Here is a 57,671-nt window from a genome sequence, read left to right as displayed (position 1 = left end):
TTTTTCTTTATTTGTGTTTTTATGAACGGGTTGTAAATTTTCTAAGTCTTTTATTTCAATTCCCAAACCTTGCCAATCTATTTTGTCATCAAGCGCCTTTGGAATTATATGATCTATATTTCAAGTTTGTTGGTTTTTTTTAAAATTCCTACCTGCAAAATCTTTTCCGCTTTTTTCATTACCAAAATATTTTTTTCAAATTTCTTCTCGTTGTTCCGGACTTATTGTAGTTTTAGACATTTTGTTAACTCCTTGATTTTTTTTGATAAAAAAGATGCTAATTATAAAATAAGCATCTTTTATGGTCAATTATGATATGGTGCCAACAACAGGAATCGAACCTGCGACCCCATCCTTACCATGGATGTGCTCTACCGACTGAGCTATGATGGCATAACTTTAGGAATTATACCATTTTTTTGTTAAAAAGAAACAATTTTCTTGTTTTTTAAACATTTTAGGAGCAAACAAAATTTGTGAGCAATGCCTCTTTACCAAAATGATACCACAAAAAAATATTTTGCATGATTAAAAAAATTTTTTTATTGCAAAAAGAAGTTTTTGCTAATTATTTAAAGAAGCCGGCGTACCCATTTTTTTCTGACGAAAAGGTAAGCCTTACAAACTTATAGTTTGTAAAAAATAGCAAGTTCTAGCAAGTGACTTGCTAAATTTAGCAAATTTGGCATTTTTTTTGACTTTTATTACTATTATATAGTAATAATTTTACTTGCTAATTTTAGCAAGTAGGTAAAAAAACACCTCTTTTTTCAGGTTAGGCAAAATTAAAAAAATTAAATCAAAAATAGGTTAACATCCTGTACAAAATGATGAATAACTAGGTTGTTTTTAAATCGTTTTTCACTAAAAATTACTCGTTTAAATTTAGTACTTTTTTTGATTAAATGAGCCATTAATGATTCTGTATTGGAACCGGTATTTAGGTTTGAATAAACATTTTGTATTGCTTCATAATTGAATTTTATATAGTGAATAAACTTGCCTATTTCGTTAATTTTTTTCAAAATTCTAGTTGAATCATAAAGGTTGTTTTTTCAAAATTCTTTTAAATTTTTTTGGATGGTTTGCATAAAAAAAATAACTTCAAATAAACTTTGCTTTTCTAGTAAATCTTTTAAGATCCAATAAATTTTAGGTTGGTTATTAATAGAAAATAATTTTTTATTTAAGCTGTTGTTGTTCTTGAAAGAAACTAAATCAGATGCTTTTTTAACTAGATGATATTTATCCAAAATATATTTAGCATTTAAAGATTTAGCTAAATTTTTTATCCATTTAGCGCCATCACCAAAAATAATAATTTTTAATTTTTTCTTATATACATTTTGAATTGTTTTTAAAACAATTTGAGCTAAAACAGTTGGTTTATTTTTAATTTCTCTTATCTTCTTAATTTCTAAAATATTTGTTTTACCAACAATTTTTTTCTTATCATCTAATAAGTATAAAACCATCATTCTAGTGCAAGTTGAAATTGGTGTTTTAGTACCATATCTCACTTTATTAAAGGCATCATCAACAGCCATGTAAATAGTATCTTGATCTTTAGCTAAACTTGAAAAGTCTTGTACAGTTAAATTGGAGTTTATCTCTAGTTCTCTTAGTATTAGATTAATAGAGCTAGCAGAAATTACTTTGCCTAATAGTCGAGCTATTGACTCTGTTTGTTTGACTTCTAATGAAAGCTGTATTACTTTTTCTTTTAAGTTATTAACAATATTTTTTCCTTTAGAGACTAAATTAGTAAAAAAATCTGAGTAAAAAACATCTTTTTTTCTACCATTTACTTCACCATAGTCGTCTATTTTTGCCACTCACTTGTAGTATCTATATACATAAACTCAGATAGCTCCATAGTCTGTTATTATTTTTCTTTTAATTTGACCATGTGAGTAAACATCTGGCCTAACTGAATATGAGTCTCTAAATTTGTTTTCTTCCAATTCAATTATTTGTTTTAATTTTTGAATATATCTATTTTTTTGTTCTTTTGTAAAAAAAATACCATTTTCTTTATATGTTTGAATTAAACTAGTAATTTCCATAATTTAACCTTGATTTTATTTTTAATAATTTTTTATAAAATAGATTTAATGTTTTGGTTTTATAATTATAATTTGAAAAAAATTATTTAAAATTATTAATAAAACATAATAAAGTTATTTTAAAATAATAAAAAAATTTTAGTATATAAAATATAAATATTAAAAAAACTAATAATAAAATAAAAATAAATTACTAATAAAAATAAGCAAAAAGGCAATTAAAAATTATTTGCTATCAAAAAAATAATATATAATTATTAAAAAATATAAATAAAATAAAAAATAAATTACTAATAAATATTAAAATAAAAAATTATTAAATTGCTAATAAAAATAAAAAAAGATTAAATAAAAACATATTTAAAAAGAATGGAAATTAGTAAATGAAAACTATAGCTTTTGCAAATAACAAGGGAGGTGTTTTAAAAACTTCTTTAACAACTAACTATGTTGCTGTATTATCTAAAAAAGGTAAAAAAATTTTAATTATTGACTCAGACAATCAAAATAGTGTTTTATCTAGTTTTGGTAAACAAAATACAGCAGAAAAAATAGGGTTATATAATTTAGTTTTTGAAAATGCTAATATTTCTGATGCTATTACAAATGTTTATGAAAATATAGATGTAATACCATCTGGTAAAAAATGAAACACACATGATAGCGAGATGGTTCAAAGAATAATAAATCAAGATCCATTTAAACGTTTAAGTGAAATAATAAATGAAATAAAAAAATTACATCAATATGATTACATTTTATTTGACACAGAACCTGCTAAATCATCTAATACATTTTCAGTGTTGTTGGCATCTGATGAAGTAATAATACCTTTTACACTTGAATTTTATGGTATTAGAGGGATGGTAGAAATGAATGATTATATAGAAAAAGCTAAAAAAGGAAATCCTAAATTAAAAATAAAAGCTATGGTAGGAACTAAAACCAATGCTAGAAGTAAAGTAGAAAAAATGATAAGAGAGCAAGCAAAAAAACTACCTGAACCTGGACTTTGTTTAATTTCCATTCCCAATTCTATATCAGGAATCAACTCAATATCTTTAAAAAAATTACCAGTTTATTTAACTAGTAAAAACAAGTTATCTCAAGCTTATGAAAATTTAGTTAATTTATTAGAATTTAATATTAAGGACAAATAATATGGGAAAACAAGAAAATTCAATCAATTTAATTGATTTTTTAAACACAAATAAAGAAGAATCACAAGAAAGTAAAGATACACGTAAATATCAGCTCAAAGAATCTAATAAAGAAGAATCATTTTTAGATTCTATTTTAAGCAAAAAAATGTTACAAAAGAAAACAATTGGTTTTTTTATACCAATAGAATATGAGAGAAAATTAATAAAAATAGCTAAAGCACAAAATTTAAATAAAAGTCAATTATTAACACTTATTTTAGAAAAAATATTAAAAGATTATTAACAAAATTATCAATAAATTTTATAAAATGGAGAGTTATGGAAACAAAATTTAAACCTTTTATGCCGATAAAATCAATAACTTTTGATACATTAGGACAAGATATAGACAGTCATCCTGTTATTATAATTCATAACATGGATGGTCTTGAATTATTTTATATCAAATCAAGAACAGCAATAGATGAAAATGGCCAACTTAAAAAACCTACAGAAGGTGAAATTTTAATTAAAAAAAGCAAGAATCGTAATGCTCTTTTCAAGAATGATTCATATTTAGATTGCTCACAATTATTTAGAATTCAAGAATTAGATTATGATGATTTAATTCACAACAACAAAAAATTACAATTTACAAAAACAACTCAACTCTCATATGAAGATGTCTTAAGGATATTTGAAAAAATAGGTCAATTAATAGAAAAAATCCCACCATATATTGCTTTAAGTGATGTGAGTTATGATCGAAATACAAATAAAATTCAATCAGATTTGTTATATGCTTCCGACAAACATTTAAATGAAGATTTACGTTTTTTGTTTAAAACTAAGAAATTATCTAGTTCAGAAATCCAAACTTGAACTAATTATGTAGAAAATATAAAAAATAGTAAAAATTTAGAAGGTGTAGAAATTGTCTCAAAAGCTCTTGAAAAAGCTATATGGGATTATGATGATGAAATGGTAACACAACCTCTAGCAAGATGAATAGAGGAAAACCAATTAATAGAAAAAGGGAAAACTACCAAGGATATTATTCTTGAACACAATTCATTATTTAATCAAGGAAAAAAAATAGCTGCTAGACCTATTGGTATTTATGATGTAGCTGTGATAAACTCTTTTGCTTTTGCTGCTTCTAAAATTGAGAAAAATGATTTAAAGTTTGCACGTTGAGAGTTTAGCCAAATTTCTAGATTAGGTTTAGGTTTTAAACAATTTAAATCAATGCATACAAACTGAGATGGACAACCTTTGTTTGATTTTCGTTGGTTAGAAAAAGAATTTGAATTGTTTATGGAAAAAGAAGAGTTATACAACAAACGTATTGAAGAATTAAAAGCTAAATCTAAGGCAAGAAAAATGAAAATGTAATAAAAATTTATAAAACGGAGAGTTATGGAAACAAAATTTAAACCTTTAAAGATGAGTAACCATCGTTATAACGCTCCAGATATTGAAAGAATCATCCTTACATATTTTTTGCGTCGACCAGATAAGGTTCACCGCTATATTAATTTGTTAAGTGAAGAAGATTTTAGTGATAAGCAATTATCAATTATCTTTCTTGCAATCAAGAAATTGATGAATAATAATGGTTCTTTTAGTGTCGAACTTTTAATTGAGCATCTTAGAAGCTATGGAAAATTAGAATTAATTGGTGGCCTTCCCACAATTGCTAATTTATCAAAATCTTTTTTAGTCTTTGACAATACAATTGAGCAATATATCAAAATTGTAACTGAGAAGACAGCTTTGCGTAATTTGAAAAAATTACTTGAAGAAAGCTTGAAAAATATAGATAATTCAACACTTTCAAGCTCTGAGTTGAGCTCCCATTTGCAATCACAAATTAACCAAATTAATTACGCCAACACTAGTGATAATTTCACCAGTGTCTCAAGTGTTTCTAGCGAAATCCTAGATTATTTAGTTCAAAATCGCAATCGCGATTCTTTCAAAGGTTTATCTACCGGATATACAAATATTGATAATACCACTTCTGGGTTACAGCCTGGTGAGCTAATAATTTTGGCTGCCCGTCCTTCAGTGGGTAAAACCGCTTTTGCCCTCAACATTGCAAGAAATGTTTGTGCTAATAAAAAATCAGTTTTATTTTTCTCATTGGAAATGTCTGATAAAGATTTAGTTACAAGAATTTTATCGCTTGAGACCAACATCGACTCTAGTTTATTTAAAACACCAAAATATTTAAAAGAGGAACAATTTGAAATTATTACAAGTGCTATTAATCACCAAATTGCTAATTATCAAATGCTCATCAATGATTCAGGTTCAATAAATATCGACGATATTTATTGACAAGTTTGAAAACGTTTTAAAAATAATGAAAAATTTGATTTAATTATTTTAGACTATCTGCAATTAATCAATTCAAGCCAAAAACAAAGAAGTGATTCTAGACAAGTCGAAGTTTCAATCATTTCTAGAAAGCTCAAACAACTAGCTCGTGATGTCAATGTGCCCATCATTGCACTTTCACAACTATCAAGAAGTGTTGAAAAACGTGAGGATAAATTGCCAATGCTCTCTGATTTACGTGAATCGGGAGCTATCGAACAAGACGCCGATATTGTCGCCTTTTTATATCGAGCTGATTACTACAATAAACAAAAAGGTAGCGAAGAAATAAGCGATGACTCGCCAACACAATTGCGAATTGCCAAAAATCGAAGTGGTCCAACAGGTATTCTTGACTTTATTTTTATCCCTCGTCAAGGACTTTTTGTCGAACAAGAATGAAATGGTGATAGCGATGAATAAGGGCAATTATTAACACTTATTTTAGAAAAAATATTAAAAGATTATTAACAAAATTTATAAAATGGAGAGTTATGGAAACAAAATTTAAACCTTTTATGCCAATAAAATCAATAACTTTTGATACATTAGGACAAGATATAGACAGTCATCCTGTTATTATAATTCATAACATGGATGGTCTTGAATTATTTTATATCAAATCAAGAACAGCAATAGATGAAAATGGCCAACTTAAAAAACCTACAGAAGGTGAAATTTTAATTAAAAAAAGCAAGAATCGTAATGCTCTTTTCAAGAATGATTCATATTTAGATTGTTCACAATTATTTAGAATTCAAGAATTAGATTATGATGATTTAATTCACAACAACAAAAAATTACAATTTACAAAAACAACTCAACTCTCATATGAAGATGTCTTAAGAATATTTGACAAAATAGATGAATTAATAAAAAAAATCCCACCATATATTGCTTTAAGTGATGTAAGTTATGATCGAAATACAAATAAAATTCAATCAGATTTACTATATGCTTCCAACAAACATTTAGATGGCGATTTGAAGTATCTATTAGAAAATAACAAATTATCTAGTTCAGAAATCCAAACTTGAACAAATTATGTACAAAATATAAAAAATAGTAAAAATTTAGAAGGCATAGAAATTGTCTCAAAAGCTCTCAAAAAAGCTAAGCGAGATTATAATGGTGAAATGGTAGTAGAGCCTCTAGCTGATTGAATAGAGAAAAACAAATTAATAGAAAAAGGTAAAACTACCAAAGATATTATTCTTGAACACAATTCATTATTTAATCAAGGTAAAAAAATAGCTGCTAGACCTATTGGTATTTATGATGTAGGAGTGATAAACTATTTTGCTTTTGCTGATTGTAAAATTAAGAAAAATGATTTAAAGTTTGCACATGATGAATTTGATAAAATTTCTATATTAGGTTTAGATTTTGAACAATTTAAATCAATGCATACAAGCTGAGATGGACAACCTTTATTCAATTTTAATTGGCTAGAGCAAGAATTTAAATTGTTTATGGAAAAAGAAGAGTCATACAACAAATATGTTGAAGAATTAAAAGCTAAATCTAAGACAAGAAAAATGAAAATGTAATAAAAATTTATAAAATGGAGAGTTATGGAAACAAAATTTAAACCTTTTATGCCGATAAAATCAATAACTTTTGATACATTAGGACAAGATATAGACAGTCATCCTGTTATTATAATTCATAACATGGATGGTCTTGAATTATTTTATATCAAATCAAGAACAGCAATAGATGAAAATGGTCAACTTAAAGACCCTAAAGATGGTGAAATTTTAATTAAAAAAAGCAAGAATCGTAATGCTCTTTTCAAGAATGATTCATATTTAGATTGTTCACAATTATTTAGAATTCAAGAATTAGATTATGATGATTTAATTCACAACAACAAAAAATTAAAGTTTACAAAAACAACTCAACTCTCATATGAAGATGTCTTAAGAATATTTGAAAAAATAGATGAATTAATAAAAAAAATCCCACCATATATTGCTTTAAGTGATGTAAGTTATGATATAGATAAAAATATAATTAAATCAGATTTGTTATATGCTTCTGATGAACATTTAGATAGTGATTTGGAGTATCTATTAAAAAAGAGCAAATTATCTAGTTCGGAAATCCAAACTTGAACAAATTATGTAGAAAATATAAAAAATAGTAAAAATTTAGAAGGTATAGAAATTGTCTCAAAAGCTCTCAAAAAAGCTAAGCGAGATTATGATGATGAAATGGTAATAGAACCTCTAGCAAGATGAATAAAGAACAACCAATTAATAGAAAAAGGGAAAACTACCAAAGATATTATTCTTGAGCACAATTCATTATTTAATCAAGGTAAAAAAATAGCTGCTAGACCTATTGGCATTTATGATGTAGGTGTGATAAACTCTTTTGCTTTTGCTGCTTCTAAAATAAGGCGAAATGATTTAAAGTTTGCACATGATGAATTTGATAAAATTTCTATGTTAGGTTTAGATTTTGAACAATTTAAATCAATGCATACAAACTGAGATGGACAACCTTTATTCAATTTTAATTGGTTAAAAAAAGAATTTGAATTGTTTATGGAAAAAGAAGAGTCATACAACAAATATGTTGAAGAATTAAAAGCTAAATCTAAGACAAGAAAAATGAAAATGTAATAAAAATTTATAAAATTAAATAAAAAAACCACCTAAAAAAGGTGGTTTTACAGTTTTTTTGCTTAAACTACAACTGTAAAGTTAATATTGTTCTTTTTTGAGCAGCAGAGAACACCTACCAAAGCAATACATGTTTAAAAAACAACTCATTCATATTTTATATTATTTTTGCAAAAATAAAAAGTTTTTTGATCGGTTATAAATTATGAAGAGTAATTTTTTATTTATTTTTTAAATGTTTTGAATTTTTTTCTAAATATAAAAAATATTGCAACAGAGATAATAATAATTGGAATTAAAATTGCTGGAATAATTCAAGTAATGCTTTCATTTCTTTTTTCTATTACATCTTTTTTTATATCTAAGTCGCTAATTAAATTATTAAAGTCTAAATTTTCTACTTTAATTTTTAATTTATTATTAGTTAAAAAATTAGCAGGTTCTAATTCTATGTCACTGACTTTATTATTTTGGATTTTTTCTAAAGCAAGATTAAAATTGTTAGCAGTTAAATAGTCTTGAACATTTAAATCAAATTTGACTAATTGTTGGTTTAATTGTTGAATTAATTCTTCCGAAATTTCACTTTCTTTATTTGTTTTTAGAATAATAGGATCTAACTTAATTTTAGATAAATCTGTTATATTGGGTTTTTGTGTATTAGCCACAGTATTAATAATTTTTATGTTAGCAAAACCAGGTTGTTTTAAACTTTGTAATCCTAAATTAATAGAATTAGCTAAATCTAAATTAGATAAATTTTCCTCAGGATTTAATATAGTAGAATTGGTAATTAGTGGTTGTAGGCTCACAAAATCAAAATCTTGATTAGCTTTTAATTTACCATTTGTAGCTTCTTGGATTTGACTTTTTATATAATCAATAGCTTGCGTATTATTGTCAATTCCTGCTAAATTAATTGTAAAATTATCTGGCAAAATTGAAAAAGGATTGTAATTATTTTTAGCTTCTTCTTGAATTTCTTTTAAGTTAAATTTAAATTTATTTTTATCAAAGAAAATACCTTCATTACTAGTTTTTAATTCTACTTGATAATCACTTAACCCTTGATAATTTATTATGGTTTGCACATCATCTCTACCAGTAATAGAACTAGATAAATAATTTATTTTTTCTAATAATTGATCACTTGATAAAAAAGGATTTTTAGTTATTGTTTTTTTAATTTCAGACTCTAAAAAATCTTTGACTAAAATTTCTTCTTTAGTAGATTTTAGTTTTTTTATTTCATCTTGATTTCTGATACCTGTGTATTCAAAATTATATTTAAAATTTAATGGTATAGATTGGTTTTTATCTAAATCTAAAATTAGATCTTTACTATTATCACTATTTGTAGATAAATTTTCAACATTAAAATTTAGATGAGCTGAATTAGAATTTTTGTCAAATTTTAAAGCTTCTAATTGTTGTTGACTAAGTGAAGAGACAAAATCGGATATATCTACTTGTAAATTAATTTTTTGATTTTGTTTTAAATCAATTTGGTTATTTACTATTTGCTCTTCTAAATTTTTATCAATTATTTTAGCCAAATCACTTAAGTTAGGATCTTGAATTTGATTTTTATTAAGTTTGAAATCTATATAAGATTTTCAATATGATAAAACTTTTTCATAAGATAGACTATCAATATTTTTTTCACTTAATTTTCTTTCTTTTTTCAAATATTCCTTAAGATTTTTGCCAGCTAATGAAGATCAAAAAGGAGTGTAATAATTGCTATGGACTATATCAGTGAATAAACTAGTATTGCTGTTTTCACCAATTAAAAACAATTTAAAACTTTGTTGATCTTTTTCATGACTAACTCTAAAAAGTCACAAACCACTAGTTGAAAAATAATTATTTTCATTATTAATAATTTCTTCTTTAGTTCCTTTTTTACTAGTTGCTAGTCCTGGAATATTATGTTCTTGAATTTCAAAATTATTTTGATTGGCTAAATTAACACTATAACGTTTTACTTCTGTATTACTATTTTTAATATTAGTATTTAGCGATAAGTTAACACCTTTGCCCACAACTGCAGCTTCAGCTATAAATCCTGATTGAGCAATACTTGAATCAGGATAAAAAATTGCATCTTCTATTCCTGTTTGGCATCTTTGCCATGAACAATTAAATTTATTTGTGACTCAAAGCAATTGTTTTTTAGTACCGGTTGTTGGATTAATATAAGGATCAAAGTTTGGATTTTTAACAGAATTTCCTTGATTATCTAAAATAGGATTACCTTTACTATCTAAAAGATTTTCAGTAATTAAATCTTTTTGTTTTGGATTATTTTTAGGATCTCATGCAAACCATTTACCTTCTAAAATACTATTGACACTTTTAGTTGTAATGTGCACAGTATAAGTTTTTACTACTTCACTATTGTTTTTAGATTTTGAATCTCTTTTAAATTGTTTTATTTCAACTTTGTAGGTATTAATTGCTCCTTCTTCTTTATCTTCAAGTCGCAAATCTTTTAAAATAGTACTAAAATGTTTATTTAACACATCGACAGGTTTGTCATTAATATATAAGACTTCATTTTCATCATCACTAGCAGAAAACTCAACTCCAACATCTCCAAAATATTCAAATTTTCCGCCATATAATTGACTACTATTTGATCTAGCGGATTCTTCTTTTAATTTTTTAGTTTCATCATCATTTATCTCTTTTTTTGGACTTAGAATTCTGACTAATCTTTTAGTTTTGGTATCATAATCATAAATATATGATGGTATAAATTCAAGTCTTGAACTAAAAGATTGTTTTTTTAAAAATTCGGTAGGTTGCCATTCTATTTTCATGTTAGATGATAAAATGAATTGCTCATATCTTTTATCTATAGGATTATAAAATTTAATAAAAACTTCTGATGGTTCATTTTTTGAATTAGTAGTATATCAAAATTCAGCTTTATAATTGTTATCATTTTGTGTTTTAATAGGGTCGAATCAATTATTAACTAAATCATGAAAATATTCTTTATTAGATTTATTAGTGGTCTTAGAAGCTAAAGCATTTAATCCATTAGCATAGCCAGTATCTGTAGGAATAATAAATTTGCCATTAAACCTGGTATTAAATTGATTTTTAATATTGTTTAAGTAAGAATTTAATTTATTAATTTCTTGATTTTCATGTAAGCTTTTTTCCTGAAATTTCGCTGTTGCAGACATAGTTGTTTTTACACTCACTATATGTTCATCACTTATTGTGTATGCAAAATTAAGTTTAAATTCAGTTAATGTAAAATCACTTCAATTTTGGTTGTTTAATTGCTTAGCAAATTCTTCTTTTAAACCACTACTTATATCTCAGTTATCAAGAGTTACTTTTAATAAACTAAATGATTCATTTTGTGTTGGACTTCTTTGAAATTTAATATCATTAAAATTATGAACATAATCATCTCTTATACCAGAGCCACTATTGATATCATAAAAGCCATTATTTTTTTTAACATAATTTCGTTTTCAGAGAGGATAATAACCTTGTTGTAAATTTCATTCATAATCTGAAAATCAACCAGCACTTAATTGTTTGACAGTTGATTTATCATTATAACTAACTCCAAAATTAGATCCTCCTAGCCATCCAATTCCATAAGAATTATCACCTTCAGTACTTATTTTGATTTTAGCTTTAGGAGCTTGATAAGCTAAATTAACATTAACATTGTAATTTTTTGAAACAGAAATATGACGAGATTTTGGAGCAAATTTTTCATCAATTCTCCTATTAGTATTATAAATGGGAATGTTATTTATAAGAGAAGGCATAAAAAATAATGTAGAAAAAGAGAAAAAAGGTAAGATCAATTTAATAATTTTTGTATTCATCTTCATCTCCTTCATTTTTAATTTCATCTTGATTATAAATATCCTCGCCATTTTTTTGACTAATTTTTTCACTAGCAAGGAATCTTTCATAGAATTCTAAAATCTCTTTTTTTCTTGTTCTATTTTTAGATTTTAACACCCTAAGTTTTGCATTAATTTCCATTCTTTTTTGTTGGAAAATATTTATCTCTTTTAGTAATTTTAGTGATTGTTGTTCATCAAATTTGTTAAAATTTTGAGGCTTGTCAATAATTCAGTTAATTAAAAAATCTACTTTTTCACTTAACAATTGTGCATTTAAAAAACTTTCCTTTTGCATTTCGATTAGTTTTAAATAAAAAGGTGTTAATGAGGCAAAGGTCGCTTTTCTCAAAGAATAATAAATATCTTGTCTAATTGAGAAAAAGGATTGGGCAAAGGAGTCTGATTGAATGCTTTGAATTATGAATTTTTTAAATTCACGTGTCGGATTTTTATCATTTTCTATTAATTCTTGTTTAATCTTATTGATTAATTTAACTTCTTTAGGATCTGTATAATGTAGTCACAAAGTCGCTTTGTTTGTTTCTTTTTTTGTAGTATTTTTCTTAGCCATTTACTTTGTCTCCTTTATCAAAAAAATAAGATTTTTCAACATCATTATAATAAGCACTTAATTTAAAACGATTAACACTATCAACTGTTAAAAGAAAATCTCCAATTTGAGCTAAACTTATAAAATTTTTCTCATCCTCACTTAAGCCACCAACATTTTTATATAAATTATCTATCTTTTCAATATCCTTACTTTTAAGATTGAAAAATATTGAATATTGGCAATTTTCAATAATAGCTTCAGATTTACGTGCTGCTTCACCTGTTATAGCAAAATCACCTGGATTTTGTGTTGTAATAATTAATCCACCATTATATTTTCTAATAGTTTTGGCAGTATCAAATAAAAAGTTTAAAGCAAATAAATTAGACTCATCAATAAATTTATGTCCTTCATCTACTACTAAAATAATTTTTTTATTATCTTGCATATAAAAGTCTGAAATTTCGCCTTGAATAAATGATAAAGTTAGAAAAAATGCGGATTGATAAATTTTTTTGTCTAATTGCATTAATGCAGCAACATTAAAAATTGCGAAATTTTGTGTAGCATTATAATTAGTGCTATGATTATTAAACATCTTTCCTAAAATACTATTTTTATTAAATTCTGATTTTAGCGATGCTAACAAAATATTTTTTTCTTGTTTAGTTAAAAAATCAAATTCAGCTTCTTTGACAACTTGGATTAAATCATCAATTGTTGGATAAAATGTATTTTCATACTCGGTAATATCATCACTAAGTTCATAAAATCCAAATTTTTCATAAAGTTTTTCTACTGCTTGTTTTAAAGCCATAAAACTTATTTGATTTAATTCAGGAAAAATAATTTTAAAAAATGTTTCAAGTTTTGAAATATTTAGAGATAACAATTCTAAATTTGTATTTTTAACTTTACTATCATTTGGATTAAATATTTTTCTAATTTGAAGTGGATTAAAAACTGTTTGACCACTACCGTTTAAATGGATAATATTTGCATTAAATAATTTTCCCAATTTTGCATATTCATTTTGAGGATCTAAAATTATGACATGATTACCAATTGAAAGATTGTAACTAATTAATTTTTTTGTAATAGTAGTTTTACCAGAGCCAGAAGTTCCTAAAATAAATAAGTTTGAATTTTTTCTACTATCTTGTTGCAAAAATTGATCAAAAAATAATGGAGTGCCATCATGAAAATTTGTCCCTAATACATTATAATTTCCATCATTAAATTCTCTTGTTGTAAATGGAAAGCCATATGCAATATTATTTGCCGGCATTTCAATTCATTCTTTTAGCGTATCTTTTTGTCTAAAAAAACTATTTATATATGCCTCTAATTGTTTAAATCTCAAAGTATGTATTTTAGCCCCAATACTCTTAACTAAATGTGAATTTTGATTTTCTAAATTTATTAAATCTTCTTTTGAATTAGCACTATTGACAAATAAAAAAGTAGAATAAAATAAATTTTGACCTGTTGCAGCTATGTCTATAACATTTTCGATAGCTTCTTGCTCAAATTCTCCTTTTTTCTTGTCTATGATATTTTGTGTTTTATCTTCACTATTAATATCTAAAATAGTATGAGCTTTGTTAAGGATTTTGTTTTTCTCTTTTTCATCGATTTTTTGAATATTTCAAATTACATTAGAATTAGAATTAAAAAAATTGTTTGCTCAATAAGGGGGTAATTCTAAAGGTAATTCCGAAATTGATTGAAAGGAAAAAAATTTATTATGTGAAGTAAAATATTTAGACTTTCAACTAATTTCATCTAAAGCAAAATATTTAGCAATATTTTTTTTCTCATTTTTAATTTGCTGCAAAATTTCTTTTGGGAACTTATCATTTGAATTTAAAGTTTGAATAGATAAATTTAATAATTCTTCTATTTTTAATTTTTGTGAATTAATATTAATTTGCGAAAAAGCACTTTTTAATCTTGCAATTTCAAATTCTAAATCTTTAAATTCAAAACCATAAACTAAAACATAATAATCAAATTTAGTTTGTCCTTCAAAATTAATTGTTAAATCATCACTATATGCTTCACAAAAGTTTTCATCGTTATTTTCTAGGCAAATTTCTCTTTGTTGTTCGAAAAAATCTTGATTTGCTTTGATGTCATTATCAACAACAATTTTAATAATAGAAATTTTATGATTAATATTATTAATTATTTTACTAAACTGATGAAATATGGATAGTTGGTAATCTTCATCATAAGCAAATAAATCAAAACCTTGAATTTTTAAACCACCAACATAACCAAAATTGCTGTAAATAAAATCATTTTTACAACTTTCATAAGGAACTAAATTTGATGTATTATTTGAACTTTTGGACTTTGATGAATATTTCCTAGGCAAGCTGACAAATTTAATTCAATTAATAAAAATTTGTCATCCTCTAGCATTTTGAGATGGAAAATTTATAAGCAAAGGTAAACCTATAAAAGCAAAAATTGCTATAAATATTAAAACTTTAAAAAAGAAATTAATTTGACTATTAAGAGAAGCGACAACAATTAAAGCTATGATGATAACAATAATTAAAACAAAAAAATCCTTAATAGTAAAATTCTTAAATAAATTCAATTTAATTTTATTAATTGCTTTATTTTGAATCTGTTTTTTCATTTATATCCTCATTATCTTTTTTAGCTTGTTTTCTTTTCTCAAAATCTCTTTTTCAATCTTTATATACATCACCTTGTAAAGCATCGTTGCGATGATTTATATGTACTGTCTCATAAAGATTATCTTGTCTTTTGCTAAATCTTGATTTTTGTTTTTCAAAAGATTTAGTCTTTTTCTCAACAGCTTCTTGAAATAATTTGGTATTATCCTCTGAATTTTTAGGATCATTTTGCAGCACTTTTTCAGCTTTGTTTTTTTGTCAATTTTTAACTCCCATTGAAAGTTTAGAACCTAAAAATCCAACTTCTTCTACTAATCCTAAATCTTTGCTTTCACGATTAGCTCTAACTCCAGAGTAAAGTTTTTTAAATACATTGCCATCTGTGTTGTTTCAACCCTCTCGAAAAGTTTGACCTTTGGCAATTTTGTCCGCTCTTAATTGCTCAAGTTCAGCTCTTTTTTCAGTTCTTGAAATTTCACCTTTTTTATAGCGAGCTTTAATTTCTGCTTTCTTAAAATCATGAAAGCCAGTTAATTTTTGTCCTTTTATAAAACCTTTTTTAGCAAGAATGCCAGCTCCTGTTATAGCACCGGCGGAAAAAGCAACTCCTTTTAGAGTTCGACGTGCTCATTCTTGTTGTGAGCGAACAAATCCATCACTACCAAAATAACCTGCAAACTCTTCTCCAATTGTTTTTATTGCTACCCCGCCTCCTAGAATAAAGACAAAACTTAGGAAAAAATTTAATAATGAATTGGAAACTATAGAATCATTTTGAAATGATGATTCATTTTTGATAATTTGATAACCTTGGTTAACTGTATATTCTGCTCATATAAAGAAAAACGAAAATGATAATTGATAGATGACAACAACTCAAAATTTAGCCCAAAAAGCTTGCATATATTTTTTAAATAACCGGCCATCATCTATAATTTTGCTAACTGAAAAAACAGGTAATAAGATTAATTGATAAAACATTTGCGCTAAATTAGATACAAGACCTATCAATGTTGAAGATAACAGTCAACTAATAATTAATGTTGAAATTGCAACCAATAAAATTAATCTAGGTCCATCACCTACACTTAAGTGTTTATAAGCATCAAGAGGCATTACATTACCTTTACTAATAGATTCGACATCACTTGCACTTAATTTTATTTCACCAATGGCACCTCTAATTAATGATAAAGTTAAATTATGTCGATAACCTAAGCTTTCCTTGATTCCATTGACCAGTAAATTAATTCCAATAAAGCAAATAAATATAAGTACAATAAATATAATTGGAAAAATGATTGCCGATGCTGTATTAATAATAACATTTTTAATACTTGAATCATACTCATTAGGTTTTTTATTAGAGAGAAAAAAGTTTTTAACTAATCTATAGATAACTAAAAACAATAAAACTGTTGCTGCCAATCCAGCAGAAATTCAAAAAGGTAACGGAATTTTAGTAATACTAAAATTCTCTTGTGAACCAAAAAACATATTTTTTATAACATTGAAGGAAATAGATCCAAATAAAGTGGTAATAATATTTAAAAAAATTATAAAAGGCCAAGCAAAAATCATCCAAGCTGCACTAAAGAATAAATAACTTATTCAATCAAAAATATCAGCAAAAATCATATTTAGATTTTATAAATTAAGCACCAGGAGCACCAGCACTACCAGGAGCTGTGTTTGAGCTAGGATTGATTATTTGTTGGACTCCAGAAAAAGAATTAGAAACAAGGTTAACGATAGTACTTACTATTGCACCAGCTGCTATAAGTACAACAATGATAACCCCAATAATTAATAAGCTTTTTTTAATATTAGCTCAAATTTCAGCTTTTTTTTGATTATTATTAGCAAATTTATATTTAAGAAATTCGACAATAAACCAAATAATTGAAACTAAAATAACAAAACCACTAACTGAACTAAAAAATAAAATAGTTATACCAGTTGCAGTTTGTGTAATTGAATTGACTGTTGTTTGAATATTTGTTAAAGAATTATTTTCACCCGCAAATGAAACGACGTTTAAAATGTTTTGGAAATTTTCCATAATCTTCCTTTTAAATAAAAAAATATTTATTTTATAAGCATAAATTATTAATTTAATTATTAAAAAGTTAGATAATCATTAGTTTTATATAGATAAAAAATTATTTATTTTTAATGTATAGATAATTTTTTACTAATTTTCTACAGAATTGTTTTGTTGTAAGGAATTAATTTGTTCTTGATATTTTAATTGAAATTGACTTTCAAATTGATTTCTTCATGTTTGTCATGCTCGCTCTGATATTTGATTTTCTTTATCAGGATCTAGCACTGTAATTCTTGTCCCATTTAGAAGTGGATAAACATATTCTTTTAAATAAAATGTATTAACTTGTTGATCAAGAGGTTCAATTTTTACATCTTCAGTTTCATTATTATATTTTCAAATTAAAGGTGCGACTTTTTTATTATAATAGTCAATAAAATCAGAAGCTAGAGATTGCATATCTAAATTTTGCTCAGGATCAATGTTAAAAACTAAATCCTTACGTAAACTAATATGTTTGTCTGGTAATAAAAAATCTCTAATTGTTCCGACTAATTCTTTAATGGTATTTCTTAATTTAATTTGGATTTGCTTTGCCAATGGTTGATCTGAATTATTTATTTCAAATAATGCACGCTCAAAAGCTTCCATTCTTGATAAAACAAAATAAACTGCGCCTTGACCTTGATAAGCACGTTGGACATCTTGAACTAATAATAAAAGACTATATCACAACTTTTCTTTACTATTAGGTTGATAGTTTTTTTGAATATAATAATCATCTCTGAAAAATCTAACAAATCTATCATCATTATTTCTAAATTCACCTTCATACATTGTGATAGGATCGGCATAGAAATTACCATAAATAAAATCATAAACTATCATTTCTTTTATTAGTGAATTCTCGACATCTTTGCCAAGCTCATCTTTAATGATTTTAAATAGTTTTTCTGTCTCAAATGGAGGTTGTAGTGTATCATGAAAAGAACTATCAGACTTTGAACCAATACTTTTGCTAAATTCTTTTATCTCTGTTAATCAAACATCGTGTCTTTTACCATTTGTAGTATATTTATTTAAATTATTATAGTTATAGCTTTTGAGCTTTTCACTCAAATAATCTAATTTTTTTAAATACTCTTCTTTGTAAGATGTTAAAGTAAAATCTCTAAAACCATTTTTTTCTAAAATATAAGGAGTTGATTGTAAAAAATACCAATAATTCATTAATCCATATTTTTCACCTTTTTGAAAACTAGCATCTTTAAATTCAGTTAAATAATTTTTATCAGGATTAAATTTATTTTGTGGTATTTTAGGATTTTTCTTACGACCATTTAAACTTAATCTTGAGTTGTTTACTAAATTATTAGATACATCTTCTATTGTAGGATCTGCAATATTTGATTTGCTAGGTTCATCAGTATTATTTAAATTAACTTCTGGTCTAGATTGTGGTAAAAGTTGTCTATTAATTTCCTTACGAATTTCTACATAAGGTTCAATACAAGAAACAAAAGCAAAAGGAACCAAAGTTATAGGTAATAGTTTTCCATATTTTTTAATTTTAGTTTGAAAAGATGACATAAAACACTCCATATACTAAAGCCATAATAAAAGCAAAATACAATGAAACTATCTTTTTTTGCCTAGATTTTTTTGCCATAATCTTTATTTTAATTTTGTTATTAGTTTTTCAAATATACAAACCTAATAGCAAATAAAATACTAGAGCAAAAATAGCTGCTATTAAATTACTAATATTCATTAGCTTTTTTATAATAAGTAAATTTTACATTATTTTTTTGCTTTTTATTCATATTAAAAAAACCTTCTTATATATATCAAGATAATCGTATTTTTACTTTAGTAAAAATACTTAGAGTTGCAATTCCTTAAAATTCTTAATGAATAAACTTTTTAAAACTTAAATTTAATAAAATTGGCATGTTTAAAGAAAAGTTTTTGCTAAAAACTTAGTTTTAAGATTTATTTTGACAATTTTAATAATAATAAAATAGATTAATTTAATTACAAACGCTCTAAATGTTTGATTACTTTATAATTAAAATATAAACTTTTAATTTTTCATTTATATTTTTTTAAAAATTTGTCAAAATAAAGTTGTCTCTTTGCATAAATTTTTTGAAAACTAATTTCAATTGTTTGTTTTAAGTAAACACTTGAAAAACTTCTTATACTAATTACAAAACCTTTAATTTGTTTGAAAAACCTTGAAACAGTACTTTTGTGCAAACTTCTATATCTTTGCCATGTTTTTCAAAGTCAAACACTAAAAGATGAATATTCTTTTAAACTGTATTTATTTAATCAATATGTTTTTGTATATTTAGATTTAAAAGCTAATTCACTTTCAGATTGCTCAATCATTTCCTCCAAAATACTTATTCTATTGTAACTTACTAAAATTTGATTTTCTAGCATAGTTTTAATTATTTTTTCTCAATTTTTAATTACTTTAAAAGGAAATTTAGGCATAGATTGAACTGTTAAAATACCTTTTTGTTTATCTAAAAAAATAATATTTTCTTTTGATAAAAGGTGTAAATTTTTATTTACTGTTGTTATTGAAATAGAATATTTAAAATTATTTTGTATTCAATTGGATATTTCAGAACAATTTATTGATTTTTTTCTTTTTCTTATTCAATATAAAGAAACAAGAATTAAAACTAAACTTTTAGACTTAGTTTTTATTACACCAATTTGTCTTCATCAATTTTTTATATTTATGTTATAATTTGTATTTGAGGTTACCACAAGTATCCTCCTTTCATTGATTTGAGGTTAGCACAAGCAACCTCCTTTCATTTAAGGTTCACCACAAGAACCTCCTTTCTTTTAAGGTTCACCACAAGTGTCCTTATTATTTTTTTGAGGTTAGCACAAGCAACCTCCTCTCATTGATTTAGATTACCACATGTAATCTTTCTATTTAGGGTTCTCACAAGCCCCTTCTTATTTGATTACTAGAACGTCCTTTTACACTCCGGGCGTTTTTTATTTATTTTTTAAAATCATCAAGTAGATCAACAAAATTAAAATGTTTATCTTTCCGTTTTAAATCTTTTAGTCAATAAGAAAATTTTATTTCTATGTATTTATCAATTTTTTTTATTTGAACAAAGATATCCCTAATTAGCTCCTCTGTTAAGGATCACAAAAAATCCTTTAGATTTTGTGAATGACCAACAATTTTAATCACCTCTTGCTTTGCTTCTTCTAGTAAAAATTGAATTCGTTTTGCTTTTATTTTTTCTCTTTGTTTAGTCATGATAACTTTTATTTCAATTTCATTTTCATTTTTGCTACTTTAGAATTATTTTGTTCTAATTCATATTCAAAAAGTGAAACTTGACCAATTTTTTTATTTTTTTCTGTTGATTTAAATTGTTCTAATTTATTACTATATTCTTTATATTTTGTCCCTACTATTTCCCAAAATTCACCTTCGATTTCTTGGTCTATGAATTTATTTCTAAAATCGATTAAATTAGAATTTTCTAAAATAGACTTTTTTAGTAAATTTTCATAATATTGAGTTAAATCATTTGATAAATTAGATGGGCTTAAATCATTTAAAACCTCAAAATATTTTTGTTTATAGTTTTCAACCATTTTGGCAGCTAAAGTGTCTTTAATTTCATGCACCAAATTTTCATTTTTTTCAATTTTAATTAATTCTGGAAGTAGTTCTTTTTTAATTAGTTCGTCTTCTAATTTTTGATCAACTTCATTTTCCATTGTTCTCATTTCTAAACTAGATTTTTCTACAAATTCCATTTTCTTTTTAACTTCAAAAATATCTTCATACATTTTATAAAAATCATCTTTTGTATCTTTATCTAAATAATTGAAAACATCTTGACTAGATAAATCTAATTGATCTTGAGTTCTGTTAAAAGAGCTTTGAAAATCTAATTCAGCTAAATATCTCTCAAAACCACGAGCAAAAACTTCGCTCTCTGAAGTTAGGTAGTTTTTAATTTTGGCTTTTTTAAAGTTTTTAATTTTTTCTAAATGTTCTTGTGTTTCAAAAACTTCAATATATTTTTTATGTAGCTTGGCAAAATCTGGATTAGATAAAGAAAAAGGTATTCTTAAATTTATCAAATTAGCTGATGGTGAATCTACTTTATAGCCCAACATACTATCAATATGATGCGCATATTCATGAAAAAATGATGTAATATGTGGAGATTCATGTTCTTTATGATTATTAATATTTATTGTAAGATTTTCAGCATGTGGGAAATAAATTCCTTTAGACTTATGATTATCAATTTTTCTAAAGCGAAGTGTTAAATTTTTATTGTAATCAGGAATTAAAAAGTGTTTTAGTCCCTCAAACTCATTAGATAACTTTGTAACAACTTCAAAATCAGATCCAGGATCTATTTCAAATTTTTTAAAAAATTGGCTAAATGTTGTGGATTTGGCGAGTTTGTCTGCTTTGTGAGTCATATTTTTTAAATCTTCAAAAGCTTTAGCTTTATCCTCAACAGTCATAATGTAATTTTTTATTGATTTTTCAAGAGCATATAAATTAGCTACATAAAGATTAATGGAAGTTCTAGAACTTCCAATAAGATCAATTTCAATATTTTTTTCTTTTAATTTATTTAAAAGTAAATCACTATAATTTGCAACAAAAATAATTTCTGTAATATCAAAAAAATTTTGGTGTTTATAATTTCTTTTTTCTCATTCTAAAAATAATGTTTTATGGTCAAGGTGTTTATTATCAAAATTCACTCATAAATCTTTTGTTTTTTTACCATCTTCATTGAAAAATTCGACTCTTTTGTAATTAAAAATTTGTTCATCAGTAATTGTGTATTTTCAATTTTGATTATATTGATATAAATTTTGACTATATGTATATAAGTACATATCCATTATTAAATTCTCTTTATCTTTTTCAGTATCACAGATAATTGGCACTATATGAGAAAAGGATTTTGAAAATAATAATTTATTTTCATAAGAAAAATATCACCGATTACCAAATTTAATAGCTTTTTTACTATCATGTAAAGTTCACCTTTTCACTTGCCAGTTTATTTCTTCGTTATAATGATTTTGGTATTTTGTATTTGTCTTATGAGTTGAAAAATGTTTTTTTATAATACTTTCAATCACTCTTTCATTTTTGAAAAATTCCATTTAATTCTCCTTTAATAATTGTTCTAATTCATAAAAAGCTAATGCGTTTTTATAAATTACTAATTCATCTGATGTTTTTTGTTCCAATATTCAATCTGAAAGAGATTTAAAACTTAAATCAAAAGAATTTTTTTCAACTCAATTTTTATAATCTACAAAATGATTAGAAAAAACTTTTTCAGGTTTTCTATTTTCTTTTTCAGCTAATTCATTTTCTTCTTCTTGATGTTTTTGTAATTTATTAATCATTGATTCTAAAATTGCTTTGGATTTTGCTGTTTCTGCATCAAAATTAGATTTGAAAAGATATTTCATAAATTTGTTTGCTATTTCCATATAATCCCCTTGGTTTTATATTATTTATTTAATTTCATCTAAATTTCACTCTCAATTAAAACTGGAATCAGGTTCTGATAAATTAGATTCTTCCGGCTCAAAAGGTATTGCATAATCTTTATCAGAGCTAGAAGTTTGTGTGTTCACTTGTTGTTGACGTTTTTGGAATTCTTCTTTACTTTCTAATATTTCAAATCCTTCTAGTAGAACTTCAAAATTATTCACTAATTTGCCATCATCATTTGTGTACTTATTAGATTGCAAACTGCCTTTAACAAGTAGTGGGCTACCTTTACAAACTAACTTTTCTAAATTAATAGCATTTTGTCTTCAAACTATAATAGGGATAAAATCTGTTATTAAATGATCAGTTTGTGAATTATATTTTCTTGAAATTGCAAGTGTAAAACGTGCATAAGAAATATCATTTTTAGTGTAGTTGACTTTAATATTAGAAGTTAAACGTCCAATTAAAATTACATTATTTAAACCTAAAATTGACATAATTTTCCTACTTTCTTTTTTTAAAATTTAGGCTACATCATTTACTTCTGGATCACTATCGTTGATTTGTTTATGAATTAATTTGGCTAATTCTTTTTCTAACAAGATTATGTCTCTATTTATTAAAAAATTAGCTTGTTTAGAAATGTTTGGATTTTGTAATGCTTCGTAACCGTCTTTGATATCTTTTGAAATTTTTTCAATTTCACTTTGAATTTCTAAGTTATTTTTATTTATTTTTTTCTTAATTAATAAATTATTATTAAAATTAGTTTTCTTATTGATTTGTTTACCAGCTTCAATAAATTTATCAGCAATATTTTTGGTTTGATTTATTTGTTTTTTTTGCTCGATTTTTTTCTTTTCTGCTGCTTCTTTTTTTAAAATGTTTAAATAAATTTCACTCTCTTCTAAATAAAAAACTTTATTTTCTCATTCATTTAAATCTTCTCTTTCTTTGTATAAATCCTCAAGAGCTATTTTAGGATCATCTCAAATTTGGTAAGCAAAATCACTTTTTATATGAATTGGCTTTTCTCCTGATAAAAGGACTCATGTTTCTTCCATTAACATTTGTGAAAGATCCCAAGGTTCTATAATATTTTCTTTTTGGATCGCCTCTGTATTCGTTTTTTTAGAATCAACATTTGAATAAGTGGTCTTTATTGTTTCTTTTTTACCTGCGAATTTTGAAAATATTTCAAGCGATTTTAAATCATTAGATCTTAAAAAAATTTTTAAACTTGAATTAGATAAAATAGTCCTTTGTTCTTGTTTATATTTTTCTAGTTGTTCAATGTTTTGCAATATTAAGGAAAAATAAATGTTATATCCAGCAGCAGTAGAAAGTTTGTTGCTCATTTCTTTAATAGTGGGTAGATTTCCAAATTCATCACCAAAAAACAAAAATGAACGATCTAATTTTCTGTTGTGTTTTGATTCTGCAATTGTTAATAGTGAAGAGTAGCAATTATTAATAATTGCAGAAATAAAAGGTTCTGGACGCGATTGATAAAGTGGAAAAGTAATAAAAACAGCAAAAGGTTGGCTATTAGGATAATTTAATTCTGAATTTTTAATTAAATTATTAAAATCTACTTCATGTTTGGAAGAAAATAATAAGAAATCTGGTTTTATAAATTTCTTCATTAAAGTATTTAAGTTTGCTATAGCACCAGATAATGTTTCAGGTACAATATCAATTAATGGCAAAAATAAATTTGTATAAAAATATTTCATTCACTTACTTTTTGAATTTTGAGCTATTTTAACCCAAGGACCTTCTTTTAAAGCTTTTTCATTTAAAAATTGATTAAAATTAGAAAAAATAAAATGCTCTTTTTTAAAATTTTTATCTTCCTTTGAATAAAATAAAAAAAACCACGCTATAGCAAATAAAATATCTTTTGCTGTTTGTACTCAAAAGCTATTTTCTTCTTTACCTCAATCATGCATTGACTGGATCAGTGAATCTAACAACTCACTAGCAGCAGATTTATTTTCAATCTCTGTTCCATCTTTGTTATGGAATTTATCTCATATTGGAGCTAATAAGTTAATTTTGTCAGATTTAACTAGATTTTTAAAATTAAATAAAATAACTTTATAACCATTGGACTCTAATTCATCTTTTAAACTAGTTACTAATTCCCCTTTTGGATCAATCACCATAATATTTGGTCTTGAATTAGGATTTTTTAAATTAATATTATATTTGATTGAAGGTATGATAAATTTTTGTGTTTTTCCGCTTCTAGTATCACCTAAAATAACTGTATGCATACCACTAACAACATAGTAATTTATTTTATTTTTTTTAGCTTTTTCTATTTTAATTATTCAACCTGGATTATGTTTGTCTTCATTTTGTGAAGCTAAAAACTTATTATTAAACTTTTCTAGAGAACCAATTTTTTTAAGTTCATCATAAAACATATATGAACCATCAAAATCTTTTGAATAAACTTGGTCATTTTTTTTAAAAAATAAAATAATTAAAGGAGAAACTAACAAGCTAAAAATAATAGATATCATTATCATTCAAAGCAATGCTTTTCAATCTTGCATCAATAAGTAATATGTATTAAAAATATTTGAAACATCGTATTTAAAAATATATGGTCAAAGCAAAAAGGAAAACAAAAAAGTAATAAAAAATGAAAAAATAGCAATGATTATATTTTGAATTTTTTTGGGTATTTTTTCAAATTTCATTAACCACCAACCCTTTTTAATCCTTTCTTAAATTCGTACACAATAGAAAAATCTTTTTTAATTTTTTCTTCTTTAGTAAGTCCACTTCTGTAATATTGAGAGTATTGAACTTCCTTTTCATCAAGTTCTTTATGAATTTTTTTTAAAATTTGATTACGGACATTGAAGTAGAGTTCTTTTTCTTCTTTTTTAACTACATTTCTTGCTAAATTAGCAATTTCTAAATTTGAATCTTGTTGATATTTTTTAAGTTCATTGATTAAAAAGGAAAAATTTTGAATATGATTTTGTAAATTTTTATTACTTTGTTTCATAACAGTATAAAAGTCTTCAATAGATTTCTTTTGCTCTTTATTCAAAAACTTAAAATATTTTGATGATTTTTTTAATGATTCTCTTTTTTGTTTTAATTCTGGAGTTTCTAAAATATTGCTTATCTCAAAATCATTTAATACTAAACTAACTAATTGTTTTTCCTTTCGACTTTCATTTACTAATTTGTAAAATTCATCAAAAGAGCTGACAGAAGAAATTTGTTCATTTGAAACATTAGAAATTGAGCTAACAGCTTTAATAAAATTTAAATCATTTTCAAATGATTGCATTTTAGTTTCTTTAATATCTTTAACAATCTCTGATCTAGCAATTTTTAGTTTTTTTGATTTTTCAGAAATAAAATTTACTTGATCAACGAAATTATTTTTTCGATTATTTGCAAGCTCATCATTTACAAAATTTTTTTGCAAACCTTGGTTTATTAGTTTGATACTTAAGTTCTCTTCAAAGTTAACTCTGTGATTATTAAACTTATTTCTTTTATCAAATCTAATAACACCATCCGATTTTTTGGTAGGGTATTTTTCACTAATTCAAAGTTGAATATGTGGGTGTTTTGTATCAAAGTGAACTGCACCAAAAATATTTAAATCTTCTACTTTGAGGAAATTATCTTTCATCCATTTATTCAGTTCTGGCGATAAAAATTTTGCATAATCTTCAAGAGTTATTAATTCATTTTTACAGATTAGCTCATAATCTTTGAAGCTAATAACATAGGGTCAAACTGCTTGGTTTTTATCTAGGTTGCCAATTTGATTTTTGGCATCATTAACATCTACAACTTGAAAACCATTATTAGGCAAAATCTGAAATAAATTTCTACTAGTATCAGTATGTCTGTTTTTGTACTGCTTATCCAAAATATCTTTTAAAAATTTTTCAAATGTTTCCCCATTTTTCTTTTTTTGTTTTCTTCACTCTTGATGGAGCTCTTCAGTGTTTAATGAGTTGATATTAGCTCTGGGTCTAGTCAAATAATCTAAAAATTTTTTAGTGAGAAAAACATCTTTAAAATGTTTTGCACTTTTTGAATTTTTGCTGTAATACCTTGGAGTGTTGTTAATCAAAACAATAGCAGGTAAACTTTTTGAGCTCATACTTTAAACATTTTTTTTGAATTAAAAAACCTCCTGATTTATTCAAGAGGTTTTAACCACAAGTTTTGTTTAGTCCCATTATTTAAATTGACTGTTTTACTATTAGCAAAAACATCAATTTTACTATCATCGCCAAAACCTTTTGGAAACAAATTGGTTTTTAGCAAACTACCATAAAGTTGATTCATTGCGTCTCAGTAAGATTTATTTTGATTAACAGAGCCATAAATTAGATCATATGCTGGTAAATTATAACCACCATAATAACCTTGATAATCATAGCCATAAGAGCGCAAATTAAGTGTTAGCGAAGCACTTGCACGATTATCACCAGCAAACAAGAGTGAATAATTTGAGCCATCACCTAGATAAATATTAGTTCCTGAAAGACCACCTGAGCCTGAAAAATTATCCAAAATTGTACCTTGACCTCCTAGTATATAAGAAGTGTTGACAAATTGTTGTTTTTGGGCATCATAGTGGCTAATTTTGTATAAATCAGAAGACAAAAGCGGCGTGCTAATAAAATAGTCAGTTAACCCTGGTAAATTAACAAAGGAGCGGTATGAACGACTTCAAGCTAAGTTGCCACCTTGATCATATAAAGTACTAATTTTATCACTATTATTAAATAAAATTAGTGGTTTGTTAACTCAAGGACTTTGACTAAAATTACGCGTTTGCCAATTTTGAGAATCATTTTCTTTGGACAAAGTTAGCAGCGTCTCACCTTTGGATAGTGGCCAACCAAGGCCATAAAAATTTTTCAAAGGAAATTTTTTGTACTCCTGAGCATCAAGTAAATTGAGCTTGCTTACTCGAAAATGATCTTGTTTGTCTCTAAAGTAGTCATAAGTAATTTTTTTAGCATCAGCTTCGTTATCAAAGGTGAGCTCAATGATGGCAAAGTCGAAAATTTCTTCTAAATTTTGATAAACTTTTTGTCTACTAAAATCACTAGGCTTTGATTTTAGCACATTGGTGCCAATTACAATGGTGCGTACATTGAGCTCTTTTGTTGGTTTTTGATTAATGAGGATCTCGCCATTTTTATCTTGGCCATTGTTGTAAATATTGCCATTTTTTTCTTTGACTCTTAGAGTTACTTTTTGATAAAAGTCTTCATTTTTAAAGCCATTTGTCGTCGGTAGCACCTTTTTTAACTCATTATTAGACTTGAGTTTATTAAGACTAATTGATCAAGTATTATATTGCTTGAATTTTTCATTATAGTTATCAGCATCGCGACCATATGCCTTATTTTTGGCAAAATCATTTGCTAGTCTTAAAGTATTGGCAACATGTGCATTTGTTAAAAAATATCAGGTAAGTGGGTATTTACCATTTTCTTCTAGTTTATAATCAATAATATTTCAAGTAGAAAAAGCGGGAATATAACTGCGCAATAATTTAGTCTCATCTTGAGTGCTATTTTGGTCGACAAAGCCATTATTGATAGTTACACCTATTGATGATTTTGCAAGTTTTAAATATTTTTCATTAGGTATTAATCTTGGCAAACCTAGCCGATTTGGACCGCCTTTGGCAAGGCTGTCACCTCATCAAGCTGGAGTGGTCAAGCCTTGTTGAAAATTGTTGATTTTTAAGCCAATTATTTTTCCTGTAGAATCTAAATCTGGTAAAGAAAATGCACGTTTTTGTGCATTTTCATAAAGTGGTTGATTAACGCTTTTAGCTTTTTCATCTAGCAAATTAATTATTGGTTTTTCTGGTGAATTAAATTTTTTAGGAAATGCTTGAACATCAACTAGTTTGGCACTAGTTTTTCCAGTAGAAATTTTACCAAAAAGAGATTGAAAATGTTGAACTTCACGATCAGGGTTGTCAAAACGATATTGATCTGTGATAATTTGATCACCATTTTTATTAAACTCGAAGTGGTTTTGACCTGGATAAATGCTAAATTTATCATCTAATCTCTCAATCTCTTTTTGCTCAGTTTGTAACTTTTGATCTTGATTTTTTAAATCATTATTTTTATCTTGAGAGTTGAGCAAATTGAAAAATTGATCTAAAAAGTCTATAAATTGTTCTCTTTTTGCTTCTATTTGAAAATTTTGTTGTTCCAGAAAAGTGGTAAAACTGTTCAAAGTTTGATCAATTAATTCATCTTTGGCAGCCAAATTTTTCTTATAACTAGCAATTTTGGCAACAAAATTTTCGATATCGAGCTTGTTAATATTTAAATTAGATTTTAATTTATCAATTTCTAAATTTAAGGTTTTCAAATCAACAACTTTGTTATCAACTTTATTATTAATTGTTTGTTGATCTGCAGGTAATTTTTGGTTGATTGTCTTTATTTTTATAGGTTTTTGATCATTTTGTTGACAAGATACAACTGTTATTAAAGCGGAACTAGATAAAAGCAAAAATCAGAAAATTTTTTTCATTTAGGTAGCTAAATCTAAATTATTTGAGTTATCACTATTTGAAGAAGACTGATTTGGATTATTAACTCTAACAACAGCGGTGCCTACAAAGCTTCCCAATTGACTTCTAACTTGTTCATTATCTACATAAATTGCAGTAATTTTTTGTTGACCACCTCGATTAGCCGCTTCTATAAAAGCACCAATTTGTTCTTTTGCATCACCAGTGAGAGAAACACCGCTTAAATACATTGGGATACCAAAATATTGCTCGCCATCTTTTTGAATATAAATATTAGGACCTGGCGGGAAGCTTGGTTCGCCAAAAATTAATCTTTGTCTTAATTGTCCTTGGTCAAAGTCAGATAATTTGGCACTAAAAGCTTTTTCACCATTTACTATTGATCCTTGGAAAGTAACATCTTTGAACTTAATATTTTTAAAACCTAAATAATTTTCTGCTGCAAAAGGATCATCAGGTCAATTACGGATTTTTTCATCAAAAACCTTATCTAATTTAGCAAAATCAATGCCTTTAAAACTTTTGATGTGTTCAGTGCTAGAAAAATCTAAATTGATAGGATATCCACCTTTACCACCTGAGTTTCCTTGGAAAACTCTTTGATTAACTTTACTATCAAAAACAATGTTTAGACCTTCATTTACTTGTGCAATTGTATCATTTTTATCTCAACGAAGGATTTTAAAGATTATTGAACCGGGAAGTTTTTCACCTGCGTTTCTAATTACATTATCATTATTATTTTGATAATCAAAGCTTATATAATCAACATTTTTAAGTGCATTTGGATTAATTGCTCAATTGTCAGAGACAACATTGCTGTTAGTATATAATTCTAGTTCTCTTAATTTAAGATTTTCTAATGCTCTTAAATGGTTGGTAGCTTGATAGTTGTCTAAAAATAGTGTCAATTTGATAATTGAGCTTGGAATAGCTTGTAAAATTTTATCAACATTTTGGAAGCTATTTTTAGCACCAATATTTTGAATAACAACACCTTCAATTTTAGAGTCTTGCTTTATTGCTCTTGCTAAAATATTTTGAAAATCTTCAAAAGCATTATTATCATCTGCATCTAAAACAATAACTTTAAAGCGACCACGATTTGCAGCATCCTGATTATCTTTGTTAGGAGCATACTCATAAATTTTGACTGAAGTACCATTAACACCTGTTCCACTAAATTGATTGCTTAAATCTCTACGATCTCAACCATTATATTGAAGAGTAGAGATGGATTTAGAATCTCTTGCAAAATAAGAAGAAGTGTTTAAAACACGGGCATTATCAGCTCTTTTGAGCTGGTTGATAGTTGGATTTTTTGACTCATCTAGATATTCTCAAGCATAAGGGTTGGTAGCAGAAGGCAAAAGACCTTGACGCAGAGATTTGAGCTCTTCAGCAGTCAATGTAGTTTTTGGATTAGCTTGCTGTTGTTTTAGAACATTAAGTTGTGCTTTTTCACGTTCCAAATCGTATTCTGCTCCACAGTTTGAACACAATTTGGTACGAAGCAAAGTAATTTTGAGATTATCTCAATCAATTTTAGATAATTTAGCTGGATTATATTGCGGATCATTAAAATGTTCATCAGTATAATAACGGTTGATTTCATCAACTTGACTTTGAAGTTGGGCAATTCGCTCTTCAGTTTTTTTAATTTCAGAGTTAACTGCGCTTTGAATATTGTTCAAAGCTCTACTTATTAATGCTGATAAACCATCGCCTTTTGTAGTAGTTTCTGCTTTTGAATTAGTTGGAGGATTAGAAGCGATTTGTTCACTTTTAGGAGTCTCAACAGGTGCAACAGGTGTTGGTTTTTCTTCTGGTTGATCAACAATTATATCGCTTTTATTTGTATTTTCTAAAACCTCATTTTTTGGTTGTGGTTTGGCATTAGCCACTGGACTTACAAAGCTTTTATCATTGGCATCTTGAGCATTTTTTTCAATAGTTGATGGCGCTTGTGTTGAATAAATAATTTGATTAACACCTAAGCTAACAAAATTATTATTGATTCCTAGCGAAGTTGCAACAGGGACAACAACCACTATTGTTGAAAGACCTAAAATGATTTGTTTTCTTTTACTTATTTTCAAGACTTTCATAAGTTTTGCACCTACTCCCTTTATTTTTAAAGACTTTTTTAGTTTTTAGCTAATTTTTGGTTAACTCACTTGTTTTAAAAACATCTACTTTTGTGTCATCTGCGAAACCATTTTTAAACAAGTTGGTTTTAAATTTACTATCAGATTTATAAAGCTGATTCATTGCATCCCAGTAAGATTTTCTTTGGTTGTCTGATCCATAGATGACATCGTATTGTGCTAATTTATATTTACCATAATAACCTTTATAATCATAGCCATAAGAACGTAAATTAAGGGTAAGACCTGCTGAAGCACGAGCATCTGAGGCAAATAAAATTGAATAAGCTGAATTATCTCCTAATTTAACTGGTGATCCACTACCTCCACCAGGAACTGAAAAGTTATCAAGCAATGTTGCTTGTCCTGCCATTAAATAAGGTGTACTTTTAAACTCTCCATCTTCAAATTTAGAGACTTTAAATAGACTATCTGATAAAACAGGGGTAGAAATAAATAGGTCAGTTAATCCTGGTAAATTTATAAATGAACGGTAAGAACGACTTCAGGAAAGATCACCCCCATCTTTGTATAATAGGTTTTCAGGTTCAGTATTTTTATATAAACTAAAGTTTTTATTTGTATAAAGTGAAACTGATGAATTTCGAGCTTCATATTCTTCTTTATTATCAAATTCATTTAGAGTGAGATTTAACTCACCTTTAGAATTTGGAAAACCTAGTCCATAGATGTTTAAAGTTTGGAATTTTTTATAATTTTGCTCATTTAATAGATTGGTATCACTAACTTTGAAGTGTTGGCTGCTATCATTATAATAATCCTGAGTGATTGCTTTGGCATCAGCTTCATTATCAAAAGTTACTTCAATAATTGCATAATCGAGCACTTCTTGGAAATCTTTAAAGTTTTCTTGCTTACTAAAATCTTTTGGACTAGATTTAAGAGTATCAGTTCCAATAACAATGGTGCGCACATTTAATTGTTTAGTTGGTTTTTGACCAATTCACTTATTATTTTCTTTATCTTGACCATTGTTGTAGATGTCACCATCTTTTTCTTTAACTCTAACTGAAACGGTAGAATAGTTTTTTTGTCCTTCTGCTGTTCCACTAACTTGAATTCTTGATTTAAGTGGGATTTGATCTTGTTTTAGTTTACGAAGAGCAATAGATCATGTATTGCTAGCTAAATCGTTTGTGTTATAGTTTGAAAAATCTCTTCCGTAAGCTTTGCTTGTATCATTTTCATTACTATCACCATGTAAACGTAGACTATTAGCAACGTGAGCATTAGTTAAAAAATATCAAGTAAGAGGATATTTGACACCATCTTCTAATTTATAGTCAATAATTTGTGCTGTTCCATAAGAAGATTGACTTAAATGTAAGACTTCTTTACCAGCTTTTCGAGGTGAATCTTTGTCAACTTTACCATTGGTAATTTGCAATGAAACAACAGCTTTAGAAAGCTTTTTATATTGATCATTTGCTAAAATTCTTGGTAATCCTACACGACCTGGACCACCTTGTGATAAAGTATCTCCTCAAAATGCTGGTGAGGTAAATCCTTGTTCATAATTATTGATGTGAAGTCCATTTGGGTTTCCAGATGCATCAAAAGTTGGCAATGAAAATGTTCGCTCTTGCGCATTTTCATACAATGGTTGGCCAGCTGCTCTCGCTTTTTCGTTGAGTATTTTTAAAATATTATCTGCAGGTTTTACAAAACTAGTTGGTCTTTTTGCTAACCCTTGTTCAGGCGGTCTGTTAATAATAGCTTGGTCTCCACCTTGAACTAAAGCGTAATATTCTTGTTCATTTTTGGGTCTATCATGTTCGTATTGATCTTCAACAATACGTAGGTTTGTTTTTTTATCTACACGAGTAACGTTTTGGCCTCTAGGTGCTACTTGTGAGCGAAATTTATCAAACTCTTTTAGCTCTTGTTCAGTTGGTTCTCTTCTTTGTTGACCACCAGGAGGATCAACCGGTCTTGGAGGTTGAGGTTTATCAAATTCTAAAATATTTGCTTTAATTGTATTTACAATTTGTTCAAAAAGTTGTTTGCGCTCACCAAAAGTATAATTAGAAGTTTTTGCTAAAGATTCAAAAGCACCAACACTATCTTTAATTTGTTGTCTTAATTGCTGTTGTTTTTGTTCATCTGAGGTAATTTTGGCAATATCTTCATCAACAATTTTATTTAAATCAAAAATAAATTTTTCAATTTTTTCTTTGTTAGCCTCAGATGAAAAAAACCCATTACTTAAATTAGTAATTTTTTGATTTAATGCTTCTTTTTGGCTTCTTTTTGGATCTGCTAATTGTGTAGTGGTTTGATCATTATTTGTCGGAGTAGTTGGTTTTTTATCTCCAACTTTTTGTTGTACACCACAAGCTACTAAAGCAAAAACTGGAGCAAAAGCTAAACCTATTAATATTTTTTTAATTTTCATGATATTTTAAACCCTTTACTAATTATGATAATAGTTCAGTTGATTCAGAGCCAGCTTGAGATTGTGTTTTGACTTCAACACTTAAGCCAACTGATGATAATTTTGAAGCTAACTCTTGACTATCAGCATAGATTCGACTATTTGTACCAAAAGTTCCAACTCTTCTTCCAGCACTGATAAATGTAGCTAGTTGAGAAACTGAATCTCCGGTGGCATTTCCAGTTAAATAAATTGGCACATTAAAGACATTTTGTGAATTATGTTTGATATAAATGGAAGCTCCACCTGGCTCATTAAGTGTAAGCCGTGATGAAAATTGAGCTTGATCAAAGTCTTCCATTTTAGCTACAAAAGAAGGTTGATTTCCAACTAGGGTTGCCCCAAAAGTAAGGTTTTTAAACAAGATTTTCTTAAAACCTTGAAAATTCTCTTTAGCAAAAGGATCACTTTCTCAATTTTGTAAACGAGCATTAAATGAGCTATCTAATTCAGAAAAATTAATACCTTTTAAGCTTTTAACATCAGTGTTTGAAAAATCTAGTCCAGTTGGGTATCCACCTTTGCCACCAAAAGAACCTTGGAAGACTCTTTGGTTAATTTTGCTGTCAAAGACAATTTTTAAACCTTCATTAACTGTATTAATGTTATCACCTTTATCTCAACGAAGGGTATCAAAAATGATTGATCCAGGAATTTGTTCGCCTGGGTTTTTAGCAAAAGTTGCTTGATTATTATAGTCAAAACTAATAAAATCAACATCTTTTAGTGCATTTGGATTAATACCTCAATTACTTGCAACTGAATTAGCACTTGTGTAGAGCTCAAGCTCTTTTAATTTATGACCACGAAGACTACCAAGACCATAAGTAGCACTCTGATTTTCTAAAAAGAGTGTTAATTTTTCAATAGAATTTGGTAAGTTTTTTAAAATTAATTCAACATTTTGTAAGGAATTTTTCAGACCAACGTTTCTAAGCACAACTGCTTTGACACCATTGTCTTTTTTAATAACTTTGTCTAAAATTTCTCTAAATTTTTCAAAAGCATTGTTGTCATCTGCATTTAAAACAATAACTTTGAGTGGCTGACGTGATTTATCTTCATTTTGGGCATTAGGTTTGTATTCAAAGACTTGAATGGAATCACCGCTGACACCAGAAGAGTTAATCTCTGAAGAAAAATTACCACTAATGTTGCTACGATCTCAACCATCGTATTGTAAGGTTGCAATTCCATGTGGACTACGAGAATATCAGCTAGGAATGTTTAAAAGTCTTTTTTTGTTGTTTCCTTTTAAATGGTTTAAAACTGGGTTTTTTGACTCATCTTCATAACCTCAAACATTTGGGTCTGTCAATGTTGGTAGTAGTCCTTGACGTAGAGATTTGAGTTCTTCAGCAGTTAATGAGGTTTTGGGATTAGCTTGCAACTCTTGTAAAACTTTTAAATAATTTTTTTCACGTTCGAGATTATATTTTGGTAAATCAACACTTCTTTGGTAAATTTCTTTTCAAAATTCAAGACCAACTTTGCGAATATTAATATGTGGTTTGTCAAAATCTTCGTTGTAAGAACGTTGAATTTCACGCACTTCTTGTTCTAAATAGTTAATTCGCTTTTGAATTTCATTAATTTTATTAGCCACAGCAATTGCATAATTAGTAAGCGCTTGTTGCACTTTGGCATCTCCACTAGAATTGCGCGCTCTTGATAAATTTGGTTCTACTGTTGTAAATGCTGTAATTTCTTGCAAAGGAACCGGAACTAGTGTTGTAGGCACACTTGTTGAGCTGGCGGCTGGAGCTTTTAAATCAACATTGAGATCACTTTCAGAGCTTGGCTCAACCTTGGCAACTTGAATTTGTTCACTAGACTTTGGTGCCTCAATTTCTTTAACCTCTGGTTTTACTTCTGGTTTGACTTGGGTCACAACTTTTGCTTTAACTTCAGGCTTTGGTTGTCTAACAGTTGGGTCAGATTTGACAACTTTTTTAGGCTCAAGTGGTTTTGATTCTCTAATAATTTGGTCAACTTTGACAACTTTTTCAGGCTCAAGTGGCTTTGGTGGTTCTGGAACAAATTCAGAATTAGTAACTGGTGAGTTAAAATCTTGTTCATTTGGTTGATTTTTTAAAATTGATGAAGGAGCACTTGAAATATAAGATACATGTAAAATGTTACCCAAACCATTACTATAAGGGTTTTGACTAGCAACTAATGAGGTAGCTGCAACTAGCGAAGAAGCTACAATACCAATTAATACTTTTCTTCTCTTACTAAGATGAAATTTCATAATAACTCCACTCCTTTTAAAATTATAAATTATTTTTTATTAACTTGTTTATTTTTAGCAACAATATCATCAACTGAGCCAATAAAAGCAAACTCTTCTGGTGAGACATCTAAAAATTCACCGTTGATGATGCGAATTACTGAATCAATAGTTTTGGCAAGTGGCACATAAACTCCTTTTTCTTTAGTAAAGGATTCTGCCATGAAAAAGTTTTGTGTAAAAAAGTTTTCCAATTGTAGCGCTTTACGAACAATAATTTTGCTTTCTTGATCTAATTCATCAAATCCTAAAATTAGAATAACATCTTCGAGATCCTTGTATTTTTTCATAATACTTTTAGCACCAATAATGGCATTAAAGTGTTTCTCACCAATAATGTTGGCACTAACAGAATTAGATGAAGATAAAAGTGGGTCAAAAGCTGGGAAAATATTTCTTGACATTTTATCACGTGAGAGCACAAAGGAGCTATCTAAGTGACTAAAAAGGGAAATCGCTGCTGGATCAGAGAGGTCATCCATTGGTAGAAAAACTGTTTGGAAAGAAGTAATGGAACCATTTTCGTTTTTAAATAAACGATCTTGAATAAAAGAGACATCACTATCTAAAGTTGCATGGTAACCACCAATGGAAATATTTTTCTCAAGCGCAGAGGAGACCTCATTAGTTGCTTGAATAAAACGATAAATGTTGTCAATAAAGAGTAAAACATCTTCTTTTTGGACATCACGAGCATATTCTGCACATGTGATACCAACTGGAACAATCATAGAACGAGCTCCAGGAGTCTCATTCATCTGTGCAACAAACATAGTAGATTTGCTCATCAAATCAGACTCGACTAGTTCTTGATAAAGCTCAAGTCCTTCACGACTACGTTCACCAGAGCCAACAAAAATTGAAGAAACCTTTTCTTTTTGTTTGGAAACATTGAAAATAATTTCTTTCATTAAAACAGTTTTTCCAACACCAGCTCCACCAAAAATTCCAATCTTGTAACCTTCAAAAATTGGCACAAAAAAGTCAAGAGCTTTAATTCCAGTTTCTAAAATTTTATGCTCAAGGTCAAATTTTTGCTTAGAAATATTAATAGTTGAATTAATATCAACAGTCTTAGCTACTAATTCATTGTCATTAATGCTTTGACCTAAAATATTATAGACTTGATTTTTAGCAAATCCACCAACTGGTACTTGTAAAAAATTTAATGTATTAACAACTGGATCTCCAATTGCAATTGCTTGATTTTTATAGATAACAATAGCACGAACACGATTGTTATCAAGAATTTTTTTAATTACCAAAGTGGTCTTACCTTCATGCATAGTAAGACGTTGTTCGAGTTGAATTTTACTAGCAAAATGTGACTCAAAATAAACTTCGACAACATTTGTTCAAATTTGACTAACAATACCTTGCATTATCTTGCACCAATCCCTTCTTTTTTCAATTTAGCAATACTTGTAGAAATAATTTTTTCACTAATCTCTGGAAATTCTAATTCAATTTCCAATCTTTCTTTTGAATTATTTACTTTTAAAAATTGGTTAACAGCTGTTGCAAAATAGTTGCGAGCTAGTTTGTCATCAACAAATTGATTATCATTGTATTTTTGATAAATACGTTTTGCAAAAGGGTCGACTTCAATTAAAGTGTAAATAAAATCAACAACTCTTGAAGGCTCACTAATATTTTTTAAAAGACCTCAAGAAATAATTTTGATTCCCATTAGAACCACTTTTGGTGAATAAAAACTATAACCTTTTTGCAATAAAAATTGTTCAATTTGACTACCTTTAAATAGCAAATCAGAGGTTTGTTGGTTTAAATCATAGTCTAATTTAGATAATTTAATTTGTTTTTGATAGTTATAATAAATTGAGCTAATTTCTTTGGATACATCACGGACATTTTTTGCTTGCACAGAAGATCCTGTTCTAGAAACAGATAAACCAATGTTAACTGCTGGAATTTTACCTTCAGCAAAAAGTGCACTAGAGGTAATAATTTGCCCATCAGTAATTGAAATTACGTTTGAAGAAATAAGCGAAGTGATATCATCATCGACAGTTTGTAAAATTGGCAAAGCAGTAATAGAGTGGCGTCCTACAAACTTTCCTGAGCGCTCAAGTAATTTTGAATGTGTATAGAAAATATCACTAGGGAAAGCTTCTTTTCCAATTGGCTGATTAGTTAAAAGTGCTACTTCACGATAGACAGAGGCATGTTTTGATAAATCATCAAAAACAATAAGCACATCACTATCATAACTTAGATTTTCAGCATGTGCCATAGCAAAATAAGGTATTAAATATTGTTCAAAAGGACTAGTAGAAGGAGCATGGAAAATAATGGTATTATCAAGAGCATTATTTTCACGAAGTGCTTTTAAAACAAAGCTTAAATTTTGTCTTTTTTGACCAACAGAGACATAAATACACTTGATATTTGTATCTCTCTGATTGATAATGGCATTAATTCCAATATGAGTTTTTCCGGTTTGACGGTCACCAACGATGAGCTCACGTTGACCAAGGCCAATTGGGTTGAATAAGTCAATTGATAAAATTCCTGTATACAATTGTGTATCCAAGTTTTTCCGACCTAAAATTGAGGCCGCTGTTGCAAAAGCGCTTGATCTATGTGGTAGGAAATTCAACACTTTTTGATTGGCAGGCTCGATAATTGTACCACTAAAATCAACAATGGTGCCAAAAAATTCTTCTGATGTTTTAACTTTATCAAAATCATTTAATTCAACTAGCTCATCATTAATGTCAACACTACCTTTTTGATTGTTAAAAAGTAAATAAGCTTGATCTTGTTGTGCTTGAATAACTACTGCTTGAATATTTGGTTTATTTTTAATATAGAAAAATTGTTGCTCTTTTCATGGGTATTGACCTTTAGCTAAAAGCACATAATCTAAGATTGAGACGACTTTTGGTGTCATTATTTACTCCTTTTTCCTTTTTTATAAAAGATTTTTAATATTGAAACTAAAATAGCATTTAATACCAATAGCAAGATTGCCAAACCAAAATAGAGACTAAAATTCTTAATTTGATCTTGTTTTTGCCCTTGACGATATTCTTCAATTATTGAAGAAAAATTGGCAACTTTGTTATCTTGAGTTTCAGCATTTTGACCATTAGCTTGTCCTCCATCTTTATTAATGAAGGCAACTTGACCTAAAATTTGACTTTCCATATTGAGTTTTTTAGCCAATTCTACCATTGCATCAAACTGTTTTTTGACATTTGGATAATTTCTATAACTTAGTTGGTGAAACAACAAACTATTTTGTCGAGATTGGTTAAAAATTTTGTCTAATTCCTCTTTAGATGTATTAAGTTGTAAAAGTGTGTTTGCAATTTGCTCACTTTGAGACTCAGCTTGCTCACCTTGATCAGCAGGATTTAGAGCACTTTGGAGGAAAGTTAAATTGATTAGATAAATTAAGTAATAATAATCTCATGCTTTATTGTTATCAATTTCTGATTTTTTGAGATATTCGATAAATTGATATTCGCTAGCTTGGTAAACTTTTTCTTTTGCAGATCCTATATAATTTTGTGCTAGCTGCTTTTGGGCATCAAGGAAATCTTTGTTATAAAAAACCTTGGTAATCAAAAAGAAAAAATTGTAAATTAGATTTTGTGAACCAGGAGCAAAATATTTAATTTGATCTAAGCTAAAATCACCTTTGACATTAATAGTACTAAAAAATTGATCAATAATATTTGCCACACCTTGATTTGAGTAAAATAAATTAGTGGTAATTGCGCTTTTGAGCTCATCACTAGCATTTGTTGGAAAGTCATTATAAATTTTACTTTTATAGCTTTTTTGATAACTAGATTGATTAGCACCAGATCTTGATTTGGCAACAAAATCTTCGATTTGCACAGTAGCTTCTAAATCATTGCCTACCTGCGATAATTCAGTTACATTATATTTAAAACGTGAATTAATTGGGTTTAAGAAAAAGAAAACATTTTCTTTATCTTCAGAATTAAAAGAAGCGATAATATCTGAGTTGCTAAGTCCAATTCAATTTGGATTTAAAATCGGTGGTAAATCAGGGGCGATTCTAATTTCAAATTCTGGTTTTTGGCTCACATCTGGTGGATTAGCTTGATTGAGTTGTCTAATAGCAAGGTCAATTTGCTGTTGTGGACTTTGTTGACTAGTAGGATTAGGAAGTTGATTTAGACTCAAATCTAAAAGCAAGGATTGTTGACTAAAGTAATTTTTAATCCACTGATCTCAAGAGCTAATGCCTTCTTTGCCTTTAGGTGGCGAAGTGAGCACTAAATCTACAGAAGCACCACTTTGATCTAAGTTTAAGGTGAAATTCTCTTTATATTTAGGAAATTCATCTTCTTTGAATAAATATTGTTTATACCCTGATTCTAAACCTTGAAAATATGTATCAAGTCGTTTTTTTAAATCTTCACCTTTTAGTGTGTTGAAGCTATCTTCACTTTTAGTAATGCTGACATTGTTTAATTTAGAATAGTCACTATTTGTCGAGGTAGCTCACTCAATGCCAGAAAAATCTTGATCACCAAATTTGACATCACCTTTTTTTAAATTGATATTATTAGAAAAAATATAAGGGGTTAACAAGTTAAGACCTAAGCTGACTGGATCGTTTTGGATTGCTGTCTCATTACTAATAAAATAGTGTTTGAGTTGCAATCAAAAAAAACTTTGTGAGAGTCTTTCCTCAAGATTATCACGAGTTTTAGATTTGATATCTTCGAGTTTGACATCAATATCTTTTTTAACTTTTTCAATAAAACGACTAATATAGGTCAATCTATTTTTTTCTCAAAAAGCTTTATTTTGTTCTAATTCTTGTTGATTAATCGGTTTTGGACTATCTGGGTTTGAGCTTTGATTTTGGGTATTTGCAGAATTGGCATTGTTGTTTTGTGTGCCAGTATTTGTAGTTGGGCTTTGTGAAATAAAAAGTGTTGGCAATAAAATTGGACTAGTAACCAAAACTAAAGGTAAAAATATTTTTCTTTTTTTATTCATAGGCAACCTCAGTTTCTACTAAAAAAAATAATTCTTTTAACTTATTTTCATTAAATTTGAGTTTGTGGCTCATGATTTCCTTATAATTTTGCAAACTCATTTGAACATCAAGAAGTGTTGATTTTTTTAGGTTTTCAAAAAAATTATTTTTTAGCTTTTCTTGCTTTTTCCTTTGTGAAAGATAGATTTTTTTATTACTACGATAAAACTGTAGAGGATAAAAAAGTTTAATAATTAAGCTATCCTCAAGACTATAAATCAATGCTTGATGGGCAAAAAAATACAAATCACCAAGAGTGTTTTTAAACTTGATTAGTGAAAATTTTTGATTACTAATACTGTGCGGTTTAATTTCAATAAATTGTTTTTCTTGATCAACATTGAAAAAGGCTTGCTGATTTTTTAACTCAATTACTTTATTTTCAATAGTGATTATTTTGACATTCCAAGATGTGTTTTTTACCATTAGATCACTCCTCTAGATTTGGGCTTAATAAGATTTAACTCCTCAATTTCTAATTCACGTTCAATTTTTAAAATTGTAGTTTTGAGTTTTTGAGTTTTTTCTTCAATTTCTTTTAGTAGTGAGTTTTCATGAATAAGCTTATTTTTATAAACAATAAATTGTGATTCTAAAAATAAAATATGGCAAGCTGAGCTAAAATAAATTTCGAGTTGACTTTGATAAAATTCATCAAAATTAGGGAAAAATTTAAAATCATTAGCAGCTGCAACTACTTTTTCTAAATTAGTGTTGTTATTTTCTAACTTAAATTCAAATTGATTTAAAGGAAATATATTTGCTATGTGATTGTCTACTTTATTTGAATAAATAGCTACTTTAACAGCTTTTAATAAATTATTTTTTATAGAAAAATTAATGTATGCGGCTATTTCTTTTGATGTTTCGCTTAGCTGTTTAAAATCTTTGTAATGTTCAATATGTTCAAAATTATGTTTTTTAGCAAACTCATTAGCTTTAGATCCAATAGTAATTATTTGGTCACCTTCTTGTCAATTATCTAAAATAATTTGTTCTATCTGATCAAAAAAGTTTTGGGTATATTTTTCATCACTACTTGGATAAATTCATAATGTCTTTTTATTTTGTTTGGTTAACTTTTGTTTTAAATTACTAAGAAAGTATTGAGTTTTATTTCTTCTATCATCATATTTATTTAAAAAAAACTGTCCAATAAGAAAAAACTCATGTGCCATTTTAATATTTTTCAAAAGTTGATTTATTTGAATTAATGAAATATTACGATTTAATGTAACTAAATCATAAATTTTTTTGAAGTTAACTAATTTTTCTTTTTTCTCATTTAAATTCATAATATCAACCTTTTATTGATTAGTTTGACTGATTTGTCATACTAATTTCGCTAAAAGCAACTTTAATATTTTTGGTTTGCGGATCCCTAAAAATAATAATACCCTCTGTTACTTCAACATATTTTCCTTTTTCGATATATTCTCAAGATAAAATATTTAAATTATTTAAAAACAAATTAAAATGCTCATTATTGTCACTAAAAAAATTATTTGCCCTAATATTACTAGATTCTTGTTGAATAACAATTGGTGCTAGTTTTGTAGAACCAAAACGGGAACTCTTTGATCAAGAAACAACAAAGTTTTTATAAACTAACTCACGGTTAGTTTTAAAAGATTCAAGTGCCTTTTGCTTATATTTTTCTACAAAAGCAGAGTCATGAGCTAATGATGATGCAAGCAAAGAAATATTAGCTAGTGAATCAAAGTTTATAAAATTATTATCTTTTATAATTTCATAATAATCACTAAAATCTTTTTTATTGTTAGTAGTATCTTGTGTTATTGTTCTTTTTTTGAATAGATTGGCTTTCATAATGTCTCCTTATTTTTACTTAGTTTTTGAGGATTTTCCTTTAAAAACTAAACTTATTTTGCTAATATCAAAAGTTAGTTTTGTCAAACTTATAATTAAGGATATAACTGACAAAGTAACAAAATAACTGCTTGAGTTTTCAAGATAAACATTAGACACCAAGCTTGATCTAATATTATTTTGCTCAGATAGTTTGGTAATTGAACTTACATATAAGTCAAGATTTATTGATTGCATAATGGTAAAGATTAAAAATAAAGCAACCATTAAATTAATTAAGTATTTTCCATATGTTTTGACCTCTAAGCGATAAAAGGCAAAGACAATATAACTTACTAAAAAGTAGAATATCGAAATAACTCAAATTCAAATCACTTGCTTACTATCTGGATTTTTAAAAGTAGTAGCAAAACCTACTATAAAACCTAAAGTGATAAAAAGTAAAAACAAACTAATTTGAGTTTTAGCAAAAAAACGCTTTATCTTTTTAGAAAAATTTGTTAATAAGAACACTGTTAACAACAATGTATAAACAATAATAGCGCTAATTAGTGGTATTAAATTTCCGCTTATGATTTTATCGAAAATAAGAAAAACTTCAAATTTTAATTGGGTTTGGATAGCTATATAAATAAGATAAATTAAAACAGCAAATATAGGAACTAATAATAATGAAAAAGTTTGTTTATTTAAATAAATATGTTGAATAGTACGTTTATAGAAATAGATTTGTGGTGCAAATCAAACACCAATGATAATTAAAATTGAAGTTAATATAAATATTAATATAATAGAATTTTTTAAAGAACCAGCTTCTATAATAAATGTTTCCAATCACGTTGTAATAGGATTGCCATGTGTAACGTTTGAATAGTTAAAAACTAAAACTGCAAAAATAATAGCAAAGAAGAGGAAAAATAAGAGCATTGTTAAATAACTAATATTTTTCAAAAGTAAAAATCTACGAAATTCATAATTAATTGATTCATGCTTTTTGTTCTCAATTCATCATTGTAAGTAATTTATTATAATAAGAATAAAAATTTGCAAGCTAAAAGCAAATATAATAATTCAATTAGTAGTTAAAAACAAAAAGAATAAAATAATATTTGCTAACGCAAAAACAATAAAAATTGAATTAAGAATTAAATAAATTTTGCCTTTTTTAGGCAATCCAAATAGTTTGTAGCTTTTATATAAATAAGTAAAAGCAAAAAATAGAAAGACAACCGAACGCGCTATACGAACAGAAATGTTTTCCTTTACTAAATTACCTATTGGATTAACAATTGTATTTATATTAGAAACAAAGACATTTTTATCAAAATTAAAAAATGATCTTGAATTATCAAATAAAACAGCTAACGTTATTACAAAAACAAACAACATTATAACAAATCGAATTAATTTGTTGTGTTTTAAAAAATAATTTCTAATATTTACAAGTAAGCTTTGGTTTGTTGTCATGCAAATCATTATATACCTTTTTTTTTTTTTTTTTGCAACAAAAGAAAAGAAATTTTTTTTAGATTTTATATAAGATATGGCAAATTAACAAATATTTTTTTATTAAAAGTCTTTTGAAAAATTAATTTTTGAAAATGTTTTTTATATAAAAAGATCTATTTGTCTACCTTTTTTAATAATTATTCTAAAAATAAAACTAAGTAAACTATAGCAAAAAACAATTTTATGTGTTATAATGTTAAATAACATTGAATGGATCAGTACTCAAGAGGCTGAAGAGGATATGTTGGAAACGTATTAGGGGTTGTAAAAAGGCCCGCGCAGGTTCAAATCCTGTCTGATCCGCCATTTGCTCTCGTGGTGAAATTGGTATACACGTTAGATTGAGGTTCTAATGCGGAAACGCGTGCAAGTTCAAGTCTTGTCGAGAGCACCAATTTTAAATTTATTTAATTTTCATAAAGCTATTAGACATACATTGAATGTATGTTTTTTATTTTTTAATTATATTTATTGATTTTTGAGCACTAAATAATTAAGAAACAAGTAATAGAGAAATAAAGGTTTTTTTAAGTTATAAATATAAAATAGTTTAAAATTTTATTATTGCAAAAGTATAAGTAGAAAGTTAAATATTATAATATGAAAAAAATGCTTTTAATTTCTAGCTTGGTAGCATTGCCAACTATTACAATTGTTTCCTGTGGTCAAGCTCAATTAGGATTTCAAAATGAAAATGATGTCAATAAAAATCAAGATTTTAAAGACAAAGTAGAAATAGCATTTAATGATTTTCAACTAGAAATTAACAAAGATAAAAATACAAATTTAACATATAATCAGTTTAAAACTGAATTTGAAAATTTATTTGCAGAGCAAAAGGCTAAACAAAATCATGATTTCCCCTTTGCATGTCAAGAATTTAGTTCAAAATGTTTGAGCGATCCCGAAATTAATGATTTAGTCATTAAAAAATTAGTAAATAAAAAAACATTACTTTTTAGTCCAAAAAAAGGTCGACCAATTCCTTGAAACGACAACTCAGTTAATTTTATTAATTGAGATAAAAAATGAGATGATAATGACAAAAAAGTAGAGCTGACACTCCGTTTTGGTCACTACCATAGTCAATTACAAAAACATACTACTGGCATCCAAAAATTTAGTTTAGTTTTTGATGAATAGTATATTATAATATATATTCTTAAGAATATTAGAATTTCAAAGGTATCAAATTATGCTAAAAATTAAAGATGTTACAGCAAAGCAACTCTATGCTGCTTTTGAATCAGCAAAAAACCACCTAACAAACAAAATGGAATGAATTAATTCTCTTAACGTGTTCCCAGTTCCCGATGGTGATACAGGAACTAATATGTTAGCAACTTTTAATTCTGGTTTTGAAAGCATTAAAGATTTAAACATGAAAACAAATGGGGAAATTATTACTAATTTTGCCAAAGGTGCACTTTTTGGTGCAAGAGGTAATTCTGGAGTAATTCTATCGCAAATTATTCGTGGTTTTAAAGATAGTTGACAAAATCGTAATAAAATTACCAGTTTAGATATTGTAAGTGCTTTAGAACATGCAGTCACAAGAGCTTATGATTCTGTAGCAAAACCGGTTGAAGGAACAATTTTAACTTTTATTAAAGAAGTTTATAAAATTGTCAAGAAAAAAAGCAACTCCAAAACTAATATTTTAGATCTTTTTGCTCTAATTGTCAAAGAGGGAAGAAAAATTTGTGATGAGAGTCCAAAAAAATTAAAAGCACTCTCTGATGCAGGAGTCACCGATTCTGGCTCTGAAGGAATGCTTGTGATTTTTGAAGGTATGTATCATTACTTTCTCGAAGGTAATCCGATTCAAATTAGTCAAACACAGCCAACTTCTATTTTTACTTTTGATACCAAAGCAGGCCATGATGAATTTGGTTATTGTACTGAAGTAATTGTTGAGTTATCCAATTCTGAAGGCTTTAATCGCAAAAAATTAGAATCTAAACTCGAAAGACGAATCAAATCTTTAGTAATTGTTGAACAAGATGGCGTCATTAAAATCCATGGACACACCGATAAACCAGGAAATATGCTAAATTATTTACAAAAATTTGGTGAATTTGCCAAAATTAAAATTGAAAGTATGGATAAACAAGCTGACCAGATTATTGAAAAAAAGCAACAAATGCCAAAGAAACTTGCAATGTCAGCATTGATTTCTTGCAACAATGGTCAAGGTTTTTATGAAATAATGAAAGAAAGACACACAAGCGAAGTAATTTTGTTTGACAAAGAAAAAAAACCTTCTTTTAAAGATTTTAGCGATGCTATCGAAAAAATTGAGGCTAAATCTTTTTTTATTTTACCAAATGAGAAAAACTTTCTCCTCGTTGCCAATCAAGTAGCAAAATGATACAAAAAAGATAACAGGGCTAAAAAAATTATTATCATGCCCTCAAACAATCAACTTATGGGACAATATTTAGCAGAACATTTTCACCCAGATACACAATGAAAAGATAATAAAACTTTTATGATCGAAGCTAGCAAACGGATTTCTGTCTTTGAAATTTTTATAGCTTCTAAGGATGCAAAAGTTAATGGAATTAGTGTTAAAAAAGGGCAATTTTGTGCTGCTAAAGATGGTAAAATTGTCATTGTAGCAAATACTTTTGAAGAAATTAGTAAACAAGTTTTACAAAAAAATATTAATGATACAACTTTTAGTGTGTATCTAACTTATGGTAAAGATTTATCAACTCAGAAAATAGCTCAACTTGAAAAAATGATACAAGATTATCCAGATATTGATTTTCTAGTTCAGCAAGGGGATCAAGATATTTATCATCTATTGATAGGAATCATTAATGAATAAAAGAAATTATAAAATTGCATTTGATGTTCAAAATAAAGAATACACACTCAATGCTGCTAGTTTGGCAGCTTATGATTTTGCCAAAGAAAATCCTAATTTTCATATTTACATAATTGGTGATGAAGCTAAGATTACACAAGTAATCAAACCAATAGCAAATATTTCAATTATTAATAATCCAGAAATTGCTACCAAATCTGAAACATTACGTGATGTTCATCGCAAAAATAATTCAATGAATAGCGCTTTAGATTTATTGGCAGCAAAAAAAGTAGATGCCGTGCTTTCACCAGCGGAGTCTTCACTAATTATTTCTTCTAGTTTTTTAAAACTAGAGACAATCAAAGGTGTCAGACGACCAGGTTTTATGCCTTCAATTCCAACCATTGGTAATTTACCAATTTTGATGGTTGACGTTGGTGCTAATACAAATGTTCAAGCACAATTTCTTTACCAATGAGCTAATGTAGCTTCTATTTTTTATCAAAGTTTATACGGCCTAAGTGATCCAAAAGTAGGAATTATCAACATCGGTACTGAAAAACGTAAAGGCTTGGAATTTCACCGTGAGGCCTACCAAATGATGGCTGAAGATAGTAAAATTAATTTCATAGGTTTTGTAGAACCGCAGCACCTCTTAGAAGGTGATTGTCAAATTTTTGTTTGCGATGGCTATGCTGGCAATTTAGTTCTAAAAACACTTGAAGGGGCAACACTTAGTATTTTCAAGCTTTTTAAACAACAAATAAAGTCTTCGCTTAAAAGTAAAATTGGTGGTATCTTAATAAAAGATAAGTTTAATGATCTCAAAGAAAAATTTGACTATCGCAATGTAGGTGCAGCTTGAATTATGGGTATTGATGGAATTATACTAAAAACTCACGGTAATAGTAATAAATTAGCTTTTTTAGGGGCTCTTAATCAAGTAAAAATTGCACTTGATACCCAAGTGCTAGAAAAAGTCAAAGAAAAATTAGATGAAAACCAATAGAAGCTATCAAATTCTCAAGCTCCTAGATAAGTTAGAAATTTTACCTAAAAATCTTGAAATTTATAATCAAGCACTTACTCATAAGTCTTATCAACATTTTAATCCCAACAGCAGTCACTACGAAATGTTAGAATTTTTAGGTGACTCTATCATCAATTTTAAAGTCAGCGAATTTATTTTTTCTAAAATTAATTTCCAAAAAGAAGGTCAGGCATCACAATTGAGAGCTAAGAGCATTTCTTCTTTAACTTTTGCAAAAATTTGCGATGATCTCCAATTAAGTGATTTAATTCAAGTAGGTAAAGGAGCCAAAGACATTTTAACAAATACTAAATTAAAAGCTGATGTCTTTGAATCTTTTTGTGCTGCTATTTATTTAGACCAAGGTAATGAAGTACTTGATTTATTTTTAGAAAAATATCTCTATGATTTTGTTATCCAAAATGCCAAGCACAACAACAAGGATCCAAAATCTGAATTTCAAGAAAAAATTCAGTCATTTTCGACAGAAAAAATTACATATCAATCTACAAAACAAAGTGATGGATCTTTTCAGTCAGAGTTAATTTGAGATAACCAAATTTTTGGCGTAGGCTCTGGCAAAAGTATGAAAGAAGCTGAATTTAATGCAGCTCGCCAAGCTTTAGAACGCATGCCAAAAAATCAAGATTAAAATAATTTATAACATCTGCGACATCTACACAAACCTAAATATTTTTTGATATATTTGCTATCAAAAATGCCTTGTACTAAAACATAATCTTTTAATAATTCTTGTGATTGTTGTGTAAGTGCTTGACAAAGATGTTGTGGATATTGCATTAAAATTTTGTTACTATCAAAATCGCATTTGTCAACAATTTCAAAATTTTTATTTTCTAAAACTTTAATATCATAATCATAATCGATAAATTTAATAGTATTGTCTTCAAAAATGTAGTCAGATGATAAGTTAATATAGTAGCTAGCTTGAGTATTATTTTTTAAGCTAATTATGGCATTATAAAAAGTGTTGCTACGAAAAACTCAAATACACTTAGTTTTAATGTGCCAACACTTTTTTTTATCTATTTCTTTATTTTCACACTCTACCACACGCACCCCTTGTAAGTTAACAATGATTTCCTCATCATTCATTTCAATGATAGTAGCTTTGTTATATTGGCGATACAAAGTACCATCATATTTATATACCTGAATATTAACGGTATTTTTTCTAAACTTGTGTAAAAACGATTGCATAATTATGAAGACCTTTTTATCTATAGGTAGCTGTGTTAAAATAATTTACTGAAAACAGTTAAATTGGCTAAATGATAATTGTACCATAAACTAGATTTTTGCTAAGTATTTTTTCAAGCAATCTGGTAAGCCAACTAAATAAAAGAAAATATAAAAAGCAAACTATTTTAAATAATTTGCTTTTTATTTTGATATTTTTTAACCAACTAAGATAAATACTTGCTAAAATCAACACTTGCTAAAATTTGTAAAACTTCTTCTTTAGACTTTGCTTTTAAAATTTTATCAATATTAGAAGCATCATCAAAAATAGCAACTATTTGTGGTAGGGCAACAGAGACGTGAATGTCAGCTGAAGTCGCTGCTAAGGTGATTAAAAGTTGTACAGGACGTTCATCATTTTCAAAATAAACCGGTTTGTCAAGGGTTATAAGTGAGAAAGCATTATCGTAAACTCCAGCCTCACTACTTGCATGTGGCATGGCTAAATAATCAGCTAAAATATAATAAGGACCATGTTTTTTGGTACTCTCAATAATTGCTGTATAGTAGCTTTCATCAATAAGTTTTTTTTCAATTAGTGGCTTACAACCAAGATAAATTGCCTCTTTTCAATCAGTAGCACTTTGATTGAGAACAATTGTATCATTGTTTTTTAAATTATCAAGTAAGTTTATATCCATCTAAGACCTACAAATTATTTAAATTCTGCTAAAACCGGTGTTAATGCTTCTTTGATTTCTTTTTCATCCATCAAATTAGTTACACCAACAATTTTTGCTTTTTGATTTTGTAAAAATTCACTAGTTAAATGTTTTGATGCAATAATGACATCAACCGAATTAGTTAGCCCTTTGGATTGACCCATAGAAAGTGCTTCAACTGAGGCATCAATTCCTAATTCTTTGACAATTTTTTGAACTTTTAGTTTAATAATCATGCTTGTGCCCATACCGTTACCACAAGCCGCAACAATTTTGAGAGCCATTTCTTTTCCTTTACGTTTTATTTTATTTTTTATATATTTTATTATACACTATTTTATTAACGAGCAACTAGATCAACATTTACTTTAAATAATTTTTGTAAGAAAGTTTTTTTATGTTGAGTAGTAGAGTCGATGATTTGTGCAAGTAAAAGTAGTAAAATAATTGCACCTATAGTAGAAATTCACCCAAGAGAAGCATGGAATTGACCAATAATTAAGACTATTCCAAAGAAGAAGTTTCAATCTCCCATTCCTAAGAATCCAGAATCAACTGGGGTTTTAGGTAGATTTGCATCTTGAATCATTGGGATTCCAGCACCTTCAATATTAGAAATTAATTTGAGGGCAAAGGAGATGAAAATGATTTCGAAAAAGCCAATGATTGCCGGTACAATAACAGCAGCTTTTCAACCTCCACTTGCATTTGCATATACTCCTTGAGCACCAGAGTTGAAAAATAAGGTAATAAATAAAGGTATTGCTACTAAAGAGAAATTATTTCCTGGAATAGCACTAATTCCAACCATGATAAAGACAGCTAAAAATTGACCAATAACTCCTGATATAAAGCCATAAGTTACCGCATTGATTGAAAATCCATAGGTAGCAGCAATGTCAACAGCAACAACGGCATCAGGAATAATTTTTTCAGAAATTCCATGGAATGACTGTTGTAATTCAGTAACAAACATTCTCACCCCAGTAATAATTGCTAGTAGTGCAGCTACAATTCGAAGTGATCCACCAAAAATGATAAATACAAAGTTTGCACCACCAAAGGTACCATTTCAAGCGCTTGCAATTGCTTTAATACCACCAATTTTTGAATTTGCGTTAAAACCTGCATAGTTGGCAGCTATTGTGTTTTCAACACCATAAGTGCCAATAATGATTGCAAATAAAATTGCAAAGAGGAGTAGAATAATAACAGTTTGAGTAAAGATGTTATCTTCGAAAATTTTTAAATAACCTGGAAGTTTGCGCTCTTCGGCAGTATCTTCTTTTTTACCAAAGAAGCGACCTAATTTATAACTAGTTACCAAGGTCAACATTTGTTGGTGACCAACTGCAAAGCCAGAATTTTGAGTTACTAAGTTAGTAATTTTTAATGTTGCAGTAGAAGCAGTTGCTCAATAAATTCCAATAAATAAACCTGCAATGATAACAAGTCCAATTTGTGAACCTGGAGCAATTGCACCACCATCTAATAGAGGAACTGAACGGAATAAAATAACATAGAGTAGTGCAGTTACAATAGTAGATTGTTGCAACATAACATGACCTGTAATCATAATTGAGTTGGTGTTAGTAAATCTTTTTAAAAGCACCATCACAATATTTACGGCAAAGCCAAGTAAGAAAACAAAAGATGACAAGGTCAAAAAGTCATTGGCTGGTCCAAAACCTTTTTCTAAAAACTGTTGTGCACTAGTTCAACCTAAATAAGGATCTAGTGGTACAACACCAGTTTTAATACCTCGAATAGTTGCAAAGACAGGAGCTGCTAATCCAATAAGTCCGCCCGCTCCAATTGAGAGCAAGAAAACTCCAATTGCAGTCTTGAGCGCTCCTAAAATTGAATCACGAGCGCCACGACCTAAAATCAAGTATCCAACAAGGGTAAGTGATCCTAGAAGAATTGGATTTTGTCTTAAAAAGTTATCAAGGTAGACAGTTTGAATTAAAAAAATTAATGCTGTGCTAAAACTTTCATTCTTAACACCCATGCGCACACCAAGTGTGATTGTGATGATGAGAATGTTGATAAGTAAGAAAGCTAATCAGCCATATAAGATTTTGCGATTTTTTTTCTTATCTAATGACATTTTTCTCCTTTTTAAAGTAAAAGTAGATTATATTCTACTAAAAAAATTAGTTAAATTAGATTTTAAATGTATTTTTTATTTCTAAAACATGTTGTGGTAGTTTTCCTGCATCAAAAACACGTGGTTTATCAAAAGCTAAAATTTCTGCAGGATTATTAACTAAGATATCATCAATGGCTTGCTGAGATATACCAACTTGTTTTAAAAGTGGAATAAATCTATCAAAAAGGTAACCAAGTCCAAAAGCTAATTTATTTTTTTCTTGAGCATAATATTTTTGGTATAATATTCTTCCTGCATCAAGTGAAAGTGTGATATGTTTTTGATATCCAAGATCAATTAAATATTTAATATTTTCTGCCAAAGTTGCATCAGGGTAATATTTGACACGATCTGGACCATCAAAACAAAGTGTAACACCTAGCTCTTTGATGATTTTAGCATAATAGTATTTATCTGGATTTTTATTCAAGTGTGAAAGTTGAATTTTTCTCGGATTAACACCAAAATCAATTAGGTATTTAGCAGCTTCATAAGCCATTGTCCCCAATTGAGTATGAACTAAAATTGGTGCCCCAGTTTCAATTGAAGCGCGTGCTGCAACTTCAAGAGATTTAAATTCTAAACGATCAATTGCAGCATAACCTGTTCCTGCTTTAATAATTCCAGCTTTGGCACTTGAGCGCTTAACTACAGGGCCACTGTAATTGTATTCATCCATCCCTTCAAGAATTTCTGCTTTTACCATTTTAACAATTTCATCTGTTGGCGCAAGAGCAAGTCAAGAAGCTCCCTTATCATAAAAAGCGGCTTTATGGAATCCTGTAGCCATAATAATGTGGACTTTACCTTTGAGTTCGTTAGCAATTTCTAACATTTGGTAAACATCACGACCCACATTAGGTGGATCCATGGTAACAATTGTTTTTCCACCTTTGGCAAAATATTCAAGTGATTCCTTAATAGCCGCCTTTTTCGACATCATTATAAAGTCTGGATGCTCATGGGCTTCCGGACCATAATTTTTAATTAGGTGATCATGGCAATCAACTACACCTAATTCACTAGGATGTATATCTCCTAAAATTGTTCTAGAAAATTTTTCCATTTACTTCTAACCTTTCAAAAATTTTTAATAATAATATAATTTTTATTATAAAACAAAAAAGAAAAAATTTTTGAAAATTTTTTTATGTTTTTTTAAAAAAATATTAAAATTAATAGGTTTGCAAAGAAAACAAGTGATAATTTCAATAAGTTTTTTGATATTTGTTAGTAATATTTTTCTAACTTATAAAAGCTATTAGGTAGAATAATCAACAAAGATAAATAATTTTTATTTTAGAATATGCCAATATTATTTAGAAAATCTTAATTTTCTAAATAATAGTCTAAAAAGAACTAGTAGGAAAATTTAAATTGAAAAACAACTTGGATTTTTATAGCTCAAAAGCGCTAATTAAATGAAAAAACTTTGCTAAATTATCATTATTTTTAAACAACTTTTAAAAAATTTTTCATTTTTTAGTTAGAACACAACAGTTAAATTTTCAATGCTAAAGCCAAATACACAATCAATTTAAACTAAGATTTGATAATTTTAAACTGCATATAGTTTATTTTTTCAAACTTAGTTTATCAATTTAGTGCTAATTTATTAAAAAAGACATGAAAATATACTTAGGAATTAAAAACAAGAAATATGTTAAAAATATTGGGCAAGAAAAATAAAAAAAATAATTTATAGCTTTAACTATAAATTATTTTTTTTAGACCTTTGTTTTTTTATAAAATTAAGATTTTACAGTGTTTTGAATACTTGTATAAATTTGCTCAGCAGTTTTTGTCTCTGAGTTTTCAACTTTAGTTCTATCAATAAGTGAATCTAAAATAGTGGTTGAAATTTTATTAGTTGTTGAATTACCAGTATCTAAAATCATTTTAGTTTTAGGATCATCAATGTGGTTAAGTAATGACTCAAGTGAGACAATAACTGATCTTAAGTTAGACAACTTGTCATATAAAGATAAGTTAAGTTTTTCTAGTTTTGCATTATTTGTAATATCATTTTCTTTTTTAAATAAGCTAAAAGTTTGATGTTTTTCAATTCCAGCAGCATCTTCAGATGCTTTAATTTCTTCTAAAGTTTTTTGATATAATGCTTTAATTTGTTCAAGTTTTTCTTGAGTAGTTGTCTCTTTAGTTGGCACAAAATAAGCAGAAGTTTCAATTAAATAGTCAAGGTTAGACATATCTTTGCCTGTGATTTTGTTTGAACCTTTAAATAGTCAATTTAAGAATTTAATTGTACCTTTGTCTACTTTTTCGTTACCTGTTTTTATTGCAATTAGAGAAGAGCCACCAGGTCAATAAGCATTAAAAGGAGAATCTGGGCGAGCTTTTACTGGTTGTCCAATTGTATAAACATCTTTATAGGTGGCAAAATTTTGGCCATCTTCAAAACCTAATATTCTTGAAGTAAAAGAGTCAATGGATTGCTTAATTCCCACAGCTGGGACAAACCCAAAAGCTGTTTTGTAACGCAAAATATCATGACTTCCTCATTCACCAAAACCTTTAAAATCAGATTTAAAGTTTTTAAATTGGAAAGCTTGAATTACTTTTTTGCTAGTTTTTCCATTTTTTGTTATATCAACTTTAATCTCTGGTAAATTAGCAGTAAATTTGTTATAAGCTTCTTTAAATGAGCTCTCTAATTCCTGATCTGTTGCAATATTATAGTCTAATTGTGTTCCATCACCGCTTGGTGATCAGAATGTTTTTCCTGTTTTTGATAAGATATTTTTTATTAAAACATTTTGTGAATAGTCAATATCAAAAATCGAAATATTCTCAGTTGATTCATCTAATTTTGCTTTTTTAGACTCATCAATTTCAATTCCTTGAACAAATTTAATTGAAAAATCAAGAGCATTTTCAATAGTTGTAAAAGTTTCTTTATTTACTGTTAAATCAGCAAAGGGATTATTTGACTTTGCTTTAATTACACTAAATAAGTTATTCTCTTTTGTTGAATTTCCTACATCTTTGCTAGCTTGAGCTTGTTTATAGATATCCATATTTTCATCAATTTTAGCACCACCTTGTTTAAGAATTTCAAAAACAATTCTTAAATTATCTAGATTAAAACTTGTAGCATCAACATCATTTAAATTAAATGGAATATTATAAAAAGTATTATTATTTAAGTTTAAATCATTGTATGCTCTAGAAATTTTATCTCCAAATAAGGCTGGATTAATTTCTGATTTTGAAATATCTAACAAGCGATTATAACGATTGACTACAAAAGAAGTTGATGCATCAGCGAGTGCAATTGAAGGTAATGTATCACCATTATTTTGTAATATAGAACCAATGTTTTCAGCAGTTTGTGCTTGAGATATTGCTTTTGATTCAGTATTTAGCAAAAGCTTAACTGGAACAAAGTCAGCATCATCTTTAAAAGTTTTATTATAGTATGGAATAAGACCATTTGTACCTGCGCCAAAGGTGTCCAAAGCAGAAATTAGTGGTCAAAATTTTCCTTGAGAAGTTGTTAGATATACAGTTTCATCTTTTTGTGTTGCATTTGAAGTTAAGTATTGATATGTTTGATTCTTAGGAGAGCCATCATTATAGGTCCCACAAGAAGCTAAAATAGCTGCAGGGGTAAAAATTGAGACTAAGCTAAGTAATAGTTTTTTGTAATTTTTAGTTTTTTTCAATATCATAATTTAACAAATTATAACATATTATTTATTTAAATAATTTATATTGTAATAAAATTTTATACTAATATGATGAATAAAAATTTAATAATTGAAATTGAAAATTTGAATTTTTCTTATGATAAAAAATACAGACTCACAATTGATAAGTTGGCGATTCCGGAAAGAAAAATTGTCACAATTTTAGGGCCTTCAGGCTCTGGTAAAACAACGCTTTTAAATTTAATTGCAGGTTTTTTAGATCACAAAAAAGCAATCAAAAATAAAGCAAAGTCTTTAGAAAATATTGGTTATATTATGCAAAAAGATAATTTGTATAATCAAATTAGTGTAATAAAAAATTTGTGAATCAGTGCAAAAAACTCCAAAAAATGAAGGTGAACAACTTATAAAAAAATTATTGATTCCCAAACTTTAGAGCATAAAAGTAAAGAAAAAATAAAATCGCTAATTGATCATCAACTTGAAAATTTAGAAAAAAATAAAAGAAATTTATTTGCTAATTTTAAATTAAGATATTGATTATTACAAAGTGGTTGACTTTTTTTAAAGTTTTACAAAGTAGTATACAAAGAATTTTTAGAACAAGTTGATGAATTATTTACAATTTTAGAAATTAAAGGGATTGAAAATAAAAAGGCTAGCGATATCAGTGGCGGTCAACAACAGCGAGTAGCTTTTGCTAAAGCAATCATAAAAGGTAATAATTTTATTTTAATGGATGAACCCTTTGCTTCTCTGGATGCGAAAATTAAAGAATCAACAATTAAATGGTTAGAAAAAATTAAACAACAATTTGATTTATCAATTATTTTTGTTACTCATGATCAAGTTGATGCACTTAAAATTAGCGATTTAGTGATTTTGTTAAAAGATGGCAAAGTAGAACAATATGGAAGCCCACAAGATCTCTTTGAAAATCCAAACAATACTTTTGTCGCCAAATTTATAGGTTTTCCAGAAATTAATTTTATTGGAAATGACAATGAAAAACAAGCTTATATTAGAAGCAAATATTTAAAAATTGAAGACTTTGCTGGCAATGCTGAATTACTTTTTAAAAAGAATATCGGAGATGGTTTTTGGGTTAAAATATTAGATAAAGAAAAAAACATCGAACTTGAATTAGTCATTAACAATGATTTAAAAAGCAAAGATCTCAATGTTGTTTATCAAGATGAAAAAATTTTATATTTTGATAAACAAGGACAAAGAATTCATAGCGGACTTAAATAACATGCAAATATTTCAAAAAATTTCCAAAAACAAGAATTTTCATAGTCTTTTGTTGATGCTACCAATTCTAATTTTTCTCTTTGTTTTTTCAGT

44 protein-coding genes and 3 tRNA genes (2 of these 47 running past the window's edge) are annotated in these 57,671 nt (G+C 27.4%); 14 read left to right on the top strand and 33 right to left on the bottom strand.

Annotated elements, in window-relative coordinates; all coding sequences use genetic code 4:
* From MCJ_RS01785 to MCJ_RS01770, 3 genes are all read right to left on the bottom strand, one after another.
* Positions 1 to 240 carry the beginning of an HNH endonuclease gene (locus MCJ_RS01785; RefSeq protein WP_050731551.1) on the bottom strand. Its footprint begins 759 nt before the window's first position, so only the first 240 of its 999 coding nucleotides appear in the window; it begins with the start codon at positions 238 to 240; the stop codon falls past the left edge of the window.
* Positions 241 to 317: 77 nt separating this feature from the next.
* Positions 318 to 393, bottom strand: a tRNA-Thr gene (locus MCJ_RS01775).
* 401 nt (positions 394 to 794) lie between these two features.
* Positions 795 to 2,066 carry an Mbov_0401 family ICE element transposase-like protein gene (locus MCJ_RS01770; RefSeq protein ID WP_012751577.1) on the bottom strand — a complete coding sequence of 424 codons (1,272 nt, stop codon included), beginning with the start codon at positions 2,064 to 2,066 and terminating at the stop codon, positions 795 to 797.
* A gap of 383 nt (positions 2,067 to 2,449) precedes the next feature.
* Here MCJ_RS01770 and MCJ_RS01765 point away from each other — a divergent pair, with 383 nt between their 5' ends.
* From MCJ_RS01765 to MCJ_RS01740, 6 genes are all read left to right on the top strand, one after another.
* A complete protein-coding gene (locus tag MCJ_RS01765; RefSeq protein WP_012751576.1) occupies positions 2,450 to 3,226 on the top strand; it encodes a ParA family protein in 777 nt (258 codons plus the stop codon).
* Between the two features lies 1 nt (position 3,227).
* Positions 3,228 to 3,512 carry a hypothetical protein gene (locus MCJ_RS01760; RefSeq protein ID WP_012751575.1) on the top strand — a complete coding sequence of 95 codons (285 nt, stop codon included), beginning with the start codon at positions 3,228 to 3,230 and terminating at the stop codon, positions 3,510 to 3,512.
* A gap of 35 nt (positions 3,513 to 3,547) precedes the next feature.
* On the top strand, positions 3,548 to 4,603 hold the full coding sequence (locus MCJ_RS01755; protein WP_012751574.1) for an Mbov_0400 family ICE element protein: 1,056 nt from the start codon (positions 3,548 to 3,550) through the stop codon (positions 4,601 to 4,603).
* Positions 4,604 to 4,627: 24 nt separating this feature from the next.
* The gene (gene dnaB / locus MCJ_RS01750) at positions 4,628 to 6,013 is read left to right on the top strand and encodes a replicative DNA helicase (RefSeq protein ID WP_012751573.1); all 1,386 of its coding nucleotides are present in this window, start codon (positions 4,628 to 4,630) and stop codon (positions 6,011 to 6,013) included.
* Between the two features lie 71 nt (positions 6,014 to 6,084).
* Positions 6,085 to 7,140 (top strand): Mbov_0400 family ICE element protein, encoded by a 1,056-nt coding sequence (locus MCJ_RS01745; RefSeq protein ID WP_012751572.1) that lies wholly within the window; start codon positions 6,085 to 6,087, stop codon positions 7,138 to 7,140.
* A gap of 24 nt (positions 7,141 to 7,164) precedes the next feature.
* On the top strand, positions 7,165 to 8,220 hold the full coding sequence (locus MCJ_RS01740; protein ID WP_012751571.1) for an Mbov_0400 family ICE element protein: 1,056 nt from the start codon (positions 7,165 to 7,167) through the stop codon (positions 8,218 to 8,220).
* A gap of 224 nt (positions 8,221 to 8,444) precedes the next feature.
* Here MCJ_RS01740 and MCJ_RS01735 read toward each other — a convergent pair whose 3' ends face one another.
* The 24 genes from MCJ_RS01735 to MCJ_RS01610 form a co-directional block, all read right to left on the bottom strand.
* The gene (locus tag MCJ_RS01735; RefSeq protein ID WP_041594513.1) at positions 8,445 to 12,080 is read right to left on the bottom strand and encodes an Mbov_0399 family ICE element protein; all 3,636 of its coding nucleotides are present in this window, start codon (positions 12,078 to 12,080) and stop codon (positions 8,445 to 8,447) included.
* Positions 12,061 to 12,675, bottom strand: a complete 615-nt coding sequence (locus tag MCJ_RS01730; RefSeq protein ID WP_012751569.1) for an Mbov_0398 family ICE element protein — start codon at positions 12,673 to 12,675, stop codon at positions 12,061 to 12,063. The genes MCJ_RS01735 and MCJ_RS01730 overlap by 20 nt, the downstream gene beginning before the upstream one ends.
* The gene (locus MCJ_RS01725; RefSeq protein ID WP_012751568.1) at positions 12,668 to 15,307 is read right to left on the bottom strand and encodes an Mbov_0397 family ICE element conjugal transfer ATPase; all 2,640 of its coding nucleotides are present in this window, start codon (positions 15,305 to 15,307) and stop codon (positions 12,668 to 12,670) included. Before MCJ_RS01725 ends, MCJ_RS01730 begins: the two co-directional genes overlap by 8 nt.
* Positions 15,285 to 16,946 carry an Mbov_0396 family ICE element transmembrane protein gene (locus MCJ_RS01720; RefSeq protein WP_012751567.1) on the bottom strand — a complete coding sequence of 554 codons (1,662 nt, stop codon included), beginning with the start codon at positions 16,944 to 16,946 and terminating at the stop codon, positions 15,285 to 15,287. The genes MCJ_RS01725 and MCJ_RS01720 overlap by 23 nt, the downstream gene beginning before the upstream one ends.
* A gap of 16 nt (positions 16,947 to 16,962) precedes the next feature.
* Positions 16,963 to 17,370 (bottom strand): hypothetical protein, encoded by a 408-nt coding sequence (locus MCJ_RS01715; RefSeq protein ID WP_012751566.1) that lies wholly within the window; start codon positions 17,368 to 17,370, stop codon positions 16,963 to 16,965.
* A 132-nt stretch (positions 17,371 to 17,502) separates the two neighbouring features.
* Complete coding sequence (locus MCJ_RS01710; protein WP_012751565.1) at positions 17,503 to 18,945, bottom strand: hypothetical protein; 1,443 nt, start codon at positions 18,943 to 18,945, stop codon at positions 17,503 to 17,505.
* Between the two features lie 444 nt (positions 18,946 to 19,389).
* On the bottom strand, positions 19,390 to 20,139 hold the full coding sequence (locus tag MCJ_RS01700; protein ID WP_012751563.1) for a hypothetical protein: 750 nt from the start codon (positions 20,137 to 20,139) through the stop codon (positions 19,390 to 19,392).
* 244 nt (positions 20,140 to 20,383) lie between these two features.
* Positions 20,384 to 20,653: a hypothetical protein gene (locus tag MCJ_RS01690; protein ID WP_012751562.1), complete on the bottom strand. Its 270-nt coding sequence runs from the start codon at positions 20,651 to 20,653 to the stop codon at positions 20,384 to 20,386.
* 8 nt (positions 20,654 to 20,661) lie between these two features.
* Positions 20,662 to 22,545, bottom strand: a complete 1,884-nt coding sequence (locus MCJ_RS01685) for a hypothetical protein (protein WP_012751561.1) — start codon at positions 22,543 to 22,545, stop codon at positions 20,662 to 20,664.
* Positions 22,546 to 22,881, bottom strand: a complete 336-nt coding sequence (locus tag MCJ_RS01680; protein ID WP_012751560.1) for a hypothetical protein — start codon at positions 22,879 to 22,881, stop codon at positions 22,546 to 22,548.
* 24 nt (positions 22,882 to 22,905) lie between these two features.
* Positions 22,906 to 23,385 carry a single-stranded DNA-binding protein gene (locus tag MCJ_RS01675; RefSeq protein ID WP_012751559.1) on the bottom strand — a complete coding sequence of 160 codons (480 nt, stop codon included), beginning with the start codon at positions 23,383 to 23,385 and terminating at the stop codon, positions 22,906 to 22,908.
* Between the two features lie 27 nt (positions 23,386 to 23,412).
* Positions 23,413 to 25,419: a type IV secretory system conjugative DNA transfer family protein gene (locus tag MCJ_RS01670; RefSeq protein WP_162009556.1), complete on the bottom strand. Its 2,007-nt coding sequence runs from the start codon at positions 25,417 to 25,419 to the stop codon at positions 23,413 to 23,415.
* A gap of 179 nt (positions 25,420 to 25,598) precedes the next feature.
* Positions 25,599 to 27,035, bottom strand: a complete 1,437-nt coding sequence (locus MCJ_RS01665; RefSeq protein ID WP_012751557.1) for a hypothetical protein — start codon at positions 27,033 to 27,035, stop codon at positions 25,599 to 25,601.
* Positions 27,036 to 27,073: 38 nt separating this feature from the next.
* On the bottom strand, positions 27,074 to 29,449 hold the full coding sequence (gene mip / locus MCJ_RS01660) for an Ig-specific serine endopeptidase MIP (protein WP_012751556.1): 2,376 nt from the start codon (positions 29,447 to 29,449) through the stop codon (positions 27,074 to 27,076).
* Positions 29,450 to 31,558 carry a putative immunoglobulin-blocking virulence protein gene (locus MCJ_RS01655; RefSeq protein ID WP_012751555.1) on the bottom strand — a complete coding sequence of 703 codons (2,109 nt, stop codon included), beginning with the start codon at positions 31,556 to 31,558 and terminating at the stop codon, positions 29,450 to 29,452. It lies immediately after the preceding gene.
* Positions 31,559 to 31,607: 49 nt separating this feature from the next.
* Positions 31,608 to 34,013, bottom strand: a complete 2,406-nt coding sequence (mip, locus tag MCJ_RS01650; RefSeq protein WP_012751554.1) for an Ig-specific serine endopeptidase MIP — start codon at positions 34,011 to 34,013, stop codon at positions 31,608 to 31,610.
* A 22-nt stretch (positions 34,014 to 34,035) separates the two neighbouring features.
* A complete protein-coding gene (locus tag MCJ_RS01645; protein WP_012751553.1) occupies positions 34,036 to 36,306 on the bottom strand; it encodes a putative immunoglobulin-blocking virulence protein in 2,271 nt (756 codons plus the stop codon).
* Positions 36,307 to 36,335: 29 nt separating this feature from the next.
* Positions 36,336 to 37,727: an MSC_0618 family F1-like ATPase beta subunit gene (locus MCJ_RS01640; protein WP_012751552.1), complete on the bottom strand. Its 1,392-nt coding sequence runs from the start codon at positions 37,725 to 37,727 to the stop codon at positions 36,336 to 36,338.
* The gene (locus tag MCJ_RS01635) at positions 37,727 to 39,259 is read right to left on the bottom strand and encodes an MSC_0619 family F1-like ATPase alpha subunit (protein ID WP_012751551.1); all 1,533 of its coding nucleotides are present in this window, start codon (positions 39,257 to 39,259) and stop codon (positions 37,727 to 37,729) included. Before MCJ_RS01635 ends, MCJ_RS01640 begins: the two co-directional genes overlap by 1 nt.
* Positions 39,259 to 41,352, bottom strand: coding sequence for an MSC_0620 family F1-like ATPase-associated subunit (locus MCJ_RS01630; RefSeq protein WP_012751550.1), 2,094 nt, complete (start codon positions 41,350 to 41,352; stop codon positions 39,259 to 39,261). Before MCJ_RS01630 ends, MCJ_RS01635 begins: the two co-directional genes overlap by 1 nt.
* Positions 41,345 to 41,818 carry an MSC_0621 family F1-like ATPase epsilon subunit gene (locus MCJ_RS01625; RefSeq protein WP_012751549.1) on the bottom strand — a complete coding sequence of 158 codons (474 nt, stop codon included), beginning with the start codon at positions 41,816 to 41,818 and terminating at the stop codon, positions 41,345 to 41,347. The genes MCJ_RS01630 and MCJ_RS01625 overlap by 8 nt, the downstream gene beginning before the upstream one ends.
* Complete coding sequence (locus tag MCJ_RS01620) at positions 41,818 to 42,687, bottom strand: MSC_0622 family F1-like ATPase gamma subunit (RefSeq protein ID WP_012751548.1); 870 nt, start codon at positions 42,685 to 42,687, stop codon at positions 41,818 to 41,820. The genes MCJ_RS01625 and MCJ_RS01620 overlap by 1 nt, the downstream gene beginning before the upstream one ends.
* Before the next feature lie 19 nt (positions 42,688 to 42,706).
* The gene (locus MCJ_RS01615) at positions 42,707 to 43,222 is read right to left on the bottom strand and encodes a DUF2714 domain-containing protein (protein ID WP_012751547.1); all 516 of its coding nucleotides are present in this window, start codon (positions 43,220 to 43,222) and stop codon (positions 42,707 to 42,709) included.
* A gap of 15 nt (positions 43,223 to 43,237) precedes the next feature.
* A complete protein-coding gene (locus tag MCJ_RS01610) occupies positions 43,238 to 44,689 on the bottom strand; it encodes an MSC_0624 family F1-like ATPase-associated membrane protein (RefSeq protein ID WP_012751546.1) in 1,452 nt (483 codons plus the stop codon).
* A 254-nt stretch (positions 44,690 to 44,943) separates the two neighbouring features.
* Here MCJ_RS01610 and MCJ_RS01605 point away from each other — a divergent pair.
* The 6 genes from MCJ_RS01605 (at position 44,944) to rnc (ending at position 49,228) form a co-directional block, all read left to right on the top strand.
* Positions 44,944 to 45,037 (top strand) — tRNA-Ser (locus tag MCJ_RS01605).
* 3 nt (positions 45,038 to 45,040) lie between these two features.
* Positions 45,041 to 45,125 (top strand) — tRNA-Leu (locus MCJ_RS01600).
* Between the two features lie 206 nt (positions 45,126 to 45,331).
* Positions 45,332 to 45,874: a hypothetical protein gene (locus MCJ_RS01595; RefSeq protein ID WP_012751545.1), complete on the top strand. Its 543-nt coding sequence runs from the start codon at positions 45,332 to 45,334 to the stop codon at positions 45,872 to 45,874.
* A gap of 52 nt (positions 45,875 to 45,926) precedes the next feature.
* Entirely contained in the window at positions 45,927 to 47,564 is a 1,638-nt protein-coding gene (locus MCJ_RS01590; RefSeq protein ID WP_012751544.1) for a DAK2 domain-containing protein, read from the top strand.
* Positions 47,557 to 48,555, top strand: coding sequence for a phosphate acyltransferase PlsX (gene plsX / locus MCJ_RS01585; protein WP_012751543.1), 999 nt, complete (start codon positions 47,557 to 47,559; stop codon positions 48,553 to 48,555). The genes MCJ_RS01590 and plsX overlap by 8 nt, the downstream gene beginning before the upstream one ends.
* Positions 48,542 to 49,228 (top strand): ribonuclease III, encoded by a 687-nt coding sequence (gene rnc, locus MCJ_RS01580; RefSeq protein ID WP_012751542.1) that lies wholly within the window; start codon positions 48,542 to 48,544, stop codon positions 49,226 to 49,228. The genes plsX and rnc overlap by 14 nt, the downstream gene beginning before the upstream one ends.
* On the opposite strand, the gene MCJ_RS01575 is transcribed toward rnc, so the two are convergent.
* The 6 genes from MCJ_RS01575 to MCJ_RS01550 all read right to left on the bottom strand — a co-directional run bounded on the left by MCJ_RS01575 (position 49,225) and on the right by MCJ_RS01550 (position 56,345).
* Entirely contained in the window at positions 49,225 to 49,797 is a 573-nt protein-coding gene (locus tag MCJ_RS01575) for a DUF402 domain-containing protein (protein WP_012751541.1), read from the bottom strand. The two genes, rnc and MCJ_RS01575, sit on opposite strands and share 4 nt — an antisense overlap.
* Before the next feature lie 206 nt (positions 49,798 to 50,003).
* A complete protein-coding gene (locus MCJ_RS01570; protein WP_012751539.1) occupies positions 50,004 to 50,480 on the bottom strand; it encodes a PTS sugar transporter subunit IIA in 477 nt (158 codons plus the stop codon).
* A gap of 14 nt (positions 50,481 to 50,494) precedes the next feature.
* Positions 50,495 to 50,785, bottom strand: coding sequence for a PTS sugar transporter subunit IIB (locus MCJ_RS01565; RefSeq protein WP_012751538.1), 291 nt, complete (start codon positions 50,783 to 50,785; stop codon positions 50,495 to 50,497).
* Between the two features lie 56 nt (positions 50,786 to 50,841).
* Positions 50,842 to 52,611 carry a PTS ascorbate transporter subunit IIC gene (locus MCJ_RS01560; protein ID WP_012751537.1) on the bottom strand — a complete coding sequence of 590 codons (1,770 nt, stop codon included), beginning with the start codon at positions 52,609 to 52,611 and terminating at the stop codon, positions 50,842 to 50,844.
* Positions 52,612 to 52,666: 55 nt separating this feature from the next.
* Complete coding sequence (locus MCJ_RS01555) at positions 52,667 to 53,719, bottom strand: phospho-furanose lactonase (protein WP_012751536.1); 1,053 nt, start codon at positions 53,717 to 53,719, stop codon at positions 52,667 to 52,669.
* Between the two features lie 685 nt (positions 53,720 to 54,404).
* Positions 54,405 to 56,345, bottom strand: a complete 1,941-nt coding sequence (locus MCJ_RS01550; protein WP_012751535.1) for a P68 family surface lipoprotein — start codon at positions 56,343 to 56,345, stop codon at positions 54,405 to 54,407.
* 66 nt (positions 56,346 to 56,411) lie between these two features.
* Here MCJ_RS01550 and MCJ_RS01545 point away from each other — a divergent pair, with 66 nt between their 5' ends.
* Together MCJ_RS01545 and MCJ_RS01540 are read left to right on the top strand one after the other, a co-directional pair.
* Complete coding sequence (locus MCJ_RS01545) at positions 56,412 to 57,578, top strand: ATP-binding cassette domain-containing protein (RefSeq protein WP_041594510.1); 1,167 nt, start codon at positions 56,412 to 56,414, stop codon at positions 57,576 to 57,578.
* Between the two features lies 1 nt (position 57,579).
* On the top strand, positions 57,580 to 57,671 hold the 5' end (the start) of the coding sequence (locus MCJ_RS01540; RefSeq protein ID WP_050731567.1) for a carbohydrate ABC transporter permease. The gene runs 835 nt beyond the window's last position; 92 of the gene's 927 nt are visible here — the first part of the coding sequence; it begins with the start codon at positions 57,580 to 57,582; its stop codon lies off the right edge, out of view.

Origin of the sequence: Mesomycoplasma conjunctivae (genome assembly GCF_000026765.1) — a bacterium.
Classification (GTDB): domain Bacteria; phylum Bacillota_I; class Bacilli_A; order Mycoplasmatales; family Metamycoplasmataceae; genus Mesomycoplasma; species Mesomycoplasma conjunctivae.
The sequence above is the reverse complement of the archived record's forward strand: the minus strand, read 5'-3'. Positions and strand labels throughout refer to the sequence as shown.